The 56042-nt window shown below is 71.4% G+C and carries 55 protein-coding genes, 1 pseudogene and 2 riboswitches (2 of these 58 running past the window's edge); of the genes and pseudogenes, 28 read left to right on the forward strand and 28 right to left on the reverse strand.

What is annotated here, in order from left to right:
- A protein-coding gene (locus RNC47_RS14240; RefSeq protein WP_311598837.1) for a diacylglycerol/lipid kinase family protein crosses the window boundary here: on the forward strand, window positions 1–17 show its 3' end. The gene continues 955 nt to the left of window position 1, outside the view; 17 of the gene's 972 nt are visible here — the last part of the coding sequence; its start codon lies beyond the left edge, outside the window; it ends in the stop codon at window positions 15–17.
- Between the two features lie 337 nt (window positions 18–354).
- Window positions 355–612: a WhiB family transcriptional regulator gene (locus RNC47_RS14245; RefSeq protein WP_062206726.1), complete on the forward strand. Its 258-nt coding sequence runs from the start codon at window positions 355–357 to the stop codon at window positions 610–612.
- 178 nt (window positions 613–790) lie between these two features.
- Here the strand turns inward: RNC47_RS14245 and RNC47_RS14250 are convergent, their stop codons facing one another.
- Together RNC47_RS14250 and RNC47_RS14255 are read right to left on the reverse strand one after the other, a co-directional pair.
- Window positions 791–2281 (reverse strand): sensor histidine kinase, encoded by a 1491-nt coding sequence (locus RNC47_RS14250; protein WP_311598932.1) that lies wholly within the window; start codon window positions 2279–2281, stop codon window positions 791–793.
- A gap of 335 nt (window positions 2282–2616) precedes the next feature.
- Window positions 2617–3240: a TetR/AcrR family transcriptional regulator gene (locus RNC47_RS14255; RefSeq protein WP_311598842.1), complete on the reverse strand. Its 624-nt coding sequence runs from the start codon at window positions 3238–3240 to the stop codon at window positions 2617–2619.
- Between the two features lie 81 nt (window positions 3241–3321).
- Between RNC47_RS14255 and RNC47_RS14260 the strand changes: the two genes are divergently transcribed.
- Entirely contained in the window at window positions 3322–4080 is a 759-nt protein-coding gene (locus RNC47_RS14260; RefSeq protein WP_311598844.1) for an SDR family oxidoreductase, read from the forward strand.
- An 18-nt stretch (window positions 4081–4098) separates the two neighbouring features.
- On the opposite strand, the gene RNC47_RS14265 is transcribed toward RNC47_RS14260, so the two are convergent.
- From RNC47_RS14265 to RNC47_RS14285, 5 genes are read right to left on the reverse strand one after another with little or no spacing between them, the layout of a single operon-like run.
- The gene (locus RNC47_RS14265) at window positions 4099–5124 is read right to left on the reverse strand and encodes an SIS domain-containing protein (RefSeq protein ID WP_311598934.1); all 1026 of its coding nucleotides are present in this window, start codon (window positions 5122–5124) and stop codon (window positions 4099–4101) included.
- Between the two features lie 14 nt (window positions 5125–5138).
- Window positions 5139–6692 carry a glycoside hydrolase family 3 protein gene (locus RNC47_RS14270; protein ID WP_311598846.1) on the reverse strand — a complete coding sequence of 518 codons (1554 nt, stop codon included), beginning with the start codon at window positions 6690–6692 and terminating at the stop codon, window positions 5139–5141.
- 9 nt (window positions 6693–6701) lie between these two features.
- Window positions 6702–7529: a carbohydrate ABC transporter permease gene (locus tag RNC47_RS14275; RefSeq protein WP_311598848.1), complete on the reverse strand. Its 828-nt coding sequence runs from the start codon at window positions 7527–7529 to the stop codon at window positions 6702–6704.
- Entirely contained in the window at window positions 7526–8512 is a 987-nt protein-coding gene (locus RNC47_RS14280; protein WP_311598850.1) for a carbohydrate ABC transporter permease, read from the reverse strand. The genes RNC47_RS14275 and RNC47_RS14280 overlap by 4 nt, the downstream gene beginning before the upstream one ends.
- Before the next feature lie 6 nt (window positions 8513–8518).
- On the reverse strand, window positions 8519–9784 hold the full coding sequence (locus tag RNC47_RS14285; protein WP_311598852.1) for an extracellular solute-binding protein: 1266 nt from the start codon (window positions 9782–9784) through the stop codon (window positions 8519–8521).
- A 258-nt stretch (window positions 9785–10042) separates the two neighbouring features.
- Between RNC47_RS14285 and RNC47_RS14290 the strand changes: the two genes are divergently transcribed.
- The 7 genes from RNC47_RS14290 to RNC47_RS14320 all read left to right on the forward strand — a co-directional run bounded on the left by RNC47_RS14290 (window position 10043) and on the right by RNC47_RS14320 (window position 20186).
- Window positions 10043–10825: a GntR family transcriptional regulator gene (locus RNC47_RS14290; RefSeq protein ID WP_311598854.1), complete on the forward strand. Its 783-nt coding sequence runs from the start codon at window positions 10043–10045 to the stop codon at window positions 10823–10825.
- Between the two features lie 577 nt (window positions 10826–11402).
- On the forward strand, window positions 11403–13535 hold the full coding sequence (locus RNC47_RS14295) for a carbon starvation CstA family protein (RefSeq protein WP_311598936.1): 2133 nt from the start codon (window positions 11403–11405) through the stop codon (window positions 13533–13535).
- Window positions 13532–13723: a YbdD/YjiX family protein gene (locus tag RNC47_RS14300; RefSeq protein ID WP_311598856.1), complete on the forward strand. Its 192-nt coding sequence runs from the start codon at window positions 13532–13534 to the stop codon at window positions 13721–13723. Before RNC47_RS14295 ends, RNC47_RS14300 begins: the two co-directional genes overlap by 4 nt.
- 510 nt (window positions 13724–14233) lie before the next feature.
- Window positions 14234–14743, forward strand: a complete 510-nt coding sequence (locus RNC47_RS14305) for a GNAT family N-acetyltransferase (protein ID WP_311598857.1) — start codon at window positions 14234–14236, stop codon at window positions 14741–14743.
- Window positions 14744–14860: 117 nt separating this feature from the next.
- Window positions 14861–16294, forward strand: coding sequence for a DUF2079 domain-containing protein (locus tag RNC47_RS14310; RefSeq protein WP_311598859.1), 1434 nt, complete (start codon window positions 14861–14863; stop codon window positions 16292–16294).
- A 172-nt stretch (window positions 16295–16466) separates the two neighbouring features.
- Window positions 16467–16632, forward strand: a riboswitch (cobalamin riboswitch).
- A gap of 177 nt (window positions 16633–16809) precedes the next feature.
- Window positions 16810–19170, forward strand: a complete 2361-nt coding sequence (locus tag RNC47_RS14315; protein ID WP_311598861.1) for a ribonucleoside-diphosphate reductase subunit alpha — start codon at window positions 16810–16812, stop codon at window positions 19168–19170.
- A gap of 59 nt (window positions 19171–19229) precedes the next feature.
- Window positions 19230–20186, forward strand: coding sequence for a ribonucleotide-diphosphate reductase subunit beta (locus RNC47_RS14320; protein ID WP_311598939.1), 957 nt, complete (start codon window positions 19230–19232; stop codon window positions 20184–20186).
- Between the two features lie 219 nt (window positions 20187–20405).
- Here RNC47_RS14320 and RNC47_RS14325 read toward each other — a convergent pair whose 3' ends face one another.
- From RNC47_RS14325 to RNC47_RS14335, 3 genes are all read right to left on the reverse strand, one after another.
- Window positions 20406–20669, reverse strand: coding sequence for a type II toxin-antitoxin system RelE family toxin (locus RNC47_RS14325; RefSeq protein WP_311598863.1), 264 nt, complete (start codon window positions 20667–20669; stop codon window positions 20406–20408).
- On the reverse strand, window positions 20662–20928 hold the full coding sequence (locus RNC47_RS14330) for a type II toxin-antitoxin system Phd/YefM family antitoxin (protein WP_311598865.1): 267 nt from the start codon (window positions 20926–20928) through the stop codon (window positions 20662–20664). Before RNC47_RS14330 ends, RNC47_RS14325 begins: the two co-directional genes overlap by 8 nt.
- 213 nt (window positions 20929–21141) lie before the next feature.
- Window positions 21142–21858, reverse strand: a complete 717-nt coding sequence (locus RNC47_RS14335) for a TetR/AcrR family transcriptional regulator (protein WP_311598867.1) — start codon at window positions 21856–21858, stop codon at window positions 21142–21144.
- Between the two features lie 100 nt (window positions 21859–21958).
- Between RNC47_RS14335 and RNC47_RS14340 the strand changes: the two genes are divergently transcribed.
- From RNC47_RS14340 to RNC47_RS14355, 4 genes are all read left to right on the forward strand, one after another.
- Window positions 21959–22660, forward strand: coding sequence for an NAD(P)-dependent oxidoreductase (locus RNC47_RS14340; protein ID WP_311598869.1), 702 nt, complete (start codon window positions 21959–21961; stop codon window positions 22658–22660).
- Between the two features lie 202 nt (window positions 22661–22862).
- Window positions 22863–22979, forward strand: a complete 117-nt coding sequence (locus tag RNC47_RS14345; protein WP_311598941.1) for a hypothetical protein — start codon at window positions 22863–22865, stop codon at window positions 22977–22979.
- Complete coding sequence (locus RNC47_RS14350; RefSeq protein ID WP_311598871.1) at window positions 22976–23293, forward strand: helix-turn-helix domain-containing protein; 318 nt, start codon at window positions 22976–22978, stop codon at window positions 23291–23293. The genes RNC47_RS14345 and RNC47_RS14350 overlap by 4 nt, the downstream gene beginning before the upstream one ends.
- A 103-nt stretch (window positions 23294–23396) precedes the next feature.
- Window positions 23397–24206 (forward strand): intradiol ring-cleavage dioxygenase, encoded by an 810-nt coding sequence (locus RNC47_RS14355; protein WP_311598872.1) that lies wholly within the window; start codon window positions 23397–23399, stop codon window positions 24204–24206.
- Window positions 24207–24255: 49 nt separating this feature from the next.
- On the opposite strand, the gene RNC47_RS14360 is transcribed toward RNC47_RS14355, so the two are convergent.
- From RNC47_RS14360 to RNC47_RS14420, 13 genes are all read right to left on the reverse strand, one after another.
- Complete coding sequence (locus tag RNC47_RS14360; protein ID WP_311598874.1) at window positions 24256–24990, reverse strand: D-Ala-D-Ala carboxypeptidase family metallohydrolase; 735 nt, start codon at window positions 24988–24990, stop codon at window positions 24256–24258.
- An 84-nt stretch (window positions 24991–25074) separates the two neighbouring features.
- Window positions 25075–25704: a peptide deformylase gene (def, locus tag RNC47_RS14365; protein WP_311598875.1), complete on the reverse strand. Its 630-nt coding sequence runs from the start codon at window positions 25702–25704 to the stop codon at window positions 25075–25077.
- Between the two features lie 103 nt (window positions 25705–25807).
- A complete protein-coding gene (locus RNC47_RS14370; RefSeq protein ID WP_311598877.1) occupies window positions 25808–26803 on the reverse strand; it encodes a tetratricopeptide repeat protein in 996 nt (331 codons plus the stop codon).
- Between the two features lie 240 nt (window positions 26804–27043).
- Window positions 27044–27358 (reverse strand): mycothiol system anti-sigma-R factor, encoded by a 315-nt coding sequence (gene rsrA / locus RNC47_RS14375; RefSeq protein WP_311598879.1) that lies wholly within the window; start codon window positions 27356–27358, stop codon window positions 27044–27046.
- The gene (locus RNC47_RS14380; protein ID WP_387092793.1) at window positions 27355–27999 is read right to left on the reverse strand and encodes a sigma-70 family RNA polymerase sigma factor; all 645 of its coding nucleotides are present in this window, start codon (window positions 27997–27999) and stop codon (window positions 27355–27357) included. Before RNC47_RS14380 ends, rsrA begins: the two co-directional genes overlap by 4 nt.
- A 264-nt stretch (window positions 28000–28263) precedes the next feature.
- The gene (locus RNC47_RS14385) at window positions 28264–29091 is read right to left on the reverse strand and encodes an SOS response-associated peptidase (RefSeq protein WP_311598881.1); all 828 of its coding nucleotides are present in this window, start codon (window positions 29089–29091) and stop codon (window positions 28264–28266) included.
- 28 nt (window positions 29092–29119) lie between these two features.
- Window positions 29120–30001 carry a JmjC domain-containing protein gene (locus RNC47_RS14390; protein WP_311598883.1) on the reverse strand — a complete coding sequence of 294 codons (882 nt, stop codon included), beginning with the start codon at window positions 29999–30001 and terminating at the stop codon, window positions 29120–29122.
- Window positions 29991–30326: a hypothetical protein gene (locus tag RNC47_RS14395; RefSeq protein ID WP_311598884.1), complete on the reverse strand. Its 336-nt coding sequence runs from the start codon at window positions 30324–30326 to the stop codon at window positions 29991–29993. The genes RNC47_RS14390 and RNC47_RS14395 overlap by 11 nt, the downstream gene beginning before the upstream one ends.
- 158 nt (window positions 30327–30484) lie before the next feature.
- Window positions 30485–30736 carry a DUF397 domain-containing protein gene (locus RNC47_RS14400; protein ID WP_311598885.1) on the reverse strand — a complete coding sequence of 84 codons (252 nt, stop codon included), beginning with the start codon at window positions 30734–30736 and terminating at the stop codon, window positions 30485–30487.
- 63 nt (window positions 30737–30799) lie between these two features.
- Window positions 30800–31648, reverse strand: coding sequence for a helix-turn-helix domain-containing protein (locus RNC47_RS14405; RefSeq protein WP_311598886.1), 849 nt, complete (start codon window positions 31646–31648; stop codon window positions 30800–30802).
- A gap of 27 nt (window positions 31649–31675) precedes the next feature.
- Complete coding sequence (locus tag RNC47_RS14410; RefSeq protein ID WP_311598887.1) at window positions 31676–32197, reverse strand: DUF6879 family protein; 522 nt, start codon at window positions 32195–32197, stop codon at window positions 31676–31678.
- Entirely contained in the window at window positions 32169–32420 is a 252-nt protein-coding gene (locus RNC47_RS14415) for a hypothetical protein (RefSeq protein WP_311598888.1), read from the reverse strand. Before RNC47_RS14415 ends, RNC47_RS14410 begins: the two co-directional genes overlap by 29 nt.
- 127 nt (window positions 32421–32547) lie before the next feature.
- Entirely contained in the window at window positions 32548–32925 is a 378-nt protein-coding gene (locus RNC47_RS14420) for a hypothetical protein (RefSeq protein WP_311598889.1), read from the reverse strand.
- A 148-nt stretch (window positions 32926–33073) separates the two neighbouring features.
- On the opposite strand from RNC47_RS14420, the gene RNC47_RS14425 reads away from it, so the two are divergent.
- From RNC47_RS14425 to RNC47_RS14465, 9 genes are all read left to right on the forward strand, one after another.
- Window positions 33074–33931 (forward strand): helix-turn-helix domain-containing protein, encoded by an 858-nt coding sequence (locus RNC47_RS14425; protein WP_311598890.1) that lies wholly within the window; start codon window positions 33074–33076, stop codon window positions 33929–33931.
- A gap of 9 nt (window positions 33932–33940) precedes the next feature.
- Entirely contained in the window at window positions 33941–34156 is a 216-nt protein-coding gene (locus tag RNC47_RS14430; protein ID WP_311598891.1) for a DUF397 domain-containing protein, read from the forward strand.
- Window positions 34157–34161: 5 nt separating this feature from the next.
- Entirely contained in the window at window positions 34162–34689 is a 528-nt protein-coding gene (locus RNC47_RS14435; protein ID WP_311598892.1) for a 2'-5' RNA ligase family protein, read from the forward strand.
- Between the two features lie 123 nt (window positions 34690–34812).
- Window positions 34813–35826 (forward strand): pectate lyase family protein, encoded by a 1014-nt coding sequence (locus RNC47_RS14440; RefSeq protein ID WP_311598893.1) that lies wholly within the window; start codon window positions 34813–34815, stop codon window positions 35824–35826.
- A 19-nt stretch (window positions 35827–35845) separates the two neighbouring features.
- Window positions 35846–36853, forward strand: a complete 1008-nt coding sequence (locus tag RNC47_RS14445; protein ID WP_311598894.1) for a pectate lyase family protein — start codon at window positions 35846–35848, stop codon at window positions 36851–36853.
- A gap of 11 nt (window positions 36854–36864) precedes the next feature.
- Entirely contained in the window at window positions 36865–37869 is a 1005-nt protein-coding gene (locus RNC47_RS14450; RefSeq protein WP_311598895.1) for a pectate lyase family protein, read from the forward strand.
- 28 nt (window positions 37870–37897) lie between these two features.
- A complete protein-coding gene (locus RNC47_RS14455; RefSeq protein WP_311598897.1) occupies window positions 37898–38929 on the forward strand; it encodes a pectate lyase family protein in 1032 nt (343 codons plus the stop codon).
- A gap of 9 nt (window positions 38930–38938) precedes the next feature.
- A riboswitch (ZMP/ZTP riboswitch) is annotated at window positions 38939–39025 on the forward strand.
- Window positions 39026–39047: 22 nt separating this feature from the next.
- Entirely contained in the window at window positions 39048–39911 is an 864-nt protein-coding gene (locus RNC47_RS14460; protein WP_311598898.1) for a bifunctional 5,10-methylenetetrahydrofolate dehydrogenase/5,10-methenyltetrahydrofolate cyclohydrolase, read from the forward strand.
- Between the two features lie 143 nt (window positions 39912–40054).
- Window positions 40055–40534 carry a peptidoglycan-binding domain-containing protein gene (locus RNC47_RS14465; RefSeq protein ID WP_311598900.1) on the forward strand — a complete coding sequence of 160 codons (480 nt, stop codon included), beginning with the start codon at window positions 40055–40057 and terminating at the stop codon, window positions 40532–40534.
- 79 nt (window positions 40535–40613) lie between these two features.
- Here RNC47_RS14465 and RNC47_RS14470 read toward each other — a convergent pair whose 3' ends face one another.
- Window positions 40614–42005: a glycoside hydrolase family 6 protein gene (locus RNC47_RS14470; RefSeq protein ID WP_311598901.1), complete on the reverse strand. Its 1392-nt coding sequence runs from the start codon at window positions 42003–42005 to the stop codon at window positions 40614–40616.
- A gap of 833 nt (window positions 42006–42838) precedes the next feature.
- Between RNC47_RS14470 and RNC47_RS14475 the strand changes: the two are divergent.
- Both RNC47_RS14475 and RNC47_RS14480 read left to right on the forward strand, forming a co-directional pair.
- Window positions 42839–44722 (forward strand): annotated as a pseudogene (locus tag RNC47_RS14475) (glycoside hydrolase family 48 protein); the annotation flags it as partial.
- Between the two features lie 185 nt (window positions 44723–44907).
- Complete coding sequence (locus tag RNC47_RS14480; RefSeq protein WP_311598902.1) at window positions 44908–45972, forward strand: alpha/beta hydrolase; 1065 nt, start codon at window positions 44908–44910, stop codon at window positions 45970–45972.
- Here the strand turns inward: RNC47_RS14480 and RNC47_RS14485 are convergent.
- Entirely contained in the window at window positions 45953–47410 is a 1458-nt protein-coding gene (locus tag RNC47_RS14485) for a serine hydrolase domain-containing protein (RefSeq protein ID WP_311598903.1), read from the reverse strand. The genes RNC47_RS14480 and RNC47_RS14485 overlap by 20 nt on opposite strands.
- 109 nt (window positions 47411–47519) lie before the next feature.
- On the opposite strand from RNC47_RS14485, the gene RNC47_RS14490 reads away from it, so the two are divergent.
- The gene (locus RNC47_RS14490) at window positions 47520–48740 is read left to right on the forward strand and encodes a sensor histidine kinase (RefSeq protein ID WP_311598904.1); all 1221 of its coding nucleotides are present in this window, start codon (window positions 47520–47522) and stop codon (window positions 48738–48740) included.
- A complete protein-coding gene (locus RNC47_RS14495) occupies window positions 48731–49402 on the forward strand; it encodes a response regulator transcription factor (RefSeq protein WP_311598906.1) in 672 nt (223 codons plus the stop codon). Before RNC47_RS14490 ends, RNC47_RS14495 begins: the two co-directional genes overlap by 10 nt.
- A 19-nt stretch (window positions 49403–49421) precedes the next feature.
- On the opposite strand, the gene RNC47_RS14500 is transcribed toward RNC47_RS14495, so the two are convergent.
- Together RNC47_RS14500 and RNC47_RS14505 are read right to left on the reverse strand one after the other, a co-directional pair.
- Window positions 49422–50258 (reverse strand): SCO2400 family protein, encoded by an 837-nt coding sequence (locus tag RNC47_RS14500; RefSeq protein WP_311598907.1) that lies wholly within the window; start codon window positions 50256–50258, stop codon window positions 49422–49424.
- 162 nt (window positions 50259–50420) lie between these two features.
- Entirely contained in the window at window positions 50421–53093 is a 2673-nt protein-coding gene (locus RNC47_RS14505; protein WP_311598909.1) for a glycoside hydrolase family 48 protein, read from the reverse strand.
- 385 nt (window positions 53094–53478) lie between these two features.
- On the opposite strand from RNC47_RS14505, the gene RNC47_RS14510 reads away from it, so the two are divergent.
- Window positions 53479–55206, forward strand: coding sequence for a glycoside hydrolase family 6 protein (locus RNC47_RS14510; protein WP_394814785.1), 1728 nt, complete (start codon window positions 53479–53481; stop codon window positions 55204–55206).
- An 80-nt stretch (window positions 55207–55286) separates the two neighbouring features.
- Here RNC47_RS14510 and RNC47_RS14515 read toward each other — a convergent pair whose 3' ends face one another.
- Window positions 55287–56042, reverse strand: the 3' portion of a protein-coding gene (locus RNC47_RS14515; RefSeq protein ID WP_311598911.1) for a WD40 repeat domain-containing protein. 1740 nt of this gene lie beyond the right edge of the window; only the last 756 of its 2496 coding nucleotides appear in the window; its start codon lies beyond the right edge, outside the window; the stop codon is at window positions 55287–55289.

Raw genomic sequence — 56042 nt, forward strand, 5'->3', positions numbered from 1 at the left:
TGCGTGTGATTGTGTGAGCAGAACGGGGGAAAGTCCTTGCAGTCGAACGTTTAGCGCAGACCCCACCCGAGGGAAGTAGGGCTGTGAGCAAGGCGACACCAAGGATTCAAAAAAAACTTTCCGGAAGGGGTTGTATCCGCCGCCGAGGTTTGCGAACCTCTTCATGGCGATCGGGACGGCCGAAGCATCGGCACCTTGAGAGCCCGAACCTCCCTTCCCCGCCCAGAGGGATAGCAGACCCCCAGGTCTCCATCAGAAGGCATCCGAGCAACCGGTCGTCTTTTGTCGGGGGATTCGTGAAAGCGTTCACATTCACAAGCAATGTAACTGCAACGTGCAGGAGATGGAGCAGACATGGACTGGCGTCACAGCGCCGTTTGCCGCGAGGAAGACCCCGAGCTGTTCTTCCCCATCGGCAACACCGGTCCTGCGCTGCTGCAGATCGAGGAAGCCAAGGCCGTCTGCCGCCGCTGCCCCGTCATGGAGCAGTGCCTGCAGTGGGCCCTGGAGTCCGGCCAGGACTCCGGTGTCTGGGGCGGCATGAGCGAGGACGAGCGCCGTGCGATGAAGCGCCGCGCCGCTCGCAACCGGGCGCGCAAGGCCACCGCCTGAGCGCGGCCCGCTGACCCGCTGACGGTCGCCCCAACCGTCATTTGCTGCCCCGAGCCGCAGCACGCGTAGCACCGAGGTGCACATCGCGAAGAAGCGTTGAGCCCCGATCCCGTGGCAACGGCCACGCCGGGTCGGGGCTTTCGCTTGCCCGCGGCCGGTCGGCCGCGGGACTCGGACCTCAGCGCTTGTGCTGATCCAGCGGGATGTCCAGCACCACTCGGGTGCCGGTGGCCTCGCCCTCGACCGGCACCATGTCGAAGCGGCCGCCCAACTCGCCCTCCACCAGCGTCCGGACGATCTGCAGGCCCAGGTTGCCGCCACGGCGCGGGTCGAAGCCCTCGGGGAGGCCGCGCCCGTCGTCCTGCACGGTGACCAGCAGCCGGCCACGACCCCGCCGCACCTCGCCGCGGTTCGCGCCGACCTCGATGGTGCCGCGCTGTCCGGGGCCGAAGGCGTGTTCCAGCGCGTTCTGTAGGACCTCGGTCAACACCATGGACAGCGGGGTCGCGGTCTCGGCGTCGAGTATCCCGAACCGCCCGGTGCGGCGGGCCGACACCCGCCCGTCCGGGGCGAGTTCGGCGACCATGGTGATCACGCGGTCCGCGATCTCGTCGAACTCCACGCGCTCGTCCAGGTTCTGCGAGAGCGTCTCGTGCACGATGGCGATCGAGCCGACCCGGCGGACGGCCTCGTCGAGCGCCGCTTGGGCGCTGCTGTCGCCGGTGGCGCCGATCCGCCGGGACTGCAACCTCAACAGGGCCGCCACCGTCTGGAGGTTGTTCTTCACCCGGTGGTGGATCTCCCGGATGGTGGCGTCCTTGGTGATCAACTCCCGCTCGCGGCGCCGCAGCTCGGTCACGTCGCGGAGCAGGATCAGCGAACCGATGCGCTCCCCCTTGGGCTTGAGGGGGATGGCGCGCAGCTGGATGACGCAGTCGTTGCCCTCGATCTCGGCCTCCCTCGGCGCCCAGCCGCTGGCCAGCTTGACCAGCGACTCGTCCACCGGGCCGCGGGTGGGGGCGAGGTCGGCGGTGGTCGGCCCGAGCGGCAGCCCCACCAGGTCGGCGGCGAGGCCGAGCCGGTGGTAGGCGGAGAGCGCGTTGGGGCTGGCGTAGAGGACGACGCCCTCCGCGTCGAGCCGGATGAAGCCGTCCCCGACCCGGGGCGCCCGGTCCATGCCGACCTGCTGGCCGGGGAAGGGGAAGCTGCCGGCGGCGATCATCTGGGCGAGGTCGGAGGCGCTCTGCAGGTAGGTGAGCTCAAGGCGGCTCGGGGTGCGGACGGTCAGCAGGTTGGTGTTGCGGGCGATCACGCCGAGCACCCGGCTCTCCCGGCGCACGGGGATGGACTCCACGCGCACGGGCACCTCCTCGCGCCACTCGGGGTCGCCCTCGCGCACGATCCGGCCCTCGTCGAGGGCGACGTCGAGCAGCGGGCGGCGACCGCGCGGCACCAGGTGGCCGACCATGTCGTCCTGGTAGGAGGTGGGCCCGGTGTTGGGCCGCATCTGGGCGACCGAGACGTACCGGGTGCCGTCCCTGGTGGGCAGCCAGAGGACCAGGTCCGCGAAGGAGAGGTCCGAGAGCAACTGCCACTCGGAGACCAGCAGGTGCAGCCACTCGAGGTCGCGCTCCCCGAGGTCGGTGTGCTGGCGGACGAGGTCGTTCATGGATGGCACACCGGCGAGCTTACCGGGGGCGCCCGCCATGGCCGGGACGGCGATCGCGGGGGCGTGCGCGCCGGGGGCACGCGCCGGGGTGCGATCAAGAAACGACGGCGTCCGGCGGGTGGGGGCAGGAAGTCCGTTCAGAGCATGGACACACGTGGCGGGCGCGGTTCAGAATGGGGGAACCGATGACGAGACTTCTGCTCTCCCCGCACAGGAGGGCAGAGCGAGGCCCGTGGCGCTCTCTGCCCTGACGGCGTCAGTGGGCCCGTATCGCTCCGGGCTGCGGTGCCGAGAGGGTTGAGGGTCCCTCCCCGGCGCCGCGGCCCGTGGGTGTCTCAGGGCTCCTTCGGCCCTTCCCGCTCCGCCGGCCAGCAGCGCATCGCCGCCTCGGCCACGGCGAGCAGCTCCTCCCGGCTCGCACCGTCCCGCGACTGCTGGCTCATGCCCTGCATCACGGTGCCGGCGAATCTGGCGAGTGCCGCCGCGTCGGTGTCCTCGGCGAGCAGGCCGGCGTCGACGTCCTGCCGGATGCGCCGCTCGAACGCGCCCACGTTGCGCCGCCGCATCTCGCGCAGGCCCTCGGCCACCTCCTCCGCCGACTCCGAGTAGGTGACGACCGCGGAGATCACCAGGCAGCCGTGCGGCCGGCCGGGCACCGTGTACTCGACGGCCGCCTCGCGCAGCGCCCGGCCGATGGCGGCCCTCGCGGTGGGCTCCTCGGCCAGGGCGCGGTCGACGAAGCCGCCGTGCTGCCTGACGTAGGACTCGGTGGCCTCCTCGAAGAGCGTCCTCTTGTCGCCGAAGGCCGCGTACAGGCTGGGGGCGCCGATCCCCATGGCCCTGGTCAGGTCGGCCACGGAGGTGCCCTCGTAGCCGTGCTCCCAGAAGGCGCGCATGGCCTTCTCCAGGGCCGTCTCCCGGTCGAAGGACCGTGGTCTGCCGCGCTGTCTCCCACTCACGGGTGAATTCTATAGCGATCGCTCGGCAAAGCCTGCTACGGTCCATTCTGTAACGGCCACTAGAGAAAGAAAGAGCGTGAGATGGGAACCCTCGACGGCAAGACGGCGCTGGTCACCGGCGGGAGCAGGGGCATCGGGCGGGCGATCGCCGAGCGGCTCGGGCGGGACGGCGCCCGCGTCGCGGTCCACTTCGGGGAGAACGAGGCGGCGGCCAAGGACACGGTGGCGGCCATCGAGGCCGAGGGCGGCAGCGCCTTCGCCATCCGGGCGCGGCTCGGCGAGCCGGGCGACGCCGAGGCGCTGTGGGCCGCCTTCGACGAGCAGGCGGACGGCGTCGACATCCTGGTGAACAACGCGGGCGTGGACGACGGCCGGCAGGGCTTCGCGGGCACCACGCCCGAGGCGTTCGACCGGGTGTTCTCCATCAACGCCAGGGCGCCGTTCTTCATCATCCAGCACGGCCTCGGCCGGCTGCGGGACGGCGGCCGGATCATCAACGTCTCGACCGGGCTGACGCACCAGCCGGGGGCCATCCCCGAGATCGTCGCCTACACGATGACCAAGAGCGCCCTCGACCAGCTCACGGCGGTGCTCGCCAAGGAGTTGGGGCCGCGCGGCATCACGGTGAACGCGGTGGCCCCCGGCGCCATCGACACGGACATGAACGCGGGCTGGCTCCGGGCCAGCCCGGAGGCGCGCGAGGCCACGGCGCGCCGGTCACCGCTCGGCCGGGTCGGCATGCCGGCCGACGTGGCCGACATCGCCGGCTTCCTGGCCTCGGCCGACAGCCGCTGGGTCACCGGGCAGTGGATAGACGCCACCGGGGGCGCCCTGCTCTGAGCCGCCCGAACAGCACACCTAGCGGGTCTCGGTGACCTTGGCCAGCGCCCGGGGCGCGTCCGGGTCCTGGCCGCGGGCGAGGGTCACCTCGTAGGCGAGGCGCTGCAGCGGAAGGATCTCCAGCACGGGTTGCAGCTCCTCGGGCACCTCCCCGGTGGGCAGGGCGAAGCCGGCGGACGCCGCCTCGGCCTCGGCGGCCGGGCCGACCACGACCAGGTCGGCGCCCCGGTCCCGCAGCCGGTCGAGGACGGGGCGCAGGGCCCGACCGCCCCGGCCGTCGGGCACGATGGCGATCACCGGGGAGACGTTGTCGACCATGGCCAGGGGGCCGTGCAGCAGGTCGGCGCCGGAGTAGGCGAGCGCCGGTATGTAGCTGGTCTCCATCAGCTTGAGCGCCGCCTCGCGGGCGGTGGGGTAGCCGTAGCCGCGGGAGGTGATGACCATCCGCTCGGCGAAGCGGTAGCGGCCGGCTAGGGCGCGCACCTCGTCCCTCCGGTCGAGGATCCGCTCGGCGAGCTCGGGCAGCCGGGCGGCGGTCGTCGGGCCGTCGCCGCCGCGCAACGCGTCGACGAGGAGGTAGAGGGCGAGCAGTTCGGCGGTGTAGGTCTTGGTGGCCGGCAGGGCACGCTCGGGCCCGGCGAGCACGTCGATGGTGAACTCGCTGGCGGCCACCAGCGGCGAGTCGGGGTTGTTGGTGACGGCCAGGGTGATCGCGCCGGCGTCGCGGGCGGCGGTGGTGGAGGCCACCAGGTCGGGTGAGCCGCCGGACTGGCTCACCGCGATCACCAGGCAGTCGCTCAGGTCGGGCCGGGCTCCGTAAGCGGTGGTGGTGGACATGGAGGTGAGGCCGCAGGGCTTGCCCAGCAGGATCTCCAGCAGGTACTTCGCGTAGAGGGCGGCGTTGTCGGAGGTGCCGCGGCCGGTCAGCAGCACGAAGCGCGGGTTCCGTGCGGCGATCCGCCGGGCGACGGCGCGGATGGGCCCGGCGCCCTCGGTCAGGATCCGCCGCAGCACGGCCGGCTGCTCGGCCATCTCGGCCGCCATGATCCGGCCGGCGGTCAACGGGCCTCCTCCCGGCCGGCGATGACCTCGGCGGCGGCCCGTCCGCAGACCCGGGCGGCGCCGTGGGTGGCCACGTGCAGGGCGCCGGTGGGCGGGGCGTGCGGGACGCCCATCTCGACGACCACCACGTCAGGGCGGGCGGCCAGCAGGGCGGTCAGGGTCCGGGCCATCCAGGGGTGCCGGTGGGTGTCCCGGACCACGGCCACGATCGGCCGGTCGCCGGCGGCCGCCAGCACCTCGGCCGCCAGGCCCTCGACGCCCGCGCGTTCGGCGTCGGCGTGGGTGTGGTCGCCGGCGCTGGTCCCGGGCAGCAGCCGGTCGAGTTCGGCGGCCACCCCCCAGGGGGTCTGGGTGCCGGCGGCGATGTTGGCCACCGGGGTGAAGGCGGCCACGTAGGGGGCGCGGGTCAGCGGTTGGAAGGGGGTGCCGTCGGTCGAGGGGGTGATCCGCAGGGCGCGGCGGGCGGCGTCGAGGCCGATGGTGTCGTCGTCCGGCTCGTCCGCCGGGGCCTGGGCGCGGGCCTGGGCGGTCCAGCCGGCCAGCGCCCTGACCCGCTCGGCCGCGTCGTGCAGCCGCTCCTCGGACAGTTCGCCCTCGCGCACGGCCTGGATGATGCCGTCCCGCAGTCGCAGCACCTCCGCCTCGTCCGACGGGGTGCCGCCGACGCAGATGGCGTCGGCCCCGGCGGCGACGGCGAGGGCGCAGCCGCGTTCCAGGCCGTAGGTGTCGGCGACGGCCTTCATCTCGATGGCGTCCGAGTAGATCACCCCGTCGTAGCCGAGGCCGCCTTCGGCTACGGGGGCGCGCAGCAGTCCGGTGAGCACGGCGGGGCTGAGGGTCCCGGGCCGGTCGGGGTCGAGGGCCGGGATGAGGATGTGCGCGCTCATCACACAGCGGCTGCCGGCGGCTATGGCGGCCTTGAAGGGCACCAGCTCACGCTGGTGGAGGGTGGTGAGGTCGATGTCGATGCGGGGCAGTGCGAGATGGGAGTCCACATTGGTGTTGCCGTGCCCCGGGAAGTGCTTGACGCAGGCGGCGACGCCGGCGCTCTGCAGACCCTGGACGAAGGCGACGGTGTGCCGGGCCACGAGCTCCGGGTCCTGGCCGAAGGAGCGGACGCCGATCACGGGGTTCTCGGGGTCGGAGTTGACGTCGGCCGAGGGCGCCCAGTTGACCGTGATGCCGGCCTCGGCGAGGCGCCGGCCGATCCGGGCGGCGACCGAGCGGGTCAGCTCCGGGTCGTCGACGCTGCCCAGGGCCAGGTTGCCGGGGAAGGACGAGCCCCCGAGCCGCTCGAGGCGGGTCACGTCCCCGGCCTCCTCGTCCATCGCCACCAGCACGTCGGGCCGCACCGCCCGCAGCTGGGCGGTGAGGTCGGCGAGTTGGGCGGCGGAGACGACGTTCCTGCCGAACAGTCCGACGCCGGTCATGCCGTTCTCCAGCTGCCGCAGCAGCCAGTCGGGCGCGGTGGTGGTGCCGGCGAAGGTGGGCTGGAGGACGGCGAGCGCGTCCCTGGTCAGGGTGTCGGAGTCGGGTGCCAGGGTGGTCATCGGTCGGCGTTATCCCTTCACGGCCCCCGCGGCCATGCCGCCGGTGACCCGTCGCTGGAGGATGAGGAAGACGATCAGCACCGGAACGGTGAAGAGCGACGAGGCGGCCATCGTCGCACCCCAGTCGTTGCCGAAGTTCGTCTGGAACTGGGTGAGCCACAGCGGCAGGGTGGCCGCGTCGGGGGCCTTGTTGAGCACCAGCACCATGGCGTACTCGTTCCACGCCATGATGAATCCGAACAGCGAGGTGGCCATCAGGCCCGGGGCGAGCAGCGGGAAGATCACCCGGCGGAAGGCCTCCAGGCGCCCGCAGCCGTCGATCAGGGCGGCCTCCTCCAGTTCCCTCGGCACGGCGGCGATGAAGCCGCGCAGCGTCCAGATCGTGAAGGGCAGGGCCATCACGAAGTAGACGAGGACGAGGGTGCCCAGGCTGTTGAGCATCGACAGGTCCCGGGCGTTGAGGTAGACCACGATGATCAGGATCTCCCAGGGCGCCATCTGGGCCATCATCACGGCCAGCACCATCCCGCGCCGCCCCCGGAAGCGCATCCTGGCGATGGCGAAGCTGGCCGCGAGAGCCACCACGAGCGCGAGCAGCACGGCCCCGCCGGTGACCAGCACGCTGTTGGCGACGTAGGTCCAGAACAGTTCGACGCCGGTGGCGGTCGCGTAGTGCTCGAACGTCGGGGTGAAGAGGAAGACCGGATCGCGGGTGAGCACCTCGGAGTTGCTCTTGAAGGAGGTGGAGAACATCCAGTAGACGGGGAAGAGGAACACCGCCGCCAGCAGCAGGGCGAGCCCGTTGCGCCAGAGGCGGCCCAGGGTGCGTGCGTTCATGCGGTCTCGTTCTCCCTCTCCTGGCGGAGGATGAGGCGGAAGTAGAAGGACATGGCCACCAGCAGGATCAGCAGGGTGAGCACGGAGATGGCCGCGCCCGTGCCGTACTGGTTCTGCCCCATGCCCTCGATGTAGGCCATGACCGGCAGGGTCTCGGACTCGCGGTCGGGGCCGCCGCCGTTGAGCGCGTAGATCTGCACGAACGCCTTGAAGACCCAGATGATCTCCAGGAAGGTGGTGATCAGGAAGAAGGGCCGCATGATCGGCGCCACGATGGACCAGAAGACACGCCAGCCGCTGGCGCCGTCCATCCGCGCCGCCTCGTAGATCTCCCCGCCGATGGTGGTGAGGCCGGCGTAGAGGTTGAGCGCGACGAACGGCACCGAGGCCCAGACGATCAGCACGGTGACGATGACGAGCGTCGAGGTGCCGCTGCCGAACCAGTTGTGCTGCTCGTAGCCGTCGAAACCCAGCCCGCGCATGGCCCAGTTGGCCACGCCGAACTGGGTGTCGAAGAGCCAGCGGAAGACGGTGGTGGAGGCGATGACCGGCATCGCCCAGGCGGCGACCAGGCTGATGGAGAGCACCAGCCGCATCCTGCGGCCCAGTTGGTTGAGCAGCAGCCCGACGAGGGTGCCGATCAGCATGATCAGCACCACGTTGGCCGCCATGAAGAGCACGGTGCGGACCAGGGAGTCCCAGAAGCGGTCGTTCTCCAGCACCGCACGGTAGTTGTCGAGCCCGGTCCACTCGGTGGTGCGCGAGATCAGCTGCCGGCGGCCGAACGCCTGGAAGGAGATCAGCAGGTTGCGGACCAGCGCGTAGCCGAGGACGGCCAGCATGGCCAGCACGGCCGGCGCGATCAGCAGGTACGGCACCCAGCGCGCCGAGGGGCGCCAGCCGCCGGCCGCGCGGCCGACCCGCCCGCCGGGCGGGGTGCCGCGCGGCGGGGCGGGTGGGGCCTGTTCGATGTCGACGGTCATCGCGCGTTACTCGCGGTTGATCCGGGCGGTGATCTCCGCGTCGGCCTCCTGGGCGGCGCCGGAGTAGTCCTCGCCGTTGAGCGCCTTGGTCATCAGTTCCTTTATGGGGTTGGGCTCGGTCTCGACATTGGCCCAGCCAGTGGTCAGCGGCGGCAGGAAGCCGACGTCGGCCGACCGCACCATGGCCTCCGCGAAGGTGCCGGCCTCGGGCTCGGCCGTGACGTCGGTGCGGTTGGGCACCACGCCGCCGGAGTTGGCGTCCACGTACCGCTGCGCCCACTCCTGGGAGGTGGCCATCCGCAGCCACTCGTTGGCGAGTTCGGGGTTCCCGGCGCGCTCGGAGACGGCCAGGTTGGAGCCGCCGAGGAAGACGTGGCCGAGTTGGTCGGCGGTCTTGCCGGGGATCGGGAAGTAGCCGAAGTCGGCCTCGCCGCCCTGCTCCTCGATGGCGGCGACGGCGCCGGCCGCCTCCCAGCCGAGCCCGATCCAGGACGCGACCTCGCCGTTCGGCACCACCTCGGTGGACTGCTGGGGCGACGCCTCGTCGTTGTCGGTCGGGGAGTTCGAGAACGACTGGAGCTGGGCGTAGAAGTCCATGCCGGCCTCGCCGGCCCGGGTGTCCAGGGCGCCGGCCCAGCCGTCGCCGTCCTCGACGGCGAAGTTGCCACCCTCGTCGGCGATGAAGCCGCCGAGCACGTAGTAGCTCTGTCCCGGCAGGTAGATCGGCTCGGCGTCGGTGTTGGCCTCGATGGCCTCCAGCGCCTCGATCCACTCGTCCCTGGTGGTGGGCACCTCGGCGCCCGCCTCCTCCCAGATGCTCCGGTCGTAGACGACGACCCGGTTGGCGCCGTACCAGGGCACGGCGTAGAGGGTGTCGTCGACCCGGGCCGAGGAGAGCATGGCCTCGTTCCAGGGTTCGTCGGCGAAGTCGCCGAGGTCGGCGAGGCCGCCCGTGTTGGCGTATCCGACGGTCTGGGTGTTGCCGATCTCCAGCACGTCGACGGTGCCGTCCTCGGACAGGGCCGTGGTGACCCGGTCCTGGATGCCGTCCCACTGCTGGACCTCGACATTGACGGTGACACCGTGTTCGGCCTCGAAGGCGGCGTTGAGCTCGGAGACCCAGGCCTCGGGCGCCGAGCCGTCCATGAGCCAGACGGTGATGGAGTCCGAGCTCCCGCCACCCCCGGCGCCGCTGCTGCCGTCGTCACCGCAGGCCGACAGGGTGACCGTCAGGGTCATCATGCCGGCGGCGGCGACCAGCTTGCGCTTCACGATCCCGAGCCTCCGTAACGTTTAATGGTGGAGATACAAGAGGTGTAGACCAGTTGCCCGGGAGCTTGGACTAGACCAAGTCGGGGTGTCAAGGGTCCACGAGCGGCGCATGCTGTCCGTTACCGGACCGACATCTGTTCGGACCACACGCCGAACTCGGGCCCGTGCCACGATGTGAACTGCGATGTCTCGGAGGAGCCGGTGACGGCGGAGAACGCGGAAGGCGCCGCGCGGAAGAACGAATCGGGAAGGCGTGGTATGGCGAGAGACGGGGCAACGGTCGCGGGCTCACCCGCCGGCACGGACGGGCCCGACCGCAGCCGCACCGCGCGGGTGCCGAAGTACTACCGCCTCAAGCGCCATCTCCAGCAGATGACCGAGACGCTCCCGCCCGGCACCGCGGTGCCGCCCGAGCGTTCCCTGGCCACCGAGTTCGACACCTCGCGCACCACCGTCCGCCAGGCCCTCCAGGAGCTGGTGGTCGAGGGCCGGCTCGAGCGCATCCAGGGCAAGGGCACCTTCGTCGCCAAGCCGAAGGTCTCCCAGGCGCTCCAACTCACCTCCTACACCGAGGACATGCGCGCCCAGGGCCTCGAACCCACCTCCCAGCTGCTGGAGATCGGCTACATCACCGCCGACGAGCGCCTCAGCCGCCTGCTCGACATCCCGCAGGGCGGCCGGGTGCTGCGCATCGAGCGCCTGCGGCTCGCCAGCGGCGAACCGATGGCGATAGAGACCACGCACCTCTCCCAGGAGCGCTTCCCCGCCCTGCGGCGCAGCCTGGTCCGCTACACCTCGCTCTACACGGCCCTCGCCGAGGTCTACGACGTGCACCTGGCGAGCGCCGAGGAGACCATCGAGACCTCGCTCGCCAACCCCCGCGAGGCCGGCCTGCTCGGCACGGACGTCGGCCTGCCGATGCTGATGCTCTCCCGCCACTCCCGCGACTCCACCGGCGAACCCGTCGAATGGGTCCGCTCCGTCTACCGCGGCGACCGCTACAAGTTCGTCGCCAACCTCGCCAGGCCGGGCCTGGCGTAGACCACCAACCGGGCGCCTGGCCGGCGCCGAGGCCGGCTTCGCCGAGGGCCGGTGACGCGGCACTCCGAGGCGCACACCTGAGCCTTGGTGCCTCGACCGCACCGCCCGACGGGCGGGACCACCGGCAGGGCTCGGCTTGGCCAGGCCGTGCCCGGGCTACGGCACGGCCCGGTACCACGAGATCAGCCAACGCGCCGAGCCTCCAGGCCCGGCGGCCGGAACGAACCCCGGCCCGCCGCGCCGCACCCGGCCACGCCGAGCAACGCCCGGCCGCCGCCGCGCCGGCCAACGCCGGTCCATCGCCGACCGATACAGCCCGCATCCGGCCGACGCCGCGCCGCAGGCGCCCGGCTTCGGGGCTGGTCCGCCGAACCGGCGACCACCAGGCCCTTCTGAGCCGCTGGCGCGGCCACGCGCCACACGCGCAACTAGTCAACTCGGCTCCGCTGGCCTAGATTCCGGCCAGTCAGTCAAGGAGGACAGGCGGGAGACCACCGTGCAATTCCCCACGCACGCACGACCACGCTCCATCGCCATCTGGACCGCCGTCGCCGTCATCGGCGCCGTCGGCTGGTCCATGTTGGCGCTCTACCGCGGCGAGGAGGTGTCCGCCGCCTGGATGGTGGCGGCCGCGCTCGGCTCGTACGCCATCGGCTACCGCTTCTACGCGCGCTACATCGCGACCCGCGTGCTGCGTGCCGACCCGACCCGCGCCACCCCGGCCGAACGCGTCAACGACGGCGTCGACTTCCACCCCACCGACCGCCGCGTGCTGCTCGGCCACCACTTCGCCGGCATCTCCGGCGCCGGCCCCCTGGTCGGCCCGGTGCTCGCCGCACAGATGGGCTATCTGCCCGGCACCATCTGGATCATCGTCGGCGTCATCTTCGCCGGCGCCGTCCAGGACATGGTGGTGCTGTTCTTCTCCACCCGCCGCGACGGCAAGTCGCTCGGCCAGATCGCACGCGAGGAGATCGGCCCGATCGGCGGCGTCGCCGCGGTCATCGCCGTCTTCGCCATCATGATCATCCTGCTGGCGGTGCTGGCGCTGGTGGTGGTCAACGCGCTCGCCGAGTCGCCCTGGGGCACCTTCTCGGTCGGCCTGACCATCCCCATCGCCCTCTTCATGGGTGTCTACCTGCGCTATCTCCGCCCCGGCCGGGTCGCGGAGGTCACCGTCATCGGCGTGGCGCTGTTGCTGCTCGCCATCGCCTCGGGCCGCTGGGTCGCCAACTCGGGCCTGGCGGACACCTTCACGCTCTCGCCGCGCACCCTCGTCGTCTGGCTGGTGATCTACGGCTTCGCGGCGTCCGTCGCGCCGGTGTGGCTGCTGCTCGTGCCCCGGGACTACCTGTCGACGTTCATGAAGATCGGCACCATCGTGCTGCTCGCCGCGGCCCTGGTGGTCACGCTGCCGACGCTGAAGATGGACGCCGTCACGGACTTCGCGGGCAACGGCGAGGGGCCGGTGTTCGCCGGCTCGCTCTTCCCGTTCGTGTTCATCACCATCGCCTGCGGCGCGGTCTCCGGGTTCCACGCCCTGATCTCCTCCGGCACCACGCCCAAGATGATCCAGAAGGAGACCCAGGTCCGCACCATCGGCTATGGCGCGATGCTGATGGAGTCCGGGGTGGCGGTCATGGCGATCACCGCCGCCTGTGTGCTCGACCCGGGCGTCTACTTCGCGATGAACGCCTCGCCCGCGGTGATCGGCGACACCCTCCAGTCCGCCGCCGACACCATCTCCTCCTGGGGCTTCACCGTCACGCCTGAGCAACTCGCGGCGGCCGCGGAGTCCGTCGAGGAGGAGTCGCTGCTCTCCAGGACCGGCGGCGCGCCGACGCTCGCGCTGGGCCTCGCCGCGATCCTCGCGGAGATCCTCGGCGGCGACGCGATGATGAGCTTCTGGTATCACTTCGCGATCATGTTCGAGGCGCTGTTCATCCTGACGGCGATCGACGCCGGCACCCGGGTCGGCCGCTTCATCGTCCAGGACGCCATCGCCTCCGTTCACCCGAGGTTCGGCCGGATGCGCGCCACCAACTGGTTGCCCGGCATCGCGCTGAGCAGCGGCATCGTCGTCGCACTCTGGGGCTACCTGCTGTGGGTCGGCGTCAACGACCCGCTCGGTGGCATCAACACGCTGTTCCCGGTGTTCGGCATCTCCAACCAGCTGCTGGCGGCGGTGGCGTTGGCCGTCTGCACGGTGCTGCTGGTCAAGTCCGGCCGGCTGCGGCATGTCTGGGTGACGCTGCTGCCGCTCACCTGGCTCGCGGTGGTCACGCTCACCGCGAGCTGGCAGAAGGTGTTCTCCGGCGACCCGGCGGTGGGGTTCTGGGCCCGGCGCGACCAGTACCAGGACGGCATCGACGCCGGCCAACTGCTGCCCGGCGCGCAGGACATGGACGACATGCGGACCATCGTCAACAACGCCACGCTCGACGCGGCGATCTCCGCGGCGCTGGCCCTGCTGGTGCTGATCGTCTTCGCCGACGCGCTGCGGGTGTGCGTGCGGGCCGTCCGCAACCCGGGCACGGCCCGGCTGCGGGAGTCCCCGCACGTGCCGTCGCGGCTGATCGCCCCGGCCGGCCTGATCCCGACGAAGGAGGAGCGCGCCGAGCTCGCCGCGGCCGGCCTGGGCCCGGGCGGCGGCATCCCCGAGCAGTCCAGGGGTGAGCGGAGCACGGCGAAGGTGGAGGCCGGCGAATGAGACGCGCGGCGGCCTGGCTGCGTTGGTACGTCACCGAGCTGACCGGCGAGAACGCCTACGCCCGCCACGTGGCGCGGGTACGCGAGGTGGACCCGTCGGCGCCCGTGCCCTCCCGTCGCGCCTTCGAGCGCGAGCGGGTCGAGCGCCGCTACGGGGACCCGCGCAACGGGGGCGGCGTCTGCTGCTAGCCCCTGGCGGGGCGGGCCGGCGGGCCTCTCCCCCGCCCACCCGGCGCCTGCGGGCGGCCGGCTCGGCCGGCGGGTCTCGCGCCCCCCGAGGGAGCGGGGGCGCCGGCCCGGCCCCGCGCCTGCGGCGCGGCACGGGCCGCGGAGCCCGGCGGCGCGTGCCGCTGGGGATATGCGGCCCAGGCCGCCCTGGCCGCCGGGCGCAGGCCGCCCCGCTCCCGCCTGGCCGGCGCCGCAGGCGGGGGCGGGCGGGTCCGCGACGGCACCGCTCCGCCCCGCGCCGCCGGCAGGCACCCCGCTTCGGCCGGGCCCGGCGCCGGCGGTGCGGCGGCCCGCCGCCCCCGGGCCGCCGGGCGGAGGCCGCGCCGCAGGCGCGGGCGTCCGCCGGCGGGCCGCACCGTCCCGCCGCCGGCAGGCCGTCGCGGCTGGCCGGCCGAAACCGCTGGCGTGGGGGCGGGCCAGGCTCCGAGAATCGGCGCTCGGGGACGGCGCCGGGCGGAGAGGGCAGGAGACATGGCCGAGCAGGGCAACGTGGCGTTGCGTGTCGTGGACGAGGAGACGCTGGGCGGGCTGCTCGCGGCGGCGGTCGCCGACGCGGCGCCCGAGGACGTGATGCCGCCGGTCGCCGGTCCGCCCGGGTGGACGAGTGATCGCCGGGAGGCGTTCCTGGCCTGGCACCGGGCCCGCGGGAGGGCCGGGCTCGACGGGCCGGCCCGCGAGGCCACCTATGCCGTCGTCCACGACGGGGCGATCGTCGGTTCCGTGCGGCTGGCCAGGGCGGGCGCCCCCGGCGAGCTCGAGACCGGCATCTGGCTCGGCCGCTCGCACCGCGGCCGCGGCATCGGCACCGTCGCCCTGCGGCTGCTGCGCGTGGAGGCGCGGCGCGTCGGCGGCCGGGTGCTGGTCGCCGACACCACGGCGGACAACGCGCCGGCGGTCGCGGCCCTGCGGCGGCTCGGCGCCACGCTGAGCCGGCGGCCGGACGGCGTCGCGGTCAGCGCCAGGCTGCCGCTCGGCGAGTAGCCGCGCCCCGGGTCGGGAACCGTCGGGGCCGGCCGGACGTCCTTCCTGCGGCGGGGCGGGCCACCGGCGCGACACCGCCCTCGCGCCCCGACCCCTCGCGACCGCAGCGGTGTCCCGATGACCAGCACCACCCACACGCCCACGAGAACCCCACCGCGGACCGTCGCGCGGCCGACCCCGCGGTGGGGGTCGCGCCTGCCGTCGGACGGCGTGCTGCTGGCCATCGGGTTCTTCGTCGTCTACGCCACGCTCTCCGTCACCCGCCATCTCCGCTGGGAGAACCGTTCCTGGGACCTGGGGATATTCGAGCAGGCCATCAGCGCCTACGCCCGGCTGAACGAGCCGGTCGCCGACCTCAAGGGGCCCGGGTTCCCGATACTGGGCGACCACTTCAGCCCGATCACGGCGCTGCTCGCGCCGCTGTACCGCGTCTTCCCGTCGCCCGTCACGCTCCTCGTCGCGCAGGCGGCCCTGTTCGCGCTCGCCGTGGTGCCGGTGACGCGTGGCGCGGCCTTCCTGCTCGGCCGCCCGGCGGGCGCCGCGATCGGCGCGGCGTTCGGCCTCTCCTGGGGCATGCAGCGGGCGGTGGACTTCGACTTCCACGAGATCTGCTTCGCCGTCCCGCTGATCGCCTTCTCCCTGGAGGCCGTGCTGCGGCAGCGCTGGCGCGCCGCGCTCTGCTGGGCGCTGCCGCTGCTGCTGGTCAAGGAGGACCTGGGCCTGACGGTGGCCGTGCTCGCCCTGGTGGTGGCGTGGCGCGCCCACCAGGCCGGGCACGTGCGGGCGACCAGGGCGGCGCTGGCGGTGGCCGGGCTCGCCGTGCTGGCGTGCGCGCTGGTGATAGGCGTGGTGATACCGGGGTTCAACGCGGCCGGCGGCTACGACTACTGGGCCAAGGTGGACGAGGGGGGCGGCCCGCTGGACGCGCTGTTCAGCTCGGCCGACACCAAGCTGCGCACCCTGCTGTGGATCCTGGTCCCGACCACCGGGCTGCTGGCGCTGCGCTCGCCGCTGCTGCTCGTCGTGCTGCCGACGCTCGCCTGGCGGTTCGCGTCGCAGGAGCCGAACTACTGGGGCACCGACTTCCACTACAGCGCCGTGCTGATGCCCGTCACGGCGCTGGCCCTCGCCGACGCCGTCGCCCGCTCCCGCGACTCCAGCCGGCCGTGGCTGCGGTCCTACGCCCGCCAGTTGCCCGCCGCGGCGCTGGCGGCCGCGCTGGCGCTCTCCACGACGCTGCCGGTCGCCACCCTCACGCACGCCGACACCTACCGCCCGGGGCCGGTCGCCGAGGCCGGTGAGCGGGTGCTGGCCGCCGTCCCCGACGGCGCGGACGTCGCGGCCAACGTCCGGCCCATCTCCCATCTCACGCAGCGCGCCCGGGTGTTCTGGATCGGCGATCCCCGAATACCGGCCCCCGAGTACGTCGCCTACTACGACCCGGCCAGGGACGCGGCCGGCATGCTCGCCTACGCCCGGCAGCTGTATCCGGACGCGGCCTACCGGGTGACGGCGAGTGAGGCCGGCTTCTGGGTGTTGCGCCGCGACTGACCGTCGCGCACATTCGCGATCGCACACGCGGAAACATCCCCACCCCGAGCCCGACCCGTCGCCGCGCACCCTCGGGCCCCCATGCCACGGCGAGCGCCCCGGCCGTGGGTCGACCCAACGGGCATTCGCTTGTTCGCTCCCCCCGCTCCGTCACCAAGGGGACACGGAACACAACATATAGGGGTGCTCAGTTGGGGCAGCACAAGATGTATGCTCTTCCTCGTTGTCGCCCAGGGGAATCCGGTGAGAGTCCGGAACTGTCCCGCAACGGTGTGCGATGGCGGGATCCGTCCCGTCTGTCGTCAAGTCCGGTCGCCTGGCTGGCAGCCACAGACGTCCGGGCCTCGAGGACTGGGCCGACGGACGCAGCGCGGCATGCCTTTGCCTTACCACACACATGCCCGTGTGCGCCCGTCCCGCCCGGCCCTCGAAAGCCCGCCGCGGAACGCCGCGCGCGACCCCGTTCGGGCCGGCGCTCCGCGGTCGATTCGGTTCGATTCGAGGGAGAGCATCGAGTGACCATCGCACCCGTCGCACCCGCGGAGCCGGTTACAGCCTCGCAGTCACCCACACTGTCGAAGGTGCTGGCCGACCTCACCGGCGACCTGCCCGCCACCGACCCCGCGCGGGTCGAGGCGGCCGTCCTGCGCGGCCGGCACGCCGGCTCCGACGAGGCCGAGCTGCGCTCGCTGGCCATCGAGGCCGCCGCAGGACTGATCGCCGAGGAGCCCCAGTACTCGCGCCTGGCGGCCCGGCTCCTCACCCTCGCCATCCGCGAGGAGGCCGCCGGGCAGGGTGCCGACTCGTTCTCCGCCTCCATCGCCGTCGGCCACCGCGAGGGCCTGATCGGCGACCGCACCGCCGGGTTCGTCCGTCGCCACGCCTCCCGCCTCGACGCCCTCGTCGAGCACGCCGTCACCACCGGCGCCGACGACCGCTTCGAGTACTTCGGGCTGCGCACGGTCGAGTCCCGCTACGTGCTGCGCCACCCGATCACCCGCAAGGTCATCGAGACACCCCAGCACTTCCTGCTGCGGGTGGCCTGCGGCCTGGCCGAGGACGACTCGGAGCGGGCGCTGGCGGAGGTGGCCGAGCTCTACCGGCTCACCAGCACCCTGGCGTACCTGCCGTCGTCCCCCACTCTGTTCAACTCGGGCACCCGCCACCCGCAGATGTCCTCCTGCTATCTGCTGGACTCCCCCGCGGACGAGCTGGACTCCATCTACGAGCGCTACCACCAGATCGCCAGGCTCTCCAAGCACGCCGGCGGCATCGGCCTGTCCTACTCCCGGATCCGGGCCCGCGGTTCGCTGATCCGCGGCACCAACGGCAAGTCCAACGGCATCGTCCCGTTCCTGCGCACCCTCGACTCCTCGGTGGCCGCCGTCAACCAGGGCGGCCGGCGCAAGGGCGCGGCCTGCGTCTACCTGGAGACCTGGCACGCGGACATCGAGGAGTTCCTGGAGCTCCGTGACAACACGGGCGAGGAGGCGCGCCGCACCCACAACCTCAACCTCGCGCACTGGATCCCCGACGAGTTCATGCGGCGCGTCGAGGCGGACGCCGACTGGTCGCTGTTCTCGCCCGCCGACACGCCCGAGCTCGTCGACCTGTGGGGCGAGGAGTTCGACGCCGCCTACCGCCGCGCCGAGCAGGCCGGGCTCGCGCAGCGCACCATCCCGGCCCGCCAGCTGTACGCCCGGATGATGCGCACCCTGGCCCAGACCGGCAACGGCTGGATGACGTTCAAGGACGCCGCCAACCGCACCGCCAACCAGACCGCCAGGCCCGGCGCCATCGTGCACTCCTCGAACCTGTGCACGGAGATTTTGGAGGTCACGAACGACGGCGAGACGGCCGTCTGCAACCTGGGCTCGGTCAACCTCGCCGCCCATCTGGGCGACGACGGCGAGATGGACTGGGAGCGGCTCGACGCCACCGTGCGCACGGCCGTCGTCTTCCTGGACCGCGTCGTCGACCTGAACTTCTACCCCACGGCCCAGGCCGGCGCCTCCAACTCCCGCTGGCGGCCGGTGGCGTTGGGCGTGATGGGCCTGCAGGACGTGTTCTTCAGGCTCGGCCTCCCCTTCGACTCCCCCGCGGCGCGCGAGCTGTCCACCCGGATCGCCGAGCGCATCATGCTCACCGCCTACGAGACCTCGGCCGACCTGGCCGAGCGGCACGGCAGGCACCGGGCCTGGGCCGAGACCCGCACCGCCGACGGCGTGTTCCACCCCGACCACTACCCGGAGGCCACCGCGGCCTGGCCCGAGCGCTGGGCCGCGCTGCGTGAGCGGGTCGCCCACACCGGCATGCGCAACTCGCTGCTGCTCGCCATCGCGCCGACCGCGACCATCGCGTCCATCGCCGGCGTCTACGAGTGCATCGAGCCGCAGGTGTCCAACCTCTTCAAGCGGGAGACACTGAGCGGCGAGTTCCTCCAGGTCAACTCGTACCTGGTCGACGAGCTCAAGAAGCTCGGCCTCTGGCACGACGCGACCCGCGAGGCGCTGCGCGAGGCCAACGGTTCGGTCGCGGAACTCCCCGGCCTGCCGGACGAGTTGAAGGCCCTGTACCGGACCGCGTGGGAGCTGCCGCAGCGCGCCCTGATCGACATGGCGGCGGCCCGCACCCCGTACCTGGACCAGAGCCAGTCCCTGAACCTGTTCATGGCCGCGCCCACCATCGGCAAGCTCAGCTCGATGTACGCCTACGCGTGGAAGAAGGGGCTCAAGACCACCTACTACCTGCGTTCGCGCCCGGCCACCCGGATCGCCCAGGCGGCCCGCGCCGCCGCCCCCGCCGTCACCGTCGTCCCCGAGCAGGCCGTCGCCTGCTCCCTGGAGAACCCCGAGTCCTGCGAGGCCTGCCAGTGACCACCACCGTCCCCACCAAGAACCTGCTCGATCCGGGCTTCGAACTGACGCTCCGCCCGATGCGCTACCCGGCGTTCTACGAGCGCTACCGGGACGCCATCAAGAACACCTGGACGGTGGAGGAGGTCGACCTCCACTCCGACGTGACCGACCTGGCCAAGCTCTCGCCGGGCGAGCAGCACCTGATCGGGCGCCTGGTGGCGTTCTTCGCCACCGGCGACTCGATCGTCGCCAACAACCTGGTGCTGACCCTCTACAAGCACATCAACTCCCCCGAGGCCAGGCTCTACCTGTCGCGGCAGCTGTTCGAGGAGGCCGTGCACGTCCAGTTCTACCTGACGCTGCTCGACACCTACCTGCCCGACCCGGACGACCGCGCCGAGGCGTTCGCGGCCGTGGAGAACATCCCGTCCATCCGCGAGAAGGCGCAGTTCTGCTTCCGCTGGATCGACTCGGTGGACGACCTCGACCGGTTGGAGTCCAAGGCCGACCGCCGCCGCTTCCTGCTCAACCTGATCTGCTTCGCGGCCTGCATCGAGGGCCTGTTCTTCTACGGCGCCTTCGCCTACGTCTACTGGTTCCGCTCGCGCGGCCTGCTGCACGGCCTGGCCACCGGCACCAACTGGGTGTTCCGGGACGAGAGCTGCCACATGGACTTCGCCTTCCACGTGGTCGACACGGTCCGCGAGGAGGAGCCGGACCTGTTCGACGAGGAGATGGAGCGGGAGGTCACGGACATGCTGAAGGAGGCCGTGGAGGCCGAGCTCCAGTTCGCCCGCGACCTGTGCGGGGACGGACTGCCCGGCATGAACACCGACTCCATGCGCGAGTACCTGGAGTGCGTCGCCGACCAGCGGCTGGCCCGGCTCGGCCTCAAGCCGGTCTACGGCTCCCGCAACCCGTTCGCGTTCATGGAGCTGCAGAACGTCCAGGAGCTGACGAACTTCTTCGAGCGCCGCCCGTCCGCCTACCAGGTGGCGGTCGAGGGCAACGTCTCCTTCGACGACGAGTTCTGACCCGCGCCCTCCGCCTTTCCCGGCCCGCCGCGGCTCCCGCGCGGCGGGCCGGTCGGCTGTCAACGCCGCGTCGCCAGCAGGGCGGTGGCGGGATGTCCGCGACGAGTGCGTCGAGCGCGCTGGCGGCGAGGAAGGTCTCGCGCGAGGCTGGCACCATTCACTGGGAGGCGCGACACAGGGACCCTGGTAAGCAGGATCCATGCGGCGCCCACCGCCTCCTCAGGAGTCGTACACGGTCGAGCGATGCCCGACCTGAATGACCCACACCACGAGCTCGCCGTTGTCGATGGTGTAGATCACGCGGTAGTCGCCGACTCTCAACCGGCGTCGGTCCGGCTGGGAGACGAGTGCCATGGTGTGGAAGCCGAGCGGGTCCGCCTCCAGTTCGGTGAGCTTGGCCAGAATCCGGAGCGCCATGCCTCGGGGGATCTTTCGGAGCTCTGCTTGAGCCTCGGGATGGAAGACGGTGCGGTACCTACTCACTGCGCGCCAGCGTCTCCCTCATGACGTCCTCGAGGGGGACGCCGGCCACCGGCTTCGCCATGCGCTCGTCGATGATCCGGTTGATCTCGCGCTCCTCCCACTCCTGGTACCTGCGCAGGACATCGATCGACACGACGGCGGCCACCTCCTTGCCCCGCCGTGTGATGACGGTGGGCGTGTCATCGCGGTCGGCACGATCGACCACCTCGGCGAGGTGAGAGCGGACGTCGCGAATGGACTCTATGGGCGTCTGGATCATGTGCCCAGTGTACCGAGTGCCCCATGTGTACACCAAGGCCATCGCCCCTGGTACGGGGCGGCGGGCTGCCCGACGTGTTCGGCGAGCGCGTCGAGCACCGGAGCCGGATAGCCCCGGCGGAAGGCGGCGTAGAACGCGGCGACCTCGCCGCCGAAGGAAACCGTCACACCGCCTTCCTGCCCGGCGCGGCCCGGGCCCAGCCTCTGCCCTGGGCTAAGCGGCCGGCGGGACGCCGAGGGAGCGGAGGAGGTGGGTCAGCTCCTCCCGGAAGAGCCTCTCGGGGCTGGTGGTCTGGGTGTTCAGGTGGCCGTAGACCTCCAGGGAGACCAGGCCGTGCAGGCGGCCCCAGATGCTGAGGGCGAGGGCCACGGCGGCCGGCGGGAGGTCGGGGAAGGCGGGGCGGACCTTGGCCAGCAGTCCCGGGTCGAAGTCGGACCACTGGAACTCGCTGTCGCCGTAGAGGTGTCGGGCGTGCGGCCAGGCGGCGTCCGCGACGGCAGTGAGGACCAGGCAGACGCGCTGTGCGGCATCCGGGGCCGGGCCGCCCTCGGGGGGCTGGTAGCCGGGCACCGGGTCGCCGTAGACGAGCCGGAAGCCCTCGGGGTTGGCCAGGGTCCAGTCGCGGAAGGCGCCGGCCCAGGCCCGGATCCGGGTGGCCGGGTCCTCGCCGGCCGTCGCGTCCCAGGCCGCGCCGACGGTGTCGGCCAGCGCGGTGTACAGGTCGTCGATCAGCGTGGTGACGAGGGCGTCGCGGGTGGCGAAGTAGCCGTAGATGGCGTTGGCCGTCATGCCCATCTCCCGGGCGATGGCCCGCAGGGTGATGGCGTCGGGCCCGCCCTCGCCCATCAGCCCGAGCGCGACCTGCTTGATCTCGGCCGTCGTCTCGGCCCGCAGCCGCTCGCGCCGATTCCTGGTCCCGGTGCCTGCCATCCGCACACTCTACAGCGTCACTGAGCCGATTGCCGTTTCGAAACTTCACGCCGTATAGTTCCCGCACGCCGTACCGAACCAGTCAGGCAGGAGCTCAACCATGCACATCGGAGTGATCGGGGCCACCGGCACCATCGGCAGCCGGGTCGTCAGCGAGGCGCTCGACCGGGGCCACCGCGTCACGGCCTTCAGCCGCGACGCCTCGACGATCGAGGACGACCGGGAGAACCTCACCTGGGCCAGCCTCGACGTCCTCGACCCGGACGCCGTCGCCGCCGCACTCCCCGGCCTCGACGTCCTCATCAGCGGCTTCCAGCCCGGCAACGCCGCCAAGGACTTCGCCGACACCGTCGAGCGCTCGATAGCCGACCCCACCCGCTACGCCACCGCGGCCCGGTCGCTGCTGAAGGCGCTGGAGAGCCGGCCACGGGTCCGGCTCATCGTGATCGGCGGCGCCGGCAGCCTGGAGATCGCGCCGGGGGTGGTGCGGGCCGACTCGGACGAACTCCTGCACGAGACCCTCGACCAGCTCGGACTGCCCAGGGAGTACGCGGCGGCGGTGCGCGGCCACCGGGACGCGCTCAACGTGCTGCGCACCTCCAACCGGCTGTGGACCTACTTCAGCCCCGCCGAGGAGATCGCCCCCGGCGAACGCACCGGCCGCTACCGCCTCGGCGGCGACCAACCGGTCCTCGACGCCGCAGGCCGCAGCCGGATCTCGGCCGAGGACGCCGCCATGGCCCTGGTCGACGAGGCCGAACTGCCACGCTTCGTCCAGCGCCGCTTCACCATCGGCTACTAGGGACGCACCCCTCCAGGTATAGCTAGCGCTATACCTGCTCCATGGCGGTGGGAGAGTGGGAGATCTACCTGGTCGACGAGGTGCGCGAGTGGATCGGTCGGCTCGATGAGTCGGCGTTCGCTCGCGTGGTGCAGGCCCTCGACGCCCTGGCTCCCTGCGGATCCTGTTCGCCTTCGACCCCTGGCGGTCTACCATCCTGCTGATCGCCGGGGACAAGCGAGGGCGCTGGCAGGAGTGGTACGAAGAGGCGATCCCCCTGGCGGAACAGCGCTACGCCGAATATGTGAAGACCCGGGCAGAGGAGGAGGGTGCGCCATGAGCGGGTACGCACGATGGCGGGACATCCGAGACGAGTACGTCGAACGCGCGGGCGGCGAGGAGGCCGTGGCGCGGGGCAAGCAGGAACTGCTGGGAGAGGTGCTGGGCCACCGCCTGGCGGAGATCCGGCGGGCCCGTGGCCTGACCCAGGAGCAGGTGGCCGAGCGCATGGAGGTCACCAAGGGACGCGTCTCGCAGATCGAGCAGGGGAGCATCTCCGGCCAGGAAGTGCTCGCGCGGTACGTCACCGCCCTCGGCGGGCGCCTGCACCAGGCGATCTACTTCGACAACGGGGACATCGCCGCCATCGCCTAGCGGAGACGATCGCCCCGGCGGCCCAGCGGCACCGTCCACAACTCTGAGCTCCTGATCAGCGCGGTCTCATCCGCTCCTCATCCGGCCCCGCTGTGATGTGGCCATGAGCGAAGAAGAACTGCACGATCACGACAGGGGCCTCTCCTTCGACCTGCCGACGCTCGCGCGGCGCAGGATGCTGGTGCTGAGCGGTGGCGGTCTGCTCGCCGTGGCGGGGTGCGCCGCCGAGGCGAGCGGCGGCGGCTCCGCCTCGGCGACCACGGAGGCCGCCGAGACGGACGCCGAGTGCGCCGCGATACCGGACGAGACCGGCGGGCCCTACCCGGCCGACGGGTCGAACGGGGTGAACGTGCTCACCCAGAGCGGGATCGTCCGCGGCGACATCACCCGCAGCTTCGGCACCGCGAGCGGCGTCGCCGAGGGCGTGCCGCTCACCATCGAGCTCACCGTGCTGGACGCGGCGAGCGGCTGCGGCGCCGCGATGCAGGGCGCGGCCGTCTACCTGTGGCACTGCGACCGGGACGGCAACTACTCGCTCTACTCCCAGGGCGTGGAGAACGAGAACTACCTGCGCGGCGTCCAGGAGACCGACGCGGACGGCAGGGTGACCTTCACCAGCGTCTTCCCGGCCTGCTACGCCGGCCGCTGGCCGCACATCCACTTCGAGGTCTACCAGAGCCTGGAGCAGGCCACCGCCGCCGGCAACGCGATCAAGACCTCGCAGTTGGCGCTGCCCGAGGACGTCTGCGACACCGTCTACGACACCGAGGGCTACGGCCGCAGCATCCAGAACTTCGCCCAGGTCTCGCTGGACACCGACAACGTGTTCAGCGACGGCTCGACGCTGCAACTCGCCACCGTGACCGGCGACGCGGACCAGGGCTATGTCGCCTCGCTCCGGCTCGGCGTCTGAGGGAGTGAGGGCGGGGGCCGGCGCGGCCCCCGCCGGGGAGCGCCGGGCGTCAGATGCCGCAGCTGGGCGCCGACCAGAACCGCGAGGACCGGTTGGCGACGTGGGCGTGGTCGTTGTGGTCCGGGTAGCCGGGGCCCAGGATCTCGTTGAAGCCGTGGTAGCGGGCGCGCTGCGCGAGGGTGCACAGCGAGGGCGTGCCGGTCAGGTCGACCCCGTCGCCGTAGAGGTGCCGGCTGGTCGAGGAGCCGCCGGCCGCGTTGTTGCAGGCGTAGGAGCGGAAGCCGCTGCTGACGGTGATGGCCCGGTCGCCGAGCGCGTGCCGCAGGGCCTCCAGCTTCCACATGCTGACCAGCGCGTTGGCCCTGGCCGTCGCGGCGCTGACCGCGCCGCCCGACCAGTCGGAGTTGCAGCGGTTGAGCTCGGCGTAGCTGAAGTGGACGGGTGTGCAGTCGGCGTCCTGGAGCGCGTAGATCTGGTTGAAGGTCTGGGAGCCGGCGACGCCGTCGGCGCTGAGGCCGTACGCCTGCTGGAATCGGGTGACGGCGGCCGCGGTGGCCGGGCCGTAGGAGCCGTCGATGGCCAGCACCTGGCCGTAGGCCGGGTAGCCGGCGACCCGGATCTGGAGCTGCCGGACGTCCTCGCCGGAGGCGCCCTGGCTGAGCGTCCGGTTCCAGGTGTAGCAGGCGTCGGCCTGCGCCGTGCCGGCCGTGAGGACCCCGCCGACCAGCACCACTGAGGCGATCATGACAAGTGACAGGAGGAGACGTGCCGCGTGTCTGAGCATGCCGACAGCGTGGCCGAGGGAGTCAACGCGCGTCAACCGTGCGAAGCCGAAAGGGCCCCGAAGGGCCCTACGCGGCACGGCAGTTCAGTCGTTGGGCACCGTCTCGTAGCGCGGGGTGCCCTCCTCCATCATCTTCAGGGCCTTCTTGCGCTCCCGCTTGGAGAGCCGGTCGATGTACAGCCGGCCGTAGAGGTGGTCCGTCTCGTGCTGCAGGCAGCGCGCGAAGTAGCCGGTGCCGCGCACCGCGATCGGCTTGCCCGTGGCGTCCTGCCCCCGCACCACCGCGACATCGGGCCGCGCCAGCTCCGCGTAGGCGGTCGGCACCGACAGGCAGCCCTCGTTGTTGTCGTCCAACACCCGCTCCTCGGCGGGCAGTTCGTCGAGCACCGGGTTGCAGACCACGCCCACGTGCCGCACGCCGTCGTCGTCGGCGCAGTCGTAGACGAAGACCTTCAGGTCGACGCCGATCTGGTTGGCCGCCAGGCCGACGCCCTCGGCCGCCCGCTGGCTGGCGAACATGTCGTCGATCAGCGCGGCGAGCTCGTCGCCGAACTCGGTGACGTCCTTGACCTCCCGGTGCAGCAGCGGGTGCCCGAAGACGGTGATCGGCCGGGCCGTGCCCCGCTCGCGGTGCGCGCGCTCCCGCTCCTCGCAGTCCTCGGTGTCGACGACGAACTCGTCGCTGATCCGCTCATCGGTGTCTTGCTGCGCCATGGTGTCCGCCGTCTGCCTTCCGGGGTGCTGCTCGCGGTAACCCGTACAGCTTACGGCGCCCGCCGGCCGGCCCGAGCTGCCGCCGCGGAGACGAGCGACCGGCTCAGCAGACCTCTTCCAGATCGCGCCAGTCCCTGGTGTCCTCGCTGTCGGCCACCCAGCCGTCCAGCAGCCCCCGCACCAGCTGCTCGGGCGCCGCAAGGCCGCACTCGCGCTCGGGGGACCACAGGGCGCCCGTGCCCGTGTGCCCGAGCGGCCCGGGACGCCCCGGCACGCTGTGGTCGTGCGGGTCGTGCTGGGCCAGGCCGTCGCCCTGCTCGCTCGGCATCCGGCTCTCCGAGCAGGCACGACACAGCAGCCGGACCGACGAGGACCAGTCCTCGGCCGCGTAGCCCGCGTCGGCCGCCAGCCGCTCCAGCGCGTCCCGGTCGGCCTCGGTGGCCGCCTCGATCAGCACCACCCAGGTGGGCACCGCGGACGGCGCCCACAGCTCGATCTCGTCGAAGACCGGGTAGACCGAGGTGACGCCACCCGCGGTCATGGTGCGCTCGCCGCGCGGCACGCCGTCGTGCAGCACCACCTCGCCCCAGCGGCGGCCGGAGGACGGCAGCGGGATGTTCTGCACCTCGATCCTGGCCGGGTCGAGCCGCCGGCCCCAGACCACCTCGGCCTCGCCCTCGGGCGAGAGCCGCACCGCGGCCCCGCCCAGGTCCATGCCGAGCGGCTCACCCCCGGCCGCCGAGCCGGCGTCCGGCACCGGGAGCCCGTACGCCTGCCAGGCACGCCGGGCCAGCGGCCAGTCCTGGAGGGCGGTGGCGGCGATGCCGACGTTCCACCAGTCGGGTGCGCCGGTGTCCTTCTCCAGCAGCGCCACGGCCCGCAGCCCGGCCGCCCTCGCCTGCTCCCAGTCGTGCCGGAACTTGTACAGCAGGGCCAGGTTGAACCAGGACTCGGACAGCCAGGGCTCGAGATCGGCGGCACGGGTGAGCAGCGCGCCCGCGTCCTCGTAGCGGCCGTCGTCGATGAGGGTGAACGCCCGGTCGGTGGCAAGCCGCCAGTCCGAGGACGGCCGCTGCCTGACCCTGCCGAAGATCCTCACATGTCCCGCCTGATTCCCGCTTCACAGCGTCTACTTCACAGTCTTCCTGTCCTGACCCGATGGCATCCAACCATGGGGAGGTTGGGGAGGACAGGTGCCTGCTCACAGCATGGGGCAGGGGGCGGGGACGCGCGAGACGGCATCGGGCGGGAGGGCGGGAAAGGGGCCGCGCGCCGGGCGTGCGCGGGCTCCCGGACGACTCCGATCGGGTGAACCGCCGGCGCGGCGACCAGCCAGCGATCAGCCGGCGGGCTGCCCCGGCGCCTGCTCCCCCGCGCCCGCGCCGCCGCCCCGCTCGCTCCTGATCAGGTCGATCCGGCCGAGCACCTTGGCCCGCAGGTCCGCCGGCACGTCGTCATGGCCGCAGCAGCGCTTGACCAGCTTCTTCACCGACTGCTCCAGGCCGTACTTCTCCAGGCACGGCGAGCACTCGTCGATGTGCTCCTGGATCTTGGCGCAGTCCCCGTCCGGCATCTCGCGGTCCAGGTACTCGTAGATCCGGTCCAGGACCTCCGAGCAGTCCTTGGGGCGCGACGGTTCGCCACTTCCGGTCATGATCCAGCGCCTTCCTGAGCCGCCCCGGCGGGGACGAGGCCGCGCTCTCGCGCGTAGTCCTCGAGCATGTCGCGCAGCTGACGACGACCGCGGTGCAGCCGGGACATCACCGTGCCGATGGGGGTTCCCATGATGTCGGCGATCTCCTTGTAGGCAAACCCCTCGACGTCGGCGAGGTAGACCGCGATGCGGAACTCCTCGGGGATCGCCTGCAGGGCCTGCTTGACGTCGGAGTCCGGCAGGTGGTCGAGGGCCTGGGACTCGGCGGAGCGCAGGCCGGTCGACATGTGCGACTCGGCGCGCGCCAGCTGCCAGTCCTCGATGTCCTCGGCGGCGCTGCGCTGCGGCTCCCGCTGCTTCTTGCGGTAGGAGTTGATGAAGGTGTTGGTGAGGATGCGGTACATCCACGCCTTGAGGTTGGTGCCCTGGCGGAACTGGTGGAACGAGCCGTACGCCTTGGCGTAGGTCTCCTGGACCAGGTCCTCCGCGTCGGCCGGGTTGCGCGTCATGCGCAGCGCCGCCGAGTACATCTGGTCGAGGTAGCCGAGGGCGTCCCGCTCGAAGCGTGCGTTGCGCTCGGACTCGGTCTCCTCGTGGGACTCCTCGTGCGCGCCGTCGTCCGTGCCGGTGACCGGACCCACCTCCTCCGCGAAAACGATGAGCCCGGGGGCGGACCCACCCGCTTCGGAGGATAGACGACCGGGGGCGGGCTTCGCCGGTCGGGACGACCGCTCGGCGGCCAGCCGGAGCGTCGCCCAGTCGACCTCCGCGGCCCGCTGGACGAGCGTGCTTTCGGCGCGGGGCGGGCAGGCGATGGAACCCATGGAACTGGTCTCCCTCTCCCTCTCGGACGTCATGACGTCTGCCACAACGCCACGCGCCCCCGCCACATTCCCCGGCTCGGACTAGAAGAGGGTCTCCTCCTCGGGGGCCGGCAGCTCCCGCACCAGATCGGGACCGTTGTTCCTGACGTTGCTGACCTCGGTCGGCACCGGATAGGCCCGGAACCGGCCGGTCGGCAGGTCCTCCAGCAGCGGCCGTATCGCCTCCGGCTCGGTCCGCGCCGGGTCGAGCCAGGCGTCCCATCGCTCCGGCGGCAGCGCGACCGGCATCCGCGGGTGGATGTCGGCCAGGGCCCGGGGCGCCGCGGTCCCCGCCGCGACGCCCGCCGGCTCGGGAAGCGGCGCGGTCTCGGCCTCGGTGGTCAGCACCGTGCAGGTGGCCCACCAGGCCCGCGGGTGGTCGTCGGGCAGCGTCGCGTCCCGCCAGAACTCGTAGAGACCGGCCAGCGCCATCACGGAACCGTCGAGGGGCGTCACGAAGTACGGCTGCTTGCGGGGCCGCTTCCGCTTCCCCTTCTCCTCTTCCTTCCGCTCCTCGCCCCCGGTCACCCACTCGTAGTAGCCGTCGGCGGGGATCAGGCAGCGGCGGGCGGCGAAGGGGCGCCGGTAGGACGCCTTCTCGTGGACGGTCTCCATCCGGGCGTTGATCATCATCGCCGCCTTCTCGGGCGACTTCGCCCACGACGGCACGAGCCCCCACCGCAGCGTCCGCAGCTGCCGCACCGGCTCGGGCCCGGCGTCCCGCACGGGCCGGTCGAGCACGGCGTACACCTCCTTGGTGGGCGCCACGTTCCAGTCCGCGGGAAGCGTCTGCTCCGCGTCCCACAGCTTCACGTCGAACAGACCCACCAGATCCTCGGGCCGCCGGCTGGCCGCGTACCGTCCACACATGCGACCCCAGGGTAGTCGCTGGCGGCGATCACGGACCATCGGCCGTGGCCTGTCCCCGAACCCACTCCTCCGCCGCGATCGGGTCGAGTCGGTTCAGAAAGCCGATTGCCATGGCCGCCGCCGTGCCGATCTCACTCGCCAGCCCACTGCGGTGCGCACCCGGCGGCATCTCGCGCCGAAACGACGTGTCGTGAACGGCCATGCCGAGAAGTTGCTGGGCCAGCCACAGCCAGGTCCGCTCCTTGACGGCGAACGTGAGGTGCAGGCTGGTCTCGACTCCCACCGAGAACGGATTGTGCAACCAGCCCCTGGGCAGTAGCAGCGTGTCGCCGGGAACAAGCTCGAACTCGGCATCCGGCGGAGAGTTCTCCAGGCGCTTCTGCAACTCGGGGTTCCAGAGATCCGGCGACGCCAGGTACTCGCCTGTGGGGTGTTCCACGACGGGCCGCCACAGCTGCCATCGTTTGTGGCCGGCAAGCTGTGTGACGATGCCGGTGAACTGGTCCCAGTGATGTGCGAGTCCCCGCTCTCCGGGCGGGGTGATGATCGCGCTGACGTGGTTCGGGTAGCCCGTCTCGTCGCGGATCCGCGTGGACATCTCCGCCAGGTAGGGCATGCGCAGCTGAAGCTCGCGCAGGTTGATCGTGAATCCCTCGTCGAACAGGGCGCGAAGGCGTTCGGCGCGAACGGCTCCGTCTCTCGAGTAACGTCCCGGGTGCGCGGCCTGCCCGTCCTTGACCACTGCGACGTGTTGTGCTGCCAGCAGGCCGTGGTCGATATAGCTGTCCAGAAGGCCCATGGTCACCGCGCGTTCCAGGTGTGTGTTCGGCCTACGGGTCAGCCGTGGCTCGGCGGGCCATGACCTCACCAATTCATCGGCGCCGTTTCGCACCAGGAGATCAAGCGACATCGTTCGCTTCCTCATGCTCGGTGGGTGGGAGAGGACACGGGATCCCGGGGTGGTGGCGGTTGGGACACGCCACGACCGTGCTCGCAGTGAGGGACCCGGTCGCGGTCCAGTACACCCAGGCCACGTCCTTACCCCTGGCGAGCGCCTCGATGGCGTGGGCGGCCTTGGCGTCCACGCCGAAGCACGTGGGTCGGCCGTCCTCACGAACGGCCGGCGGGTTGTCCGCGTACCACTCCTTCAGCCACTCGACGGCCTCGGGGGCTCTGGTCCACGTCCGCCCAGCGGCCGTTTGCGTGCGCCGCAGCAACCAGTGTCCGGTCATCATCGGGGGCACCTTCGCCGTGAGGAACTGCCGGGTCTGTTCGTCCTCCAGGGATGGACCAGGGCGGCGCAGCCGTTCGTTGCCGTACTCGCGGCCGCTGCCGAGCCAAGGGCCGTACCCATGCCAGTGACCTCGCCAAGACCCACCGGGCTCAGCCCGATTCAGGGTGTCAGCCCCCGCCGCCGGGCCCAGCCAAGCGCGAATGCGTCGAGCTCATGGACCGTGGCGCGCACCTCATGACGCGCCCCTTCCGGTTTGGTGTCGCGCAGCACGTAACCGTTCGCCGCGCCGGGGATCTCGGCCACGGCGAGGCATGTCTCGTGTTCCCCACCCAGGTTGCCACCGCAGAAGGCGACGAACTCGACTTCGTGAACGGGCAGTTCGTAGAGGTTCAATGGCTTGTCTGGATTCATGCGAATGACGCTAGGAGCACGACGGCTGCAGGCTCAATGAAGTTCTACGAAGTTGCGCGGACGTCACCCGAGAGCGTCGATGGCAGCCGCGATCCTGGCCCGAGCCCTAGCGCCGTAGACAGCCATCCGGTGGAGCTCACCGAACGCCTTGGCATACAGCCCCACCTCGGCGGGGGCGGTGATGTTGATCTCGGCTGACAGCGTCTCGACCTGGACGCGTTCGTCATCGAAGATCATGAAGGTCTCGACGGGCCACAGGGTGCGTGTCGCGGTGAAGGGAATGACGCCGAACGCGACAGCCGGCAGCGACATGACCTCGAGCAGATAACCGAGTTGACCGGCAGCCACCGCCGGGCTACCGATCCGGTAGCGCAGCACTGTCTCCTCGACGAGGAGAACGAATCGGTGCCGCCCCTCGAAGATGACGCGCGAACGAGCCAGCCGGGCCGACGCCGCCTCGGACGCGTCGTTGGGAGTTCCCTGGAACTCACTGATGGTGCCGAGCAGCGCCTCGGCATAACCGTGCGTCTGGAGAAGCCCTGGTACGACGTTGGAACAGTAGACGCGAAAGAGCCCGGTGCGGTCGTAGAGCGGAACGTCCGTCTCCTGGCGGCGTCGAATTCCCGTGCGGTGAATTCGCTTCCATTCCACATACATCTCGTCTACGGTGCGGGTCGCGGCGACGAGATCGGGAATCTGCTCGTCGGCGCCGCACGCTCGGCACCAGGCACGGATGTCCGCGTCCGAGGGAAGGGTCCGTCCGTTCTCTATGCGGGACACCTTCGACTTGTGCCAGCCGCACCGGGCGGCGACCTCGATCGCCCTGAGCCCCGCTGTCTTCCGGAGGTCGACGAGTCGCGACGCGAGTCGTTCACGTGCGGCCTGGGCGGCGGACGAGGGTGAAGCGGTCATCGAGTGGCTGTCCCGGTGCGTGATGTGTCAGACGGTGAACTCCGTGTGCGGAACACCCCGCTCCCATACCGCGTCGAAGGCGTCGGCACACAGCTTGATCACCGACGCGTCCTCGGACATCTCGGGTTCGAGGGCCGCCCCGTCACCGGAGAAGATGTTGAAGCGAACGACTTTATCGTCGATCAGCCAGAAGTCGTTTCCTGGGAGCGCGAGATCGCATGCCTGTCGCCTCGACAGCCAGCGCACCTGTTCCCCGGCCCGCAAGTTCACATCGGTGATGGCGTGCTCGAAGCGGATGTACTCGGTGACCGGTTGGGACACGACTCGCGCTCGCCGCACCTGCACACCTCGGGCCACCGTCCGCTCGACCAGTGACACCCAGGGTCGCCAGAACTCCGAGTCGTAGGCGGGCACCGCGCCGTTGGCCCGCCAGGCCGACACCATCTGCCTCTCCTCGTCGACACCGTAGTGGTCGCGCAACTCAAGGTGCGCGGCCCTGCGCGTCGCCGAGTCGAGCAGTTCATCGAACCCAGGCACGTTCCGCGGCATCGCACGCCTCCCTGATGAGCGGCACCATGCGGGCCGGAAGTCGGACGATGGCCTCGGTGTCGGGTCGGGGACTGTCCCTCAGGCACTCGGCCTGGGTCGCGGCGTCGGCCAGCCATCCCTGGAACAGGAGCTCCGGCTCCGGCTTCCTGACCGTGTCCACCCAGACCGCCGGGCAGTTCCCCCCGCCGGTCTCCGGATCGATCCCGATGAAGCGCAGCGACATCGCTGCCTCCCTTGTGTCGTTGTTGCGCGTTGTTGCAGCGCTGTTGCTCTGAGAGCTACCCACTCCTGGCAACGAGGCGCTACGGGTTTCGGTCATGGATTGATGGCTGACGGGTGCTCGGTACGGGTCACTCGGCCGAGCCAAACCCCGAACCTTCCCCCTTGACAACGGGACGGACCAGCCTCGGGTCCGCCTGCCAGCGGCACTCCTCGACGTCAGGCAGCCGCAGCCAGAGGAACGAGGGCACCTGCTCGGCCACGACGGCGACGGTCTGCGCGTCCTGGTCGAAGACGAGCGCCCCTTCGGCCGGCATGGCCACCGGCACTTCATGCAGCAACTCGGCCAGCCGCCGAGCCGACTCCAGGGAGCAGCCGCCGAGGTGAACGGCCACGCTGCCGCGCTGGCCGTCTCGAGCCCCCAGCTCCGGTAGCTCGACGTGGACCTTCCCCAGCAGGCGCCGAAGCTCGGTGCACACCTCTTCCGACGTCGTCTCGTTCTCGCCCAAGGGTCCTCCCCTTCCTGCCGAGCCTGTGGACGTCCACGGTGACGCAGGAGCCATTCGAATCGCAAGTATTCCTTTTGAGTTCGGGCGAAGCGGCGAACACCTGAACGCCCGTTGTCGAACATCGGATTTCGCGACCATGATGGTTCCCATGGCGAAGACCGAGATGCCCACGATGCGCAGCCGTCGACTCGGGAACGAGCTTCGACGACTACGCGAAGCCGCGGGGCTGACCATGGGCGACGCGGCCCGCGAACTCCAGAGCGGGCAGCCCAAGATCAGCAAGATCGAGGCCGGTCTGCAGGGCATCCGCCCACTCGACCTCGACCATCTGATGACGCTCTACGGCGTCGAGAGTGAGAAGGACCGGCAGAACCTCAAGCGCCTCGCGGCAAAGCTCCGCACCCGCGACTGGTGGACGGCCCAGGGCCCGTTGCTGCACAACGACCTCCGCGACTACCTGACGCTGGAAGCCGACAGTTCGCTGATCCGAACCTACGAGAACCAGGTCGTCCCCGGGCTGTTGCAGACCGAGGAGTACATGAGCGAGATCTTCCGGCACCAGCGCACGGAGCAGGACGCCAAGGTGATGCGGGAGACCCGCCGCAAGCGGCAGGAACTCCTGGAGAACCGGCAGGTGCGACTGCGAGCGGTGCTTGACGTCACGGTGCTGCACTCCGTGGTCGGCTCGGCGCGAACGATGGCCGAGCAGTTGGAGCACCTGCTGACGCTGAGCAAGCGCCGCAACGTGAACATCCAGGTCCTGCCGCTGCGGCGGTCTCTTCCGCCCGACCAGTACACGCCATACTCAGTCCTCACTATGAAGGGCGCCCCACCCGCCGACTACGTGTGGCTTGAGCACCTGTCCGCGAGTACGTTGCTGGAGCAGGAGCGGGACGTGCAGCGGTACTTGCGGGCATGGGACGATCACACCGCTGCGGCGATGTCACCCGCAGACTCCAGGACGCACATCGAAGCGCTCATGGAGGAGTACTCCCGGCAGGCATAGGGGCGAGGAATGACAGCTCAGCGCGAGGCGGCCGGCGCGCGGTGGCACGTCAGTAGCTACAGCAACAGCGGTAACAACTGCCTGGAGCATGGCCGCTTGGCCGATGGCACGCAGATCGTCCGGGACACCAAGGACCGGGCCCGCGCCGCCCTGGTGCTCACGCCCGGTGCCTGGCGGGGGTTCGTCGACGCGGCGCGGGCCGGGGCGTTCGGCCGGGAGGGGTGAGTCCCGTGCCGTACCGCGTCGGGGAGACGGCCCTGTTGGTCGTGGTGGAGGCGGCCGAGCCGGTGGTCGGGGGGTGGCGGCGGCGGTTCGACCGGTCGGCGGCGGCCGGGGTGCCGGCGCATGTGACGGTGCTGGTGCCGTTCCTGGACGTGGCCCGGATCGATGACGGAGTGCTCGGGGAGCTGCGGCAACTGTTCGCCGCGCACCGACCGTTCGATGTCCGGTTCGAAGGGTTCGGGCGATTTCCCGACGTGTTGTATCTCGCGCCGGAGCCGGCAGGCCCGGTGCGGGCGCTGACCGAGGCCGTGGTGGCGCGGTGGCCCGAAGTCCCGCCGTACGGCGGCGCGTTCGCGGAGGTCGTGCCGCATCTGACCGTCGCGCACGGTCAGGTGGAGGACGTGTACCGGGAGGCGGAGGCCGCGCTGGCCGGGCGGCTGCCGCTCGGCGCCAGCGTCCACGCGGTCGAGCTCTGGGGCAGCGACGGGGACCGTTGGCGACGACGGGCCCGTTTTCCCCTGCTCGCGGCTCGTTGACATGGGCGCGGCAAGCGCTTACCTTGTCGGCACGCTCTAGAAAGCGCTTGCGCCCCGAAGGTGTGGGACCACCTTCCGGCGCGCGCGGAGTCGCCCCTTCGCCCCCACGGAAGGGAACAACCTGTGCGCATTCCCACGAAGTTATCCCTCGGAACCATCCTCTTCGCGGCCGTGGCCGCGCTCCTGCCCCCCACCGCCGGCGCCGCCCCCGGCGCGCTCGCCGTCGCCGACGGGTTCGCCTCCGTCGACGCGCTGGGACAGGACGGCACGACCGGCGGCGCGGGCGGGGCCACCGTGACGGCCACCACCGCAGCGCAGTTCCTGGACTACATCGCCCGTCCCGAGCCGCTGATCGTACAGGTCAGCGGCGTGATCACGCTGCCGACCGGTGACAGCGACGGGATGCACGACGTGGCCTCGGACAAGACCATCGTCGGCCTGGGCAGCACGGCGCGGCTGACCGGCGGCGGGCTGAACATCGGCCTGCCGGTGGACGACGACACCACCTCGCCGCCCGCGAACGCCGTGCACAACGTGATCATCCGCAACATCGCGTTCGACGGCGCCACCGACGACCTGATCAATGTGCAGATGTTCTCGCACCACGTCTGGATCGACCACAACGACTTCTCGAACGGCGACGACGGCGCGGTGGACATCAAGCGCGGTTCGGACTACGTCACCGTCTCCTGGAACCGCTTTCACGACCACGACAAGACGTCGCTCGTCGGGCACGACGACGAGAACGCCGCGCAGGACACCGGCCGGCTGCGGGTGACGTACCACCACAACTACTTCGACGCCTCCGACCAGCGCAATCCGCGGGTCCGCTTCGGCGAGGTGCACGTCTACAACAACTACTACCGCGACAGCAGTTACGGCGTGGCCTCGACGATGAACGCCGGCGTGACGCTGGAGGGCAACTACTTCTTCAGCGTCAACAACCCGGCCCGGGTGGACTTCAGCGGCGATCTCGGGCGCCTCGTCCAGCGCGACAACATCCTCGTGGACTGCAACCACGAGATCGAGACGCGCGGCACCGTCACCGCCCCGAGCCAGTCCTACGCCTACACCGCAGACCCCGCCTCCACCGTGCCCACCGTCGTCCCCGCCGGGGCCGGCGTCGGGAAGATCTGACGAGCCGAGGAGAACCGCCATGAGCACGCAGGACTTCGCACGCCGTCCCTCGATCAGCCGGCGCGGGCTGCTGGCCGGCACGGCCGCGACCGCCGCCGCACTCGCCACCGGGGCCGCGACGACCGGCACGGCACACGCCGCACCGCGGACGTTCGCCTCGACGCCCGACGGCTTCGCCTCGGTCAACGCCCTCGGCCAGAACGGCACCACGGGCGGTGCCGGGGCGCCGGTGGTGACGGTCAGCGACGCCGACACCTTCCTGGACTACTGCGACCGCAACGAGCCCTACACGATCCAGGTGCAGGGCACCATCAACATCACCAGCAAGCAGGCGCTGCGGTCCAACAAGACCGTCGTCGGCCTGGGGGCGAACGCCACCATCGCCGGCGGCGGCCTGGACATGTACCGCCGGCAGAACGTGATCATCCGCAACCTCCGCTTCGTCGGCGCCGAGGACGACGCGATCAGCGTGCAGCAGGACTCGCACCACATCTGGATCGACCACTGCTACTTCGCCGACGGACTCGACGGCGCCATCGACATCGTCCGGGCCGCCGACTACATCACGGTGTCCTGGAACCACTTCGACGGCTTCGACAAGTCGATCCTCATCGGCCACTCCGACGGGAACGCCAGCCAGGACACCGGCAAGCTGCGGGTGACGTTCCACCACAACTACTTCGACGGCAGCCGGCAGCGCCACCCGCGGGTGCGGTTCGCCGAGCCGGTCCACGTCTACAACAACTACTTCCGGAACAACGCGCTCTACGGCGTGGCCTCGACGGAGAACGCGGGCGTGCTGGTGGAGGCCAACTACTTCGAGAACGTGCCCCACCCCGTCTACTCCGGCTACGACGAGAGCGGCCCGGGACGGGTCGTCGAGCGCGACAACGTGTACGCGGGCAGCGGCACGCCCCAGACCCTCGGCACGGTCGTGGAGCCCCGCACCTACTACGCGTACACCCCGGACAACCCGTCGACGCTGCCCAGCACGGTCCCGGCCGGCGTGGGCACCGGGAAGATCTGAGGAGCGACGCGATGAAGGACCACCGTTCCCCGATCAGCCGGCGCGGGCTGCTCGCCGGCACCGCCGCGACCGCCGCCGCACTCGCCACCGCCAACGTCACGACGGGTACGGCACACGCCGCGCGGCGGACGTTCGCCTCGACGGCCGACGGCTTCGCCTCCGTCAACGCCCTCGGCCAGAACGGCACCACCGGCGGCGTCGCGGGACCCACCGTCACGGTGACCAACGGCACGGACCTGGCGAGCCTCGCCGGCGCCAACACGCCCTATGTGATCCTGGTGTCCGGCCGCGTCCAGGTGGACGACATGGTGACCGTGGTCGCCAACAAGTCGATCATCGGCGTCGGTTCGACGGCGGAGATCACCGGCGGCGGGCTCCAGCTCGGCTCCACCACCCGCCCCGGCAACAACGTCGTCATCCGCAACCTCCGCTTCACCGGCGCCTCGGACGACTCGGTCAGCGTCACCAACTCGGCCCACCACGTGTGGATCGACCACTGCGACTTCTCCGACGGCTACGACGGCCTGCTCGACATCAAGCGGCAGTCCGACTACGTCACCGTCTCCTGGAACCACTTCCACAGCCACAGCAAGACCTGCCTGGTCGGGCACTCCGACAGCTACACCGCCGACCGCGGCAGGCTGCGCGTCACGTACCACCACAACTTCTTCGACGGCACCGAGCAGCGGCACCCGCGGGTGCGGTTCGCCGAGCCCGTGCACGTCTACAACAACTACTACCGGAACAACGCGCTCTACGGCGTGGCCTCGACCGAGGACGCCGGCGTGCTGGTGGAGGCCAACTACTTCGAGAACGTGCCCCACCCCGTCTACTCCGGCTACGACGAGAGCGGCCCGGGACGCGTGGTGGAACGGAACAACGTGTACGTGAACTCGGGCACGCCCCAGACCCTGGGGACCGTGGTCGAGCCGCGCACCTACTACTCCTACACGCCCGACGACCCGCGCACCCTGCCGTCCACCGTGCCGGCCGGCGTGGGCGTCGGCAGGATCTGAGCGGCGGAGGTTCACGATGAGGCTCACGATGAGACTGAACGTCCTCGCGGCGGCGGCCGTCGCCACGCTGGCCCTCTCCGGGGCCACGCCGGCGACCGACTCGTCCGGCCGGCAGACGGCTTCCGACGTGGCGGCCGAGGCGGCTCCGACCGGCTTCGCGTCCGTCAACGCCTGGGGTCAGAACGGCACCACCGGCGGTGCCGGCGGGCCGACGGTCACCGTGTCGACGGCGGCCGACCTGATCGCCGAGATCCGCGCCGAGGGGCCACGGATCGTGCAGGTGAACGGCATGATCACGCTGCCCGACGGGATGTACGACATCAGCTCCGACAAGACCGTCATCGGGCTCGGCGCCGACTCGGGCATCACCGGCGGCGGCTTCAACATCGGCCTGCCGGCGGACGACTCCGTCACCTCGCCGCCCGCGAACGCGGTGCACAACATCATCATCCGGAACCTGAACTTCCGGGACGCCAGCGACGACTCGATCAACGTCCAGATGTTCAGCCACCACATCTGGATCGACCACAACGACCTGGCCCAGGGCTACGACGGACTGATCGACATCAAGCGCGGCGCCAGCTACATCACCGTCTCCTGGAACCACACCCACGACCACACCAAGAACATGTTGCTCGGCCACGACGACGACAACGCGGCCCAGGACACCGGTCGGTTGAAGGTCACCTACCACCACAACTGGTACGACCGGACGCCGCAACGCAACCCCCGCGTCCGCTTCGGCGAGCCGGTGCACATCTACAACAACTACTACCACCGCAACTCCGACACCGGCCCGGCCTGCCAGGCGGACTCCGGCTGCTGGATCGAGGGCAACTACTTCGAGGACGTCGAGGAGCCCATGACCAACAGCTACTCGGGACCCGACGGCCGGATCGTGGAGCGGAACAACGTCTTCGTCGGCGAGGAGGCCGGCGAACCGGTCGTCGGCGGCTCGGTCGAGAACCCGGCGACGTACTACTCCTACACGCTGGACAACGCGGCGGACGTCAGAACCATCGTGACGAACGGTGCCGGGACCGGTCGGATCGGCATCTGAACTACAGTGGCCGTGGGCCGTGACTGGCGCTGAGGTGGAGCACCACCGGGGAGCGGCCCCCGGAACGGGTTGATGCCGTGCGCCTGGGCGTTGTCGTCACGATGCTCGGGAGCACGGCATGCCCCATGTACACACCGCGGAACTGATGGACGGCACGGCGTTGGCCAGGCGGGTGCTGGCGGAGACGGCCGACCGGGCCGCCACGCTCACCCGGCGCACGGGCGTCGCGCCCTGCCTGGCCACCGTGCTGGTCGGCGAGGACCCGGCCTCCGTCACCTACGTCCGGATGAAGCGCGCCCGGTGCGCCAAGGTCGGCATCACCTCACGGCACGTCCCGCTGCCGGCCACGACCACCACCGCCCAGCTCGTCGAGACCATCGAGGGTCTTTCGCGGGACCCCGACGTGCACGGCATCCTGCTCCAGCACCCGGCGGGGCCCGGCATCGACGAGCGGGCCGCGTTCGAGGCCATCGCGCCGGAGAAGGACGTCGACGGCGTCACGACGCACTCCTTCGCCGCGATGAGCTTCGGCCTGCCGGGCTTCGTCTCGTGCACACCGGGCGGCATCATGCGGCTGCTCGACGCGTACGACGTCGACCTCGCCGGGAAGCGGGCGGTCGTCGTCGGCCGCAGCGCCATCCTCGGCCGGCCGGTCGGCATGCTGCTGCTGGCCCGCGACGCCACGGTGACGTACTGCCACTCCCGTACGGAGGACCTGTCCTCGGTGGTACGGGAGGCCGACGTCCTGGTCGCGGCGGTCGGCCGCCCAAGGCTCATCCGCGGCCAGGACATCAGGCCGGGCGCGGTCGTGGTGGACGCGGGGTACAACGCGGGGAACGTCGGCGACATCGACGCGGAGGGCGCGCTGGGCCGGGCGAGTCTGATCACCCCCGTGCCGGGCGGCGTCGGGCCGATGACGATCGCCGTCCTGCTGTCCCAGACCGTGGACGCGGCGACCGCCCAACTGGGCCTGGTGCCGTGAGCGGGGACGGGCCACGGGCGCCGCTCGCCCCGGCGCCGGTCGCGGCACCGGTCGCGGCATGAAAGCGCGGTGAAAGCCCCCGCCGCCAGATTTGGCTCTCGGAACCGGAGACGGAGACGAGACAACACGGCGTGGAGGTAGTCATGAACCGACGCACAGCGGGTACCACCCCATCCCCCGGCCCTCGGCCGCCGCGCACGGCGAGGCGCAAGCGCGTCGTCCTCGCGGCCACCGCGCTCGCGCTGGCCGGCACGCTGGCGCTGCCGGCGTCGGGGGCGGCCGCCGCGGGGGAGGTCGGCGCCGCGGCCTACTCCTGTGCCAACGCCGAGTTCGACAACGGGCGCTGGTACTACGGCTACTACAGCGGGATGACCGCCATCCCGTCCACCACGGGGGTCACGTCCTCGGGCATCGAGGCGCAGTGCTCGCTCCGGCGGGCCAGCGCGGACCTCGGGCGTTCGGACATGAACCCCGGCACCGTCGACGGCATCTTCGGATCGAACTCGCAGAACGCCATGCGGGCGCTCCAGCGGTGGGTGAACAGCACCTTCGGCAGCGGGACCGTGGGGGTGGACGGCCTGCCGGGCCCCGAGTCCTGGCCCTACCTGCGGATGTGGCACTGACGCACCGGGCGACGGAGTGCGGGGCCGGGGCTGATGCCCCGGCCCCGCACCTCAGGGGGTGATCGGTGTTCCTACCGGCTCACAGCGGCGGGTAGGCGTTGTCCAGGAGCTCCTGGAACTGCGCGGAGAACCAGTGGCCGGAGAGCGGGGCGTCCGGGAGGGCGCCCGAGGGGTTGTTGTTGTTGCGCGGGTTGCCCTGGTAGGTCGGGTCGCACATCCGGTCGAAGCCCTTGCCCTCGTCGTTGGGGATCTCCCGGCTGGCGCCGTCGGACTCACCCGGGGGCTTGATCCAGACGTAGGCGTCGATACCGGAGGCGGGGGCCGCCGTCGGGCGCTCGCCCAGGCCGGCGCCGGCCTGGTTGCACCAGTTGCCGGCGTGGATGCGGCCGTCGACGCGGCTGCCCTCGACGTAGGCGTTCACGTCGGTGCGCGGGCCGGGCCCGGTGGGCCGGTCGGAACCGCCCCAGCCGTTACGGGAGGTGTCGATCAGCATCCCGATGTTGGAGTTGAAGCCGGTGCTCACCAACTCCTGGCGGAAGGCCTGCGCGAAGGACTGGTTGTCGACGTAGCGGTTCCAGTCCACCCACTCCGACTGCCGCACCGGGGTGCCGTTGATCGAGTCGTTGATCGAGTAGTACGGCTCGGTCGTCGGGCCGTAGTTGGCCGTGTTGACGATGAAGCCCGTCACGTCGTCGACCGTCGCCTCGCCGTGCGTGGCGGTCTGGTGGAAGAGGTCCGCCGAGGCGCCGAAGTTGTCGTCCCAGCCGATCCAGCCGTAGTGGCCGGCGTCGATGTAGTTGTAGACGTTGCCGACCGAGCCCAGCTCCGACAGCGCGTACGAGACGCCCTCGACGTAGTTGCCGTTGGCCTTCATCGTGTCGCACTGCGGCGTGGCCGTCGGGCGCGGGCTGACGTTGGTGACGAGGTTCGGCAGCGAGTCGATCTCGATCACCGCGGAGACCCGCAGGTTCGCCTCGTTCTCGTACTCCCGCAGGATGTCGGCGATGACGTCGATGTACTCGGTCTTGTAGCGGTCGATCTCCGTCGGGCCCAGCTCGCCGTTGGAGGCGAGCGCCGAACAGTCGCGACCCGGCAGGTTGTAGATCACGACCTGGAACACCAGCGGCGAACCGCCGGCCTGCTCCACGGCCTCGTCGAGGTGGTCACGCAGGCCCATGCCGCCGTTGACGCCCTCGATGGCGGCGATCCGGTCCAGCCAGACGCCGGTGGGCTCGTTCGCTATCGCCGAGCCGCCCGGCTCGGCGGCGGCGCGGGCCGACCACTCCGGGTTCACGTACACGTCGGCGCCGACGTACGGGTTGTCCACGCGCGCCAGGGTCCCGGGGTCGTCGTTCGCCGAGGCCATGCCGAGCGTGCTGAGCGTGATGGCGAAGGCGCCGGCCAGGGCGCCGGCCGCGAACGCCGAGCGGCGTGCGCGTCGCCGGTGTGGGGGGTGTTCTGTGCGGCTCATCGCTGCTCTTCCTCCAGTTATTCGCTGGTTGTTTCGCGGTGCGTCGATGCCGCCGGACGCGGCGGGGGCGCCGCGCGACGGAACGTCGTGACGTCATGGATGCCGGCCATCGCGGTCGCCGTGCCGGTGTTCGGGCAGGGCGACGCGGCCCGGTGGGCGCGAGCACGCCGGCGGCCGGCGGCCGGCCGACGAGGGCGCCACGGTCGCTAACGGAAACGTCTCCCGGGGCCTCGCGGCGGTGCCACGCGGGGCCGGACCCGGCCGGGGCGGCCGCGCGGGACCGGCGGCCGGCGGACCGGACCGCCGCGGGCGTCCGGATGGTGGTGGGGGTGGCTGTGGGGGTTCGTGTGGGGGATGTGGGGGTGCATTCGGAGCGACTCCGGTTCGTCCGGCGCGCCGTCCTCGACGCCTGACAGCTTGGGACCGCTCCCACTGGTTGAAGGGACCGTAGGCCATTCGACCCCTTCCCGCCAAGGGGGCGTTCGAGAATTGACCGCTGACCTGCCCTGAAACAGGCAGTTTCGTCAAGGGGGTTGACGCCTGCAATCAATGCCTCAATCCTTGGGAGCGCTCCCACTGGCGTCCTCTGAGGGCACTTTCCGTGTGTGCGCCACCCCACGGCGCGCGCGCAGCTCCTCACCCCCCACGAGCCGCGAGGAGGCGCGATGCGGATCCCACGTGGATCAGCGAGCACCACCCCCACAAGAGCCAGAAAGCGAGCGCGCAGGGCCAGGCAACGACTGTGGTTGACCGGCGCCCTCGCCCTGTCCATGCCCCTGGGCCTGACGGCCACCGCCGGCGGCGCCAGCGCGGACGAGCCTCGGCTGCTCCAGTTCGAGCAGGAGTTCCTGGAGCTCTACGAGAAGATCAAGGATCCGGCGAACGGGTACTTCTCCGACGAGGGGATTCCGTACCACTCGGTGGAGACGCTGATCGTCGAGGCGCCGGACCACGGGCACGAGACCACGTCCGAGGCCTACTCCTATCTGATCTGGCTGGAGGCCCAGTACGGTCAGGTGACCGGCGACTGGGGCCCCTTCAACGATGCCTGGGATCTGATGGAGGAGTACATGATCCCGGACAGCAGCGAACAGCCGACGACCAGTTTCTACAACGCCTCGTCACCGGCCACGTACGCGCCCGAGTCAACCAACCCGGCCGACTACCCGGCGCCGCTCGACCCCGGCGTCCGGGTGGGCTCCGACCCGTTGGCGGCCGAGCTGCGGTCGACGTACGGGACGAGTGACATCTACGGGATGCACTGGATCCAGGACGTGGACGACGTCTACGGCTACGGCGACGTCTGCGGCGGGAACAGCGGCGACCCGACGTTCATCAACACCTTCCAGCGAGGTGCGCAGGAGTCCACCTGGGAGACCGTTCCGCACCCCTCGTGCGAGGACTTCTCCTACGGCGGTGACAACGGCTACCTCGACCTGTTCACCGGGGACAGCTCCTACGCCCGCCAGTGGCGTTACACCAACGCCCCGGACGCCGACGCCCGTGCCGTGCAGGCCGCCTACTGGGCCAACCAGTGGGCCAGCGAGCAGGGCAACGCGGCCCAGGTGGCCGACACCGTGGAGCGCGCTTCCCGGATGGGCGACTACCTGCGGTACGCGCAGTACGACAAGTACTTCAAGCAGGTCGGGAACTGTGTGGGTGCCTCGTCGTGCCCGGCGGGGAGCGGCAAGAACAGCTCCCACCGGCTGCTGTCCTGGTACTACGCGTGGGGCGGCGCGCTGGACACCTCGGCCGGCTGGTCCTGGCGGATCGGCTCCAGCTTCGCGCACTTCGGCTACCAGAACCCGATGGCGGCCTACGCGTTGAGCGAGGACCCGGCCCTGCGGCCCAACTCGGCGACCGGTGCCTCGGACTGGGCGGCGAGCCTGGACCGGCAGGTGGAGTTCTACCGGTGGCTGCAGTCCGCGGAGGGCGCGATCGCCGGTGGCGCGACGAACAGTTGGGAGGGCCACTACGGCACCCCGCCGTCCGGCACCCCGACGTTCTACGGCATGTACTACGACCCGCAGCCGGTCTACCACGACCCGCCGTCCAACCAGTGGTTCGGCTTCCAGGCCTGGTCCATGCAGCGCCTGGCCGAGTACTACTACGAGTCCGACGACCAGCTCGCCGGCCAGGTCCTCGACAAGTGGGTCGACTGGGTGCTGGACAACGTCACCGTCGGGACGGGCGGGGACTTCCAGATCCCCTCCACCCTGGCCTGGTCGGGCGCGCCCGACACGTGGAACGCCGCCAACCCGGGCGCGAACAACAACCTCCACGTCCGCGTCGTCGACTACACCCAGGACGTCGGCATCACCGGCTCCCTGGCCAACACCCTCTCCTACTACGCGGCCGCCAGCGGCGACACGGCGGCTCAGGAGACGGCGGCCGGGCTGCTGGAGGCCCTGACGGCCAACTCGGACGACCTCGGGGTGGCGGTGCCGGAGACCCGGGCGGACTACAACCGGTTCGACGACGAGATCTACATCCCCAGCGGCTGGCAGGGCACCATGCCCAACGGGGACACGATCGAGCCGGGTTCGACCTTCGAGTCGATCCGCTCCTTCTACCAGGACGACCCCAACTACCCGCAGGTGGAGGAGTACCTGAACGGCGGCCCCGCGCCGACGTTCACCTACCACCGCTTCTGGGCCCAGGCCGACATCGCCATCGCCCTCTCCACCTACACCTCGCTCTTCGGGGACGAGGCGTAGCACCGCTTTCCCCACCTTCCCCGACGAGGGCCCCGGTCGATGTCGACCGGGGCCCTCCCGCGTGCGGCGAGGCGCCACGGGCCGGTACTCCGCGGGGAGTAGCGGCCGACCGCGCTCGGCGGATGCCGGGGGCGGGGCCGGGACGGAGACTGGCCGGGCCCGCCAGGTGTGACGAAAGGCAAGCCGTGCGCCCTCTCAGCGACTCCGCCGCCCACCTCCCCCTCACCCGCAGGTCGTGCCTGGCCGCGCTGGCCGGCGCGGCCGCGCTCGCCGCGGCGCCCTCGGCGGCCGCCGCGCCGCGCCCGCCACGGGCCGTGCGTGAGACGGCGGTCGGCGAGCGGCTCGTCGACCTGTCGTTCGACTCTCCGGCGCTCGGCGGCCGGGGCCGGGTGCGGCTGCTCACCCCGGCCGGGTGGGCGCGGCGCCGGGCCGGCGACCGGTGGCCGGTGCTGTGGCTGCTGCCCGGCGGGGACGGCGACCACCTGACGTGGACGGTGGACTTCGGCGTCCAGGACCTGCCGGAGCTGCGGGACGTGTTGGTGGTGATGCCGGACATGCCGCTGTACGGCTTCTACACCGACTGGTGGAACCACGGCGCCGGCGGTCCGCCGCGTGTCGAGTCGTACCACCTGCGGGAGGTGCTGCCGCTGGTCGAGGAGCGGTACGGAGCCGGTGGGCGCCGGGTGGCCGCCGGGCTCTCCCAGGGTGGGTTCGGCGCGCTGTCCTACGCCGCCCGACATCCCGGGCTCTTCCGGGCCGCGGCCAGCTACAGCGGCTTCGTCCACCCCAGCCGCCATCCGCGGGCGGTGCGCGCCGGGATGACCTACCTGGGCATGGACTGGCTCGCGCTCTGGGGCGATCCCGAACTCCAGGCCGACGTCTGGCGCGGCCACGATCCCGGCCACCACGTCGAGCGGCTCGCCGCCGTGCCCCTCTATCTGTCCTGCGGCGACGGCCGACTCGGGCCGCTCGACCCGCCGGGCACCGAGCCGGACGAGGAGATCCCCGGGCTCGAGGACCCGGAGGAGCCGTTCCCCGAGGACGTGTACTCGCCCACCGAGGCCGTGATGCTCGCGGAGAACCTGGTCCTCGCCGACCGGCTGCGCGCCGCGGGCGCCGAGCTGACGACGCACTTCCACTCCGGCACCCACTCCCCTCCCTACTGGGGTCGCGAGCTGCGCGCCTCCCTCCCGATGCTGCTCGGCGCCCTGCACGGCAGTGACCGGGCCGTCACGCGGCTCCCCGCCTGACCAGCACCACGGCCACCCCGCGCGCCGCGAGCACCACGACGGCCGCCAGCACGCTGCCGGCCGCCCAGATCACCAGGGCGGGCCAGGCGAGGCCGAGTTGGGAGAGCGTGCCCTGCCGGTGCATGGCCGCGCCGACCAGGTCGGTCAGCCATATGAACAGCAGGACGGGCAGCGCGTACGGCAGCAGCCGCGGCGCCGTGCGCCACCAGGCCCGGGCCGCCGCCCGCCGCGCCCAGCGCCCGGACCGCACCACGCCCAGCGTCGCGAGACCGAGGGCGAGCAGCGTGAGGGCGCCCAGCACGAGATCGGCGGTCATCGAGAACGGCCGGGTGACGGACGGGGTGCGGCCCTCGGCGAGCTCGACCAGGCCGTCGACGATCAGCTGGGCGTCGTCCCCGGAGAGCATCCCGGTGTTGGTCACGACGGCGATGCCCGTGCCGCTCTCCGGGAGCAGCGTCTGCATCGCGTTGTGGGTGAGGAGCTGGCCGGTGTGCTCGATCCGCCGGGGCTCCTCGCCTGGCTGGCTGGTCCGCCAGCCCATGGCGTAGTCCTCACCCTCCGGAGGGGTGTGGGTGAGGGCTACGCCCTCGGCCGATATCACGCGCTCGCCGCGCTGCCCGACCAGCCAGCGGGCCAGGTCCTCGGCGGTGGAGACGACGCCGAAGCCGCCGGCCGTGAACCAGCGCGGGTGGGAACTCTCGAACACCATGCCGTAGGCGCGGACGTGGCCCCTGGCGTGGTCCGGCATGTCGTCGGTGGTGTCGACCGACACCGTGTCCGCCATGCCGAGCGGCCCGAACACCTCGTCCGCCAGGTACTCGGCGAACGGCCGGTCGGCGACCACCTCCACCAGCCGGCCGAGCACGGAGTAGTTGGGGTTGTGGTAGCTCCAGGCCGTGCCGGGGTCGGCAGCGAGCCTGGCCCCGCGCATCGCCGCGACCGCCTCCTCCAGGGTGTCCGGCTGCGGGCGCGTGAGGTCCGGGTAGGCGGAGTCGGCCATGCCCGAGGTCTGGTTGAGCAGCTGCCGGACGGTGATCCCGGCGGCCCGGGGGTCGGCCATGGTGAACTCCGGCAGGTAGCGCCGCACCGGCTGGTCCAGGTCGAGCGCGCCGGCCTCGGCGAGACGCACCACCGCGGTCGCCGTCATCGACTTGGAGAGCGAGGCCACCGGCAGCGGCGTCCGCGCGGTGATCTCGGCGCCGCCCGCCGTGTGCCCGTATCCGGCGGTGTGCACCACCTCGTCGCCCCTGGTCACCGCCACGGCGGCGCCCGGCAGGCCCGTCTCGTCCAGGTAGTCGGTCAGATAGCGGTCGATGGCGGCGGGGTCGAGCGTGGCGCCGGTCGCCTGGGCGGCGGCCTGTGCCGGGGCGGCCGGCCACCCGATGGCGAGGGCGGCGAGCGCCCCGCAGGTCAGGCGGCGGAGGGTGCGGATCAACATGTCAGCCATTCCAGCCGGCCGGCGGCGCCGGCACAGTCGCGCCAGTGCGAGAACCGGAGTAGTGCCAGCACTACCGCGCGGGCGCCGGGCACCCCGTACCGTGGCCGGCATGCAACACCGCACGGCCTGGCAGGCGCTCGCCCAGCGCCCGCTGGGGTTCCTCGCTTCCGTCTGGCCCTGGCGGGCCCTCGGCTATCTGCTCTCGGGCGTCGCGTTCGGGGCGCTGACCTCGGTCGTCCTGCTGGTCACCGCCCTGGTCGGCGCCGCCTCGCTGCTGCTGCTCGTCGGGATCGTGCCGCTGCTCGCCGTGGCCCTCTCCGGCATCCTCGTGGCCCGGGTCGAGCGCTGGCGGCTCCGCCTCGTCGACGCCGACCCGGCGCCCGACCCGCATCGGCCGCCGCCGCGGCCCGGGCTCCGCGCCTGGCTGGAGACGCGGCTGCGCGAGCCGGCGACCTGGCGTGAGCTGGGCTTCACCGCCGTCTCGCTCACCGCGCTGTGGTGGATGGACGTGCTGGTCCTCGGCTTCGCACTGGTCCTGCCGGTGCTGGTGGCGCTCTCCCCCGTCGACGACCCGGGCGCCTGGCCGTGGGTGCTGGTGGGCCTCGCCATGCTGCCGTCCGCGCCGTACACGATCACCGCCTGGGCCGGCGCCAGGGCGGCGCTGACCCGGCTGATCCTGGCCCCGCGCGACGGCGAGCTCGGCCGGGAGCTGCGGGAGGTGCGCGCGTCGCGGGCCCGCCTGGTCGACGCCTTCGACGCCGAGCGCCGCCGCATCGAGCGCGACCTGCACGACGGCGCCCAGCAGCGGCTCGTCTCGGTCAACGTGATGCTCGGCATGGCCCTGCTCGACGCCCCGCCCGACTCCCAGGTCGTCCGGCAGTTGACCACCGCGCAGCGCGAGCTGACGCAGGCCGTGGGCGAGTTGCGGGAGCTCAGCCAGGGCGTCCACCCCAAGGCGCTCACCGACCAGGGCCTGGCGGCGGCCGTCGCCAACCTCACCACCCGCTCACCCACCCCCGTCGCCGTCGACATAGCGCTGCCGCACCGCCTGCCGACGGCGGTGGAGAGCACCGCCTACTTCGTCGTCGCCGAGGCGCTGGCCAACGTCACCAAGCACAGCGGGGCGGCCGCGGCCGAGGTGCACGGCCGGCTCCGCGCCGACACCCTGGTGCTCTCGGTCACCGACGACGGCGTCGGCGGCGCCGATCCGGCCGGCGGGAGCGGGCTGGTCGGCCTCGCCGACCGCGTCGCCGCCGCCGACGGCCGGCTGCGCATATCCAGCCCGGCCGGCGGCCCCACCCTCCTCCATGTGGAGCTCCCGTGTCGCTGACCTCCCCGTCGAGCGCGCCGCTCACCGTCGTCGTCGCGGAGGACTCGCCGCTGCTGCGCGACGGGATCGTGGGGGTGCTCGCCCGCTTCGGCCACCAGGTGGTGGCCGCCGTGGGCGACGCCGACGCGCTGCTCTCCGCGGCCCGCGCGCACCACCCCGACATCGTGGTGACCGATGTCCGCATGCCGCCGGACCACGGGGACGACGGTCTGCGCGCCGCCCGCGTGCTCCGCGAGGACCGTCCCGACCTGCCGATCCTGCTGCTCAGCCAGTACATCGAGCAGTCCTACGCCGCCCACCTGCTCGACCTCGGCGGCGACAGCGGCCTCGGCTACCTGCTCAAGGACCGGGTGAGCGCGGTCGCCGAGTTCGCCGAGGCCGTCGCCCGGGTGGCGCGCGGCGCCACCGTCATGGATCCGGAGGTCGTCCGGCAGCTCCTGCACCGCAGGCACGATCCGCTGCGCCGCCTCACCCCTCGGGAGCGTGAGGTCCTGGCCCGGATGGCCGAGGGGCTGTCCAACGCCGCGATCGCGCGGGCGCTGCAGGTGACGGAGGCCGCCGTGAACAAGCACGTGAGCAGCATCCTGCAGAAGCTCGACCTGCGCGTGGACGGTGAGAGCCACCGCCGGGTGCTGGCCGTGCTGGCCTATCTGCGGGCCTGATCGGGGGGTTGAGGGGCGGTCAGCAGAAGATCCACCAGCAGTCGTCCTCGGTGGGGCTCGGTTCCGGCTCCTCCGGTTCCGGCTCCCCCGGCTCACTGGGCGAGGGCGAGTCGGGCTCGGGGTCGGTGGGCCCCGAGGTCTCGGGGTCGGGCGCCGAGGTGGTGGGCGCGGCGGAGGTCTCGATGGAGCCCTCCTCCTCGACCGGGGGCTGCGTGGTCTCCTCGGGCGACTCCTCGGTGGACTCGGCGTCCGACGGGCTCTCCTCGGGGTCGGTCGACGCGGAGTCCGTCACCTGCTCGACCGGGGCGTCGGCGGACTCGCTCGCCTCCGCGGTGGCCTCCGGGGTGGTCGGGGTGTCCGCCGCCTCCGACTCGCGTCCGGAGCCGATGGGGTTGAGCGCCGGCGGCAGTCCGACGTCGCCGACCTCGGCCACCGTGACGCCCAGCACCGCGACGCCGAGCACCGCGGCCAGCAGATAGCGGCGCCGGCCGTTGCGCCGGACGGCACGGTGGGCGGCGCGCCGTCCGCCCGGGACCGGCACGAGTTGCCCGGCCGTCTCCCCGGCCGTCTCCCCGGCCGCCGCCGCGGCGGTCGCCGCCTCGTCGCCGCGCCGGTCAGCACGGTGGTCACCGGGGTGGTCGCCATGCTGGTCACCGTGGGGGGCGTCGTGGGGGGCGTCGTGGCGGGGGGCGTCGTGGTGGACGACGACGGCGTCCTGGCCGGCGGCGACCTCCGGCAGGGCCGCCGTGCCGTCGGTCTCGTCGTGGTGCTTGGTCGCGTTGTCGGTCAGTTCTCCGCAACCCGGGCATATCAGCGCGCCGTTGAGGTGCCGGCGGCAGGTCGTGCAGTAGTCCATGTTCTCCCCGTTCTGCCATGGACCGTGTGGGGTGGCGAACACGATAGCGGGGCTGTGGTTTCGGACACGGCGGAGCCCCGGGGCGGGACCGCCCCGGGGCTCCGGTCTGTCCGTGTTGCTGATGACTTGCTCCGCCGATCGCCGACCGGCTGTCGCGACCCGCTACTCGAAGAGGTCCGAGTAGGTCGAGAGCGCGATGGCGATGTCGGCCTGGGCCCAGAAGCGGTGGTACGTGAACGTCGGCGCGGAGCCGCCGTTCAGGTATGCCTGGACCTGCGGCCAGTCGGGGTCGTTGTGGTAGAAGGTGCGGATCGACTCGAAGGTGGAGCCGGGCTCGATCTCGTCCCCGTTGGGCATGACGCCGTGCCAGCCGCTGGGGATGTAGATCTCGTCGTCGAACCGGTTGTAGTCGCGCCGGGTCTCGGGCACCGAGATGCCCATGCCGTCCGAGTTCTCCCACAGCGCGTCCAGCAGGCCGGCGGCCGTCTGCTGGGCGGCGGTGTCGCCGGTGGCGGCGGCGTAGTAGGAGAGCGCGTTGGCGAGGGAGCCGGTGACGCCGACGTCCTGGGTGTACTCGGTGACGCGGACGTGGAGGTTGTTGTTCGCGCCCGGGTTGGACGCGTTCCACGTGTCGGGCGCGCCCGACCAGGAGAGCGTCGACGGGATGCGGTAGTTGCCGCCGGTGCCGATGGTCACCTCACCGAGGACCCAGTCGACCCACTTGTCGAGGACCTGGCCGGCGAGCTGGTCGTCGGACTCGTAGTAGTACTCAGCGAGTCGCTGCATGGACCAGGCCTGCATGCCGAACCACTGGTTGGACGGCGGGTCGTGGTAGACCGGCTGCGGGTCGTAGTACATGCCGTAGAACGTCGGGGTGCCGGACGGCGGGGTGGCGTAGTGGCCCTCCCAGCTGTTCGTCGCGCCACCGGCGATCGCGCCCTCCGCGGACTGCAGCCACCGGTAGAACTCCACCTGCCGGTCCAGGCTGGCGGCCCAGTCGTCGTCGGCCGTCGGGGAGTTCGGGATGAGCGCCGGGTCGGTGCTCAGCGCGTAGGCGGCCATGGGGTTCTGGTAGCCGAAGTGCGCGGAGCTGGAGCCGATCCGCCAGGACCAGCCGGCCGAGGTGTCCAGCGCGCCGCCCCAGGCGTAGTACCAGCCGAGCAGCCGGTGCGCGCTGTTCTTCCCACTGCCGGCGGGGCAGGAGGTCGCCCCGACACAGTTGCCGACTCGCTTGAAGTACTTGTCGTACTGCGAGTAGCGCAGGTAGTCGCCCATCCGGGACGCCTTGTCCACCGTGGCCGAGACCGCCGAGGCCCTACCCTGCTCCGTGGCCCACTGGTTGGCCCAGTAGGCGGCCTGGACCGCGCGGGCGTCGGCGTCCGGGGCGTTGGTGTAACGCCACTGCCGGGCGTAGGAGTTGTCCCCGGTGAACAGGTCCAGGTAGCCGTTGGGGCCGCCGTAGGAGAAGTCCTCGCACGAGGGCTGGGGGACGGTCTCCCAGGTGGACTCCTGCGGGCCGCGCTGGAAGGTGTTGATGAAGGTCGGGTCGCCGCTGGTGCCACCGCAGACGTCGCCGTAGCCGTAGACGTCGTCCACGTCCTGGATCCAGTGCATCCCGTAGATGTCACTCGTCCCGTACGCCGACCGCAGCTCGGCCGCCAACGGGTCCTGGCCGACGGACACGCTCGGGTCGAGACGGGCCGGGTAGTTCGCCGGGTTGGTGGACTCCGGGGCGTAGGTCGCGGGTGACGAGGCGTTGTAGAAGCTGGTCGTCGGCTGCTCGCTCGCCTCCGGGATCATCCACTCCTCCATGATCCCCCAGGCCTCGTTGAAGGGGCTCCAGTCGCCGGTCACCCGGCCGTACTGGGCCTCCAGCCAGATCAGGTAGGAGTAGGCCTCGGACGTGGTCTCGTGACCGTGGTCCGGCGCCTCGACGAGCAGGGTCTCCACCGAGTGGTACGGAATCCCCTCGTCGGAGAAGTACCCGTTCGCCGGATCCTTGATCTCGTCGTAGAGGTCGAGGAAACGCTGCTCGTTCTCGCCGTCCGCCTGGCCCAGTTGGGTCGCGGTGACGGTGGCCGGGGTGTGGCCGGTGGCCGACGCCGTGAAGACCGCCGAGCCACTGCCGGTGGCCGCGGCGGCGATGGTGATGTTCTGGGTGATGTTCCAGTTGGACGGCGTGAAGGTCCTGCTGGCCGCGCCCGAGATGGTCAGCCCGGTGTTGCCGCTGGTGCGGGCGACGTTGACCGTGACGTTCGAGGTGGGCTGGGTGTTCAGCCGGATGCCGAAGGTCCCGGTCTGGCCCGGCTGGATGGCCAACGAGCTGGGCGTGGCGACCACGGCCGCCTGCTCCGCCGGGTCCTCACCGCACACCGTGCCGTTGAGCGTGAAGGTGGTCGGCGCGGTGTTGCTGCCCGAGTAGCTGAAGTTGGCGCCGGCGGAGGTGGAACCGCCCGCCGGAATCGTCGAGTTGAACGACTCGTTGGTGACCGTCACCGTCTGCCCCGACTGCGACCACCGGCCGTTCCAGCCCTGCTGGAGGCGCTGGTTGCCGGCGTAGGCGTAGGACAGTGTCCACCCGCTGATCGCCGAGGTGGACTGGTTGTGGATGGTGACGTTGGCGGTGAAGCCGGAGCCCCAGTCGTTCGCCGTGTAGTCGACGCTGCAGGTGGCGGCCGCCGCCTGCACGTCGCCGCTGTTGCTCAGCCCGGCCGTCATGGCCAGCGGCAGCGCCAGCGCGACCAGGGCGGCCAGGCGCCCGCGCCGTGCGGCGCGCCGACGTCTGACCTCGGATGGGGGCGGCGCCCCTGCTGGTGCTCGTCTGCGAACCCGCATGACAGCGGTCCCTCCTTGCGGCTCGTCGGGGGGTGAGGACGGTGTCTGTGGTGCCGGTGGTGGCGGGTGTGGCACAAGAGAAAGTGCCAAGTGGACGCAAAGAGTGGGAGCGCTCCCAAGAATGTGACCGCGACGAGTACGCGTCAAGACCTTTGACGCGAGGTCATGTAAGCGAGGTGACTTCCTTGACTTTGCTGCGATGTCTGGTCATCAACCCAACACAATTCTTGAACAGAACTCTGGCGAACGAGGCGGACGGGCGCTACCTTCCCTTCAAAGAGTGGGAGCGCTTCCAAGGGTCGGACGCCGGGGACGGGCGTCATACCGGTCGCTGGGACGCCCGGCAAGCACGGCATCGGACACCGCAACCACCGAAAGGATCTCGATGAGCCGCACCAACCCCCCACCCCGTCACAGACGCGGCGCCCTGTTCACCGCGGGGCTGCTCGCCGCCGCGGCGCTGGGCACCGGGGGTCTCATGCAGGGGACGGCCTCGGCCGCCGCCTTCGGCTGCTCCGTCAACTACTCCGCGAACGACTGGGGTTCGGGCTTCACCGCCAACGTCACGATCAACAACGTCGGTGACACGGCCACCACCAACTGGACCCTCACCTACGCCTACTCGGGCAACCAGCGGCTCCAGTCCGGCTGGAACGGCACCTGGTCGCAGTCCGGGCAGAACGTCACGGTCCGTGACGCGGGCTGGAACGCCCGTATCGCGCCCGGCAGTTCGGTGACCGCCTCGGCGAACTTCAACTACTCGGGCACCAACACCGCCCCGACCAGCTTCTCCGTCAACGGCATCGCCTGCAACGGCACCCCCGGCGGCCCGGGCGACCCCGGTAACCCGGGCGATCCCGGCACCCGGGTGGACAACCCGTACGTCGGCGCCGACGTGTACGTGAACCCGGAGTGGTCGGCCCGCGCCGCCGCCGAGCCCGGCGGCAGCCGGATCGCGAACCAGCCCACCGGTGTCTGGCTGGACCGGATCGCGGCCATCAACGGGGTCAACGGCGGCATGGGCCTGCGCGACCACCTCGACGAGGCCGTGGAGCAGGCGGGCGGTGACGACTTCGTCTTCCAGGTCGTGATCTACAACCTGCCGGGCCGCGACTGCGCCGCGCTCGCCTCCAACGGCGAGCTGGGCCCGACGGAGATCAACCGCTACAAGAGCGAGTACATCGACGTCATCGCCGACATCCTCGCCGACCCGGCCTACGCCGATCTGCGCATCGTCACCGTGATCGAGATCGACTCGCTGCCGAACCTGGTGACGAACGTGACCCCGCGGGCCACCGCGACGCCGCAGTGCGACACGATGCGGGCCAACGGCAACTACGTCGAGGGGGTCTCCTACGCCCTCTCCGAGCTCGGGGCCATCCCGAACGTCTACAACTACATCGATGCCGGCCACTACGGCTGGATCGGCTGGGACGACAACTTCGGGGCCTCCGCCGACCTCTTCTACCAGACCGCCACCCACGGTCAGGCGACGGTCGACGACGTGCACGGCTTCATCGTCAACACCGCCAACTACGGGCCGACGACCGAGCCGCACTACTCCATCAACGACTCCGTCAACGGCACGTCCGTGCGGCAGTCGACCTGGGTGGACTGGAACCGCTACGTCGACAACCAGTCCTTCGCGCAGGCATTCCGCCAGGAGCTGGTCGGCAACGGGTTCCGCTCGGGGATCGGCATGCTGATCGACACCTCCCGCAACGGCTGGGGCGGCCCCGACAGGGCCACCGGGCCCGGCCCGCGCACCGACGTGAACGCCTACGTCGAGGGCAGCCGGGTCGACGGCCGGATCCACGTCGGCAACTGGTGCAACCAGGCCGGCGCCGGACTCGGCGCGCGTCCGACCGCCGCCCCCGCCTCCGGCATCGACGCCTATGTCTGGATCAAGCCCCCGGGTGAGTCCGACGGCGCCAGCCGGGAGATCCCCAACGACGAGGGCAAGGGCTTCGACCGGATGTGCGACCCGACCTACGAGGGCAACGCCCGCAACAACTTCAACGACTCGGGCGCGCTGCCCAACGCCCCGCTCTCCGGCCACTGGTTCTCCGCGCAGTTCCAGCAGCTGATGGCCAACGCCTACCCGCCCCTGTAAGCCGGTAGGAACACCGATCCACCCTTGAAGGCGGAGGGGCCGGGACGCCACCCCGGCCCCTCCGCCGCGTCGTGCGTGCGCTACGCGTCCAGCGGCCAGCGCCTGGCGCCGAACTGGGTGACGGTGACCAGCGTCTCGCCGTCCGGGGACAGGGCGACGCCCGCCTCGGTCGCGGCGAAGGGGAGCTCGGCGAGCACCCTGTCGGTGGCCGCGTCCCAGACGGCGCCGCGGCCGTGGCTGCCCGGGAAGTAGGCGCGGGGGCCGGTGGCCGTCCAGACCAGGGCGCCGTCGGAGTGGTCGTGCATCGGCAGGTCGCGGACGGCGATCCGGGGGATGGCGCGGCGGCGGCCGCCCGTGCCGTCCGCGGTGAGCGGCAGCAGCCACAGCGCCGCGTGGCCGCGCAGCGTCGAGCCGGCGAGGGCCAGGGCCGAGCCGTCGGGCGCGAAGGCGAGGCCGGTGATCCAGCGCAGCTGTTCTGGATCCGCGCGCAGCAACGTTTTTCCGCTGGCCACGTCCCGCACCACCAGACGCGTGGCGCCGGCGCGCAGCCCGCACGCCACCCGTTCGCCCGAGGCGTCGAGCGCCGCCTGGTCGAGCGGGCCGCCGCGCTCGGTGAGCACGAAGACCTTGCCGCCGGTCTCGGCGTCGAGCACGACCAGTCGGGCGGCGGCGTGCGAGGCGAGCACCAGGCGGGAGCCGTCCGCGCTGAAGGCGAGCCGCAGCCGCTCCTCGGCGTTCGGGGTGGTGGGCGGCAGCTCCCGGCGCCAGCGCCGCGTGCCGCCCGCGATCTCGTCGAGCACCAGGCAGGGTTGGTCCCCGAGCAGGCCGCGCGCGAC

The sequence above is a fragment of the Streptomyces millisiae genome, from assembly GCF_031845425.1.
In the GTDB taxonomy this organism is placed as follows: Bacteria; Actinomycetota; Actinomycetes; order Streptomycetales; family Streptomycetaceae; genus Streptomyces; species Streptomyces millisiae.

Coding starts and splice junctions, on each gene's coding strand:
- RNC47_RS14245 (WP_062206726.1), top strand. CDS start 355: ATGGACTGGCGTCACAGCGCCGTTTGCCGCGAGGAAGACCCCGAGCTG.
- RNC47_RS14395 (WP_311598884.1), bottom strand. CDS start 30,326: ATGATGACCGGACACTGGTTGCTGCGGCGCACGCAAACGGCCGCTGGG.
- RNC47_RS14275 (WP_311598848.1), bottom strand. CDS start 7,529: ATGAACGCACGCACCCTGGGCCGCCTCTGGCGCAACGGGCTCGCCCTG.
- RNC47_RS14340 (WP_311598869.1), top strand. CDS start 21,959: ATGCACATCGGAGTGATCGGGGCCACCGGCACCATCGGCAGCCGGGTC.
- RNC47_RS14320 (WP_311598939.1), top strand. CDS start 19,230: ATGCGCTACCCGGCGTTCTACGAGCGCTACCGGGACGCCATCAAGAAC.
- RNC47_RS14385 (WP_311598881.1), bottom strand. CDS start 29,091: ATGTGTGGACGGTACGCGGCCAGCCGGCGGCCCGAGGATCTGGTGGGT.
- RNC47_RS14295 (WP_311598936.1), top strand. CDS start 11,403: ATGTTGGCGCTCTACCGCGGCGAGGAGGTGTCCGCCGCCTGGATGGTG.
- RNC47_RS14500 (WP_311598907.1), bottom strand. CDS start 50,258: ATGGACTACTGCACGACCTGCCGCCGGCACCTCAACGGCGCGCTGATA.
- RNC47_RS14465 (WP_311598900.1), top strand. CDS start 40,055: ATGAACCGACGCACAGCGGGTACCACCCCATCCCCCGGCCCTCGGCCG.
- RNC47_RS14460 (WP_311598898.1), top strand. CDS start 39,048: ATGCCCCATGTACACACCGCGGAACTGATGGACGGCACGGCGTTGGCC.
- RNC47_RS14355 (WP_311598872.1), top strand. CDS start 23,397: ATGAGCGAAGAAGAACTGCACGATCACGACAGGGGCCTCTCCTTCGAC.
- RNC47_RS14360 (WP_311598874.1), bottom strand. CDS start 24,990: ATGCTCAGACACGCGGCACGTCTCCTCCTGTCACTTGTCATGATCGCC.
- RNC47_RS14250 (WP_311598932.1), bottom strand. CDS start 2,281: ATGAACGACCTCGTCCGCCAGCACACCGACCTCGGGGAGCGCGACCTC.
- RNC47_RS14335 (WP_311598867.1), bottom strand. CDS start 21,858: ATGGCAGGCACCGGGACCAGGAATCGGCGCGAGCGGCTGCGGGCCGAG.
- RNC47_RS14455 (WP_311598897.1), top strand. CDS start 37,898: ATGAGACTGAACGTCCTCGCGGCGGCGGCCGTCGCCACGCTGGCCCTC.
- RNC47_RS14445 (WP_311598894.1), top strand. CDS start 35,846: ATGAGCACGCAGGACTTCGCACGCCGTCCCTCGATCAGCCGGCGCGGG.
- RNC47_RS14485 (WP_311598903.1), bottom strand. CDS start 47,410: ATGTTGATCCGCACCCTCCGCCGCCTGACCTGCGGGGCGCTCGCCGCC.
- RNC47_RS14510 (WP_394814785.1), top strand. CDS start 53,479: ATGAGCCGCACCAACCCCCCACCCCGTCACAGACGCGGCGCCCTGTTC.
- RNC47_RS14350 (WP_311598871.1), top strand. CDS start 22,976: ATGAGCGGGTACGCACGATGGCGGGACATCCGAGACGAGTACGTCGAA.
- RNC47_RS14490 (WP_311598904.1), top strand. CDS start 47,520: ATGCAACACCGCACGGCCTGGCAGGCGCTCGCCCAGCGCCCGCTGGGG.
- RNC47_RS14470 (WP_311598901.1), bottom strand. CDS start 42,005: ATGAGCCGCACAGAACACCCCCCACACCGGCGACGCGCACGCCGCTCG.
- RNC47_RS14450 (WP_311598895.1), top strand. CDS start 36,865: ATGAAGGACCACCGTTCCCCGATCAGCCGGCGCGGGCTGCTCGCCGGC.
- RNC47_RS14390 (WP_311598883.1), bottom strand. CDS start 30,001: ATGTCGCTTGATCTCCTGGTGCGAAACGGCGCCGATGAATTGGTGAGG.
- RNC47_RS14270 (WP_311598846.1), bottom strand. CDS start 6,692: ATGACCACCCTGGCACCCGACTCCGACACCCTGACCAGGGACGCGCTC.
- RNC47_RS14405 (WP_311598886.1), bottom strand. CDS start 31,648: ATGACCGCTTCACCCTCGTCCGCCGCCCAGGCCGCACGTGAACGACTC.
- RNC47_RS14430 (WP_311598891.1), top strand. CDS start 33,941: ATGACAGCTCAGCGCGAGGCGGCCGGCGCGCGGTGGCACGTCAGTAGC.
- RNC47_RS14290 (WP_311598854.1), top strand. CDS start 10,043: ATGGCGAGAGACGGGGCAACGGTCGCGGGCTCACCCGCCGGCACGGAC.
- RNC47_RS14415 (WP_311598888.1), bottom strand. CDS start 32,420: ATGTCGCTGCGCTTCATCGGGATCGATCCGGAGACCGGCGGGGGGAAC.
- RNC47_RS14300 (WP_311598856.1), top strand. CDS start 13,532: ATGAGACGCGCGGCGGCCTGGCTGCGTTGGTACGTCACCGAGCTGACC.
- RNC47_RS14505 (WP_311598909.1), bottom strand. CDS start 53,093: ATGCGGGTTCGCAGACGAGCACCAGCAGGGGCGCCGCCCCCATCCGAG.
- RNC47_RS14425 (WP_311598890.1), top strand. CDS start 33,074: ATGGCGAAGACCGAGATGCCCACGATGCGCAGCCGTCGACTCGGGAAC.
- RNC47_RS14330 (WP_311598865.1), bottom strand. CDS start 20,928: ATGATCCAGACGCCCATAGAGTCCATTCGCGACGTCCGCTCTCACCTC.
- RNC47_RS14260 (WP_311598844.1), top strand. CDS start 3,322: ATGGGAACCCTCGACGGCAAGACGGCGCTGGTCACCGGCGGGAGCAGG.
- RNC47_RS14280 (WP_311598850.1), bottom strand. CDS start 8,512: ATGACCGTCGACATCGAACAGGCCCCACCCGCCCCGCCGCGCGGCACC.
- RNC47_RS14305 (WP_311598857.1), top strand. CDS start 14,234: ATGGCCGAGCAGGGCAACGTGGCGTTGCGTGTCGTGGACGAGGAGACG.
- RNC47_RS14410 (WP_311598887.1), bottom strand. CDS start 32,197: ATGCCGCGGAACGTGCCTGGGTTCGATGAACTGCTCGACTCGGCGACG.
- def (WP_311598875.1), bottom strand. CDS start 25,704: ATGGCGCAGCAAGACACCGATGAGCGGATCAGCGACGAGTTCGTCGTC.
- RNC47_RS14400 (WP_311598885.1), bottom strand. CDS start 30,736: ATGAATCCAGACAAGCCATTGAACCTCTACGAACTGCCCGTTCACGAA.
- rsrA (WP_311598879.1), bottom strand. CDS start 27,358: ATGACCGGAAGTGGCGAACCGTCGCGCCCCAAGGACTGCTCGGAGGTC.
- RNC47_RS14310 (WP_311598859.1), top strand. CDS start 14,861: ATGACCAGCACCACCCACACGCCCACGAGAACCCCACCGCGGACCGTC.
- RNC47_RS14265 (WP_311598934.1), bottom strand. CDS start 5,124: ATGGCGGCCGAGATGGCCGAGCAGCCGGCCGTGCTGCGGCGGATCCTG.